The following is a 50,590-nucleotide window of genomic DNA, read 5'->3' on the forward strand; positions in this document are numbered from 1 at the left end:
CCCCCCAGGTCATCCCTTCGACAGGGGGCAGACAGCCATACCGGGCCCGGAGGCCAGGCGCCCCATTGCGGGGCCACGAGAAAGGTAACGGGGCGTCACACGTTGCGGACCCCACCGCCGCGCGGGAAGGTCGAAACACAGCCCGCTCCGAGGGAGGTCGGCCATGCCCATCGCGACGGTGAACCCGGCGAACGGCGAGACGATCAAGACGTACGAGGCCATGGGCGAGCAGGAGATCGAGCGCCGGCTCCAGCTCGCCGCGGCCACCTTCCGCACCTACCGGTCGAGTCGGTTCACGGACCGCGGGCGCCTGCTGCTCCATGCGGCGACCCTCCTGGACGAGGACCGGGAGGACATCGCGCGGACCATGACCACCGAGATGGGCAAGCCGGTCAAGCAGGCCCGCGCGGAGGCCGCGAAGTGTGCCAAGGCGATGCGCTGGTACGCCGAGCACGCCGAGAACCTGCTGGCCGACGAGGTGCCCGCCGACGCCGATGTGCGGGACTCCGGCGCGTCACGCGTACGGGTGCGCTACCGGCCGCTCGGTCCGGTGCTCGCGGTCATGCCGTGGAACTTCCCGCTGTGGCAGGTGATGCGGTTCGCGGCCCCGGCCCTGATGGCGGGCAACGTCGGACTGCTCAAGCACGCCTCCAACGTCCCCCAGACCGCCCTCTACCTGGAGGACCTGTTCCACCGGGCCGGCTTCACCCCGGGCTGCTTCCAGACCCTGCTCATCGGGGCGGGGGCGGTCGAGGACGTGCTGCGCGACGAGCGGGTCAGGGCCGCGACGCTGACCGGCAGCGAACCCGCGGGCCGGGCCGTCGCCTCGGTCGCCGGGGACATGGTCAAGAAGACGGTGCTGGAGCTGGGCGGCAGCGATCCGTACGTGGTCATGCCGTCCGCCGACCTGGACCGGGCCGCGCAGGTCGCGGTGACCGCGCGGGTGCAGAACAACGGGCAGTCGTGCATCGCCGCCAAACGGTTCATCGTGCACACGGAGGTCTACGACGCCTTCGCCGAGCGGTTCGTCGCCGGAATGCGGGCGCTGACGGTCGGCGACCCGATGGCCGAGGCGACGGACGTCGGACCGCTCTCCACCGAGCAGGGACGGGCCGATCTGGAGGAGCTGGTCGACGACGCCCGGCGCGGCGGGGCCGGAGTGCTGTGCGGCGGCCACCGGCCGGAGGGCCCCGGCTGGTACTACCTGCCGACTGTGCTCACCGGAGTCACCCGCGAGATGCGCATCCACCGCGAGGAGGCGTTCGGGCCGGTGGCCACGCTCTACCGGGCCGCCGACCTCGACGAGGCCGTGCTGATCGCCAACGACACACCGTTCGGTCTGAGTTCGAACGTATGGACGCGGGACAACGCCGAGATCAACCGGTTCGTACGGGATCTGGAGGCGGGCAGCGTGTACGTGAACGGGATGACCGCGTCCCACCCGGCGTTCCCGTTCGGCGGGGTGAAGCGATCCGGGTACGGGCGTGAGCTGTCCGGGCACGGGATCCGCGAGTTCTGCAACATCACCACGGTTTGGCAGGGTGCGTGACACTTCCAGGGCTACGATCCGATCTGTGAACCGCGAAGTGACCCTTCCTCTGATCGTCGACGACCGCGGTAACTTGCAGGTGGCCGCATCCGACGTGAGCAAGCTGCTCCGCACGATGGGCGGACGGTGGCTGCGGCTCGTCGAAGCCGGACAGGACGGGCTCGACGAGGACACGGTCGCCGCGCTGACGATCGAACTGGCGAAGCTGGCCGACCGTATCGACGTGGCGTGCATCGCACACAGCAGCGGAGCCCCCTGAAGGTGCGAGCATCCACCCACCCCACCACCACGGCGACGCCCCGAAGGGGCGCGCGGCCGACACCGCCCCACAGGGGCGCGGGCAACCGCGCGACCAGCCACAACGCACCCGCACCGGGGCAACACCGCCCCGAAGGGACGCGAGGAACGGCGCGACCAGCCACAACGCACAGGCACCGGGGCAACACCGCCTCCCACCACTCCCCCATCCCCCTCTCCCGCACCCCGCCGAGCCGAGCGCGGCGACCCGGCGCCGACGCGGCCCGTAACACCCGCCCCGCCCACGGAAGTTGGCGTCAGCCGGAGCACGGCCACGCCGGGCGCGACGACCCCGCCGGACGCACCGGACAGACGGACGCGAACGGCGGCACAGGCCAGGCGGCCGATTCACGGCATGCGGCGGCGCGTTGGGCCGGATGCCGGAAGGAACACCGGTCCACCGGCGTCCCCCATCACCGTTCCAGGGCCGGCAGGCCGACCGTGCCCGGCTCCCCCGCACCCTCGGTGATCAACGGCACGAGCGGATTCGCCCGCGGGTCCGGGACGGCCCTGGCAGGCGTCGAGGCCAGCAATTGCTTGGCCGTCCGCCGCATCGCCTCCCCCGTCCGGGTGTTGGGAACCGAGGCCCGTTCTCCACCCGCCGTCCCCGATTCGGAGTAACCCAGAGAGAGATCGTCGCCCCGAAGGGTGAACCTGAATGCACCACCTTCTGATCGGTGGGCGAATGCCCCCGGACGGCGAAAGCAGGGACGGCTCATGGCGACTTTGTGCAGACCCTCGGTGTCCGTACCAGAGCACGTGATCACGATGGAGGAGACACTGGAGCTCGCGCGTGAGCGTCACGCGGACCATCCGCAGCTGCCGCTGGCCCTCCGGCTGATCGAGAACACCGGCGTACGCACCCGGCACATCGTGCAGCCCATCGAGGAGACCCTGAAGCACCCCGGCTTCGAGGACCGCAACAAGCTCTACGAGGCGGAGGCGAAGGCCCGGGTGCCCGCGGTGATCCAGCGGGCCCTCGACGACGCCGAGCTCCTGACCTCTGACATCGATGTCATCGTCTACGTGTCGTGCACGGGCTTCATGATGCCGTCGCTGACCGCATGGCTGATCAACGAGATGGACTTCCCGAGCACCACCCGGCAGCTGCCCATAGCGCAACTGGGCTGCGCGGCCGGCGGTGCGGCCATCAACCGGGCCCACGACTTCTGCACGGCCTACCCCGAGGCCAACGTGCTGATCGTGGCCTGCGAGTTCTGCTCGCTGTGCTACCAGCCCACCGACCTGGGCGTCGGCTCGCTGCTCTCCAACGGACTGTTCGGCGACGGCATCGCCGCGGCCGTGGTGCGCGGTCAGGGCGGCACCGGTGTGCAGCTGGAGCGCAACGGCTCGTACCTGATCCCGAAGACCGAGGACTGGATCGCGTACGACATCCGGGCCACGGGCTTCCACTTCCTGCTGGACAAGCGGGTGCCCGCCACGATGGAGCCGCTCGCCCCGGCGCTCCACGACCTCGCGAACACCCACGGCTGGAACGCGTCCGACCTGGACTTCTACGTCATCCATGCGGGCGGGCCACGGATCCTCGACGACCTCAGCAAGTTCCTGAAGGTCGAACCGCACGCGTTCCGGTTCAGCCGGGCCACGCTCACGGAGTACGGCAACATCGCCAGCGCCGTGGTGCTGGACGCGCTGCGCCGGCTGTTCGACGAGGGCGGCGCCGAGGACGGGGCCCGCGGGCTGCTCGCCGGTTTCGGTCCGGGCATCACCGCCGAGATGACGGTGGGCAGCTGGGTGCAGAGGGACTGAGGGACGACATGGCCGAAGAGACGCTCACCGACGCTCTGCCACCGGTCCGGAACTGGCCGGCGGCCGAGCTGACCGGAGTCGACTTCGATCCAGTGCTGCGCGAGCTGATGCAGGAGGGACCGGTCGCCCGGATCCAACTGCCGGGCGGCGAGGGCTGGGCGTGGCTGATCACCCGGTACGAGGACGTGCGTGCGGTGGCCGACGACCCCCGGTTCGGCCGTACTGCGGTCCTGGACCAGCAGGTCACCCGGCTGGCCCCGCACTTCGTCCCGCCCCGCGGCGCGGTCGGTTTCCTGGACCCGCCCGACCACACCCGGCTGCGCCGCACGGTCGCGCCCGCGTTCTCCGCGAAGGGCGTGCAACGGATCCGCGACAAGGCCCGGACCCTGCTGGACGAGCTGGTCGACGAGCTGCTGCGCGGCGACCCGCCGGCCGATCTGGCCGCGACGGTGCTCGGCCCCTTCCCCATCGCGGTGATCTGCGAGCTGATGGGCGTTCCGGTCGCGGACCGGCAGGACATGCACGCCTGGACGCGGGCGATCCTGTCGGCCACGCACGGCGAGGAGGCCGGCGAGCAGGCCAAGGACGAGATGGGCGCGTACTTCGCCGATCTCGTCGGAGTACGCCTGGACAGCACGGCCCAGGACGTCGCCTCACTGCTCGGTGCCGCCGTGGGCCGGGACGAGGTGACGCTGGAGGAGGCGGTCGGTCTCGCCGTTCTCCTGCAGATCGGCGGCGAGGCGGTCACCCACAACAGCGGGCAGCTGTTCTACCTGCTGCTGACCCGCCCCGACCTCGTCGAACGGCTCCGCGCGGAGCCGGCGGCCCGGCCCCGGGCCATCGACGAGCTGCTGCGCTACGTCCCGCACCGCAACGCGGTCGGACTGTCCCGGATCGCCCTGGCGGACGTGGAGGTCGGGGGCGTGCGGATCCGTGCGGGCGACCCGGTCCATGTGTCGTACCTGGCCGCCAACCGCGACCCGGAGGTCTTCCCCGATCCGGATTCGATCGACTTCGACCGCAGTCCGAACCCGCATGTGGCGTTCGGTTCCGGCCCGCACCACTGCCCCGGCGGCATGCTGGCCCGGCTGGAGTCGGAGCTGCTGGTGGACGTGCTGCTGGACCGGGTGCCGGGCATGCGGCTCGCGGTGGAGCCGGACCGGGTTCCGTTCCGGCAGGGCGCGTTGCTCCGTGGCCCCGAGGCACTGCCCGTGACCTGGTGAGGGTGCGATGACCGCGACGGAGGGGCTGCTGGTACCGCCGGGACAGGGACGTATCGTCCAGGCGCCGGCCCAGCGTGTGACGTTCAAGGTGACCGGGACGCACTCACGGACGGCCTCCACCTTCGAGGTGGAGGTCCCGCCCGGCTTCGACGTCGGCGCCCACGTGCACACGCGCAGCGAGGAGTTGTTCTACGTCCTGGAGGGCGAGCTGGACGTACTGGCCTTCGAACCGCGGGTCCGTACGCCCGACAACTGGCGTCACTGGGAGTCGAGCTCGGGCAACAGGGTGGTGCGGGCGACGCCCGGCACCGTCATCGTCGTACCGCCCGGCTGCCCGCACGCCTTCGCCAATCCGACCGACAGTCCGGCCAAGATGTTCTTCCAGGCGTCTCCGCCGCCCGATCACGAGCGGTACTTCGAGGAGTTGCTGGAGATCCTGGGCGACGGGGGTCCGCCGGACCACGCCGCGATCGAGGCGCTGCGCAGGCGCTACGACATCGAGCAGCTGACGCCGCTGCGGCACAACTGACCGGCCGGTGTCCGCCCGCGGGCGGCGCCCCGCACCGTGTCCGCCACCCACGCCGGGTGACGGAGCGGTGCGGGGCGCCGCCCGCGGTGGGCCGAAGGGGTCCGGAGGATGCCGAAGGGGGCGCACCGCGGCCCGTCCGGCAGGGGTGCTCAGCGGATCGGCAGGCCCGACAGGGTACGGGCGATCACCAGGCGCTGGATCTCGCTGGTGCCTTCGAAGATGGTGTAGATGGCGCTGTCCCTGTGCATCCGCTCCACCGGGTACTCCCGGGTGTATCCGTTGCCGCCGAGGATCTGGATCGCCTGGGCGGTCACCTTCTTCGCGGTCTCGCTGGCGAACAGCTTGGACATCGAGCCCTCGGCCGCGGTGAACGGCTTGCCGTTGATCGCCATCCAGGACGCCCGCCACACCAGCAGCCGCGCCGCGTCGATCTGGGTGCGCATGTCCGCGAGCTGGAAGGCGACCCCCTGGTTGTCGATGATCGGCCGGCCGAACTGCTCACGTGTCCTGGCGTAGTCGAGGGCGACCTCGTACGCGGCGCGGGCGGTGCCCACCGCCATCGCGCCGACCGCGGGCCGGGACGCCTCGAACGTGGCCATGGCGGCGTTCTTCGTCCGTTCGCCGCTGCTGCGGGCCCGCTCCCGGGCCCGGGCCAGGCGCTGGTCCAGCTTCTCCTTGCCGCCCAGCAGGCACGAGCCGGGCACCCGGACGTCGTCCAGGACGACCTCGGCGGTGTGCGAGGCGCGGATGCCGTGCTTCTTGAACTTCTGGCCCTGGGTGAGCCCCCGGGTCCCCGGCGGGACGATGAACGAGGCGTGCCCCTTGGAGCCCAGTTCCGGGTCGACCTGCGCGACGACGACATGGACGCTCGCGATGCCGCCGTTGGTCGCCCAGGTCTTCGTGCCGTTGATCACCCACTCGTCCTTGGCCTCGTCGTACACGGCGCGCGTGCGCAGGGAGGCCACGTCGGAGCCGGCGTCGGGTTCGGAGGAGCAGAAGGCCGCGACCTTGACGTCGGTCGCGTCGCCGTACATCTGCGGGATCCAGGTGCCGATCTGCTCCTCGGTGCCGTTGGCGAGGACGCCCACGGCGGCGAGGCCGGTGCCGACGATGGACAGGGCGATGCCCGCGTCGCCCCAGAACAGTTCCTCCATGGCCATCGGAATACCGAGCCCGGTGGGGTCGAAGTATTGCTGGGCGTAGAAGTCGAGGGAGTAGATGCCGACCTTGGCGGCCTCCTGGATGACCGGCCAGGGAGTCTCCTCACGCTCGTCCCATTCGGCGGCCGCGGGGCGGATCACGTCGGCGGCGAAGCCGTGCAGCCACTCCTTGACCTCCTTCTGTTCGTCGTTGAGCTCCATGGTGAACTCGGCCATGTCCCCTCCAGCTGCGGCACGTGCGTGTTACTTGCGGTAACACGAGTGTGTTACTGACCGGTAGGAGAAGTCAACTCCCGATGCCCCGTCGCCCTCCCGTTCGATGGCAGAGGCACCGACAGTGTTAGTTTGCGCAGGCGTCACCGGAACAACACGGGTGGGGAGATCACATGGACACCACACAGCGGACCGAGCAGCAGCGGTCCGCCGACCGCCGACGGCGCGAGCTGTTGGAGGCCGCGGACCGGGTGGTGCTGCGTGACGGTCCGCAGGCGTCGATGAACGCCATCGCCGCGGAGGCGGGCATCACCAAGCCGATCCTGTACCGGCACTTCGGCGACAAGGGCGGCCTGTACGCGGCCCTGGCCAAGCGGCACACGGACGCGCTCCTCGATTCGCTGCGGGCCGCGCTGGACGCTCCGGCGGAGCGACGCGAGCGGGTCGAGGCCACCCTGGACACCTATCTCGCCGCGATCGAGGCCCGGCCGCAGGTGTACCGCTTCCTCATGCATCCGGCGGAGGGCTCCCAGAGCGACGCGGGCTTCGACGTCGGCAAGCACAGCGCTCCGCTGCTGCGGCGGATGGGCGAGGAGCTGGCCCAGGTGATCGAGGACCGGCTGGACCTGGGCCCGGGCAGCCAGCAGCTGGCCCGGGTGTGGGGCCACGGGATCGTCGGCATGATGCACGCGGCAGGCGACTGGTGGCTCGGCGAGCGGCCCTGCTCACGTGCGGAATTGGTGAAGAGTCTCGCCGATCTGCTGTGGGGCCGGCTGGCCGCCGCGGGAGACCGGGTGGGCGGTCCGGGGTTCTGACGTCCCCGCGAAGGGGCGCCCCTGGCGGGCGCCTGGCTCCGGCGGTGCGGTGCCGGGCTGCGGACGCCCGCCCGTGCGGTGGGCCGCCGCACAGCCCGGTGAACCCCGGCCCACCGGGCCACGACACCCGGCCCACCGATGCCGGTCGGACCGGCCCCCGAGGCCAGGAGGACCGGCTCGCCGGCGACGTCCCGCTCGGCTCACCGATGCCACGGGGCCCGGTTCAGCTGCCGCAGCAGTCGCGTGCGGCGCCAGCCCTTGACCCGGTCCGGGTAGACCCTGCCCTCCACGTGGTCCCACTCGTGCTGCAAACACCGGGCGAAGAACCCGGTGCCGTGCACGGTCACCGGTTCACCGGTCAGCGAGAAACCCTCGACGACCGCGTGGTCGTACCGCTCCGTAGCCGCCTCCAGGCCCGGCAGCGACAGACAGCCCTCCGGACCGCGCACCACCACCCCGCCCGACTCCACCAGCCGTGGGTTGACCACGTGTCCCAGGTGGCGTACGTCCTCGTCGTCCGGACAGTCGTAGACGAACACCCTGAGCGGCACGCCGACCTGGTTCGCGGTCAGCCCCACCCCCTCGGCCGCGTACATCGTCGCGAACAGGTCCTCCACCAGTTCCGCCAGTCCGGCGCCGAAGTCGGTCACCTCCGCGCAGGGGGTGTGCAACGCCGGGGCGCCGTGCAGAGTGAGAGGGCGGACCCGGCCGCGGGCGCCCCGAATGGAACCGTTTCGCATGGCCGCAAGGGTACGGTTCCCTGGGCCCACACCCCGCCGCGCTGGCGTGGGCCGGGATTCGGGTGTGCGAGCGGATCTCGATAGGCTGACGTCCACCACGTTGCCGGACGGCTCAAGCACGGCGCGTACGCAAGGAGGATCGAGAACTGATGGCAGGCAACTCGGACCCGCTCACGCCGCGGGCCAAGCTGGCCGTGACCGCGGGCAAGGCGGTCGCTGCGGCGTCGCGCGCCGCCGGGCGAGGCAGCGGATCGGTGATCGGTGGCCGGGTCGCGCTGAAACTCGACCCCGACCTCCTCGCCCGGCTCGCCCAGAACCTGGACGTCATCCTGGTGTCCGCCACCAACGGCAAGACCACCACCACCCGGCTCATCGCCGAAGCGCTGCGCGCCGCGGGCCCGGTCGTCTCCAACGCGCTCGGCGCCAACATGCCGGCCGGCATCACCTCGGCCCTCGCGGGCCGTTCGGACGCGCGCTACGGCGTGATCGAGGTCGACGAGAAATACCTGGCCGGCGTGGCCCGGGACACCGACCCCAAGTGCATCGCGCTGCTCAACCTCTCCCGCGACCAGCTCGACCGCGCCGCCGAGACCCGGATGCTCGCCGAGAACTGGCGCGAGGGCCTGGCCGGCGCCAAGGCCGTCGTCGTCGCCAACTGCGACGACCCACTGGTGGTGTGGGCCGCCTCCTCCTCCCCCAATGTGATCTGGGTCGCCGCCGGCCAGATGTGGAAGGACGACGCCTGGTCCTGCCCCTCCTGCGGTGGTGTGATGCAGCGCCCCGGCGACGACTGGTACTGCGGCCAGTGCGGATTCCGCCGTCCGGCGCCGAGCTGGACGCTGCACGGAGACCACGTCCTCGACCCGCACGGCTCTGCCTGGCCGATCCACCTCCAGCTGCCGGGCCGCGCCAACAAGGCCAACGCCGCCAGCTCCGCGGCCGTCGCCGCGGTCTTCGGCGTACCGCCGCAGGTCGCCCTGGAGCGCATGTACCAGGTGCAGGCAGTGGCCGGGCGCTACGACGTGGTCCAGTTCCTCGACCGCGGCCTGCGGCTGCTGCTGGCGAAGAACCCGGCGGGCTGGCTGGAGACCTTCTCCCTGATCGACCCGCCGCCCACCCCGGTGATCCTCTCCGTGAACGCGCGCGGCGCGGACGGCACCGACACCTCCTGGCTGTGGGACGTCGACTACACGCGGCTGACCGGCCACCCGATCTTCGTCATCGGCGACCGGAAGCTGGACCTCGCGGTGCGTCTGGAGGTGGCGGGCCAGCAGTTCCAGGTCTGCGAGAGCGTGGACCAGGCCGTCCAGCAGGCGCCGCCCGGCCGTATCGAGGTCATCGCGAACTACACCGCGTTCCAGGACCTGCGCCGCCGGGTCGGCAACTGACGGCACACCCGACACGAAGGACGATCACTTCATGAGCGACAACAGCCTGCGTCTGGTGTGGATCTACCCGGACCTGCTGAGCACCTACGGCGACCAGGGGAACGCGCTCGTCGTGGAGCGGCGGGCCCGGCAGCGCCGCCTCGACGTGGCCCGGCTCGACGTGCGCAGCGACCAGCCGATCCCGACCTCCGGGGACATCTACCTGATCGGTGGCGGCGAGGACCGGCCGCAGCGGCTCGCGGCGGAACGCCTGCGCCGCGACGGGGGCCTGTACAAGGCGGTGGAGAACGGCGCGATCGTCTTCTCGGTGTGCGCGGGCTACCAGATCCTCGGCCACGAGTTCATCAACGACCTCGGCCAGCGCGAGCCCGGCCTCGGACTGCTCGACGTGGTCTCGGTGCGCGGCGAGGGCGAGCGGTGCGTCGGTGATGTCCTCGGGGACATCGACCCGCGTCTGGGACTGCCGCCGCTGACCGGCTTCGAGAACCACCAGGGCGTCACTCACCTCGGCCCCGCGGCCCGCCCCTTGGCCCAGGTCCGGCTGGGCCGCGGCAACGGTACCGGGGACGGAACGGAGGGCGCGTACAACGACACCGTCTTCGGTACGTACATGCACGGGCCCGTTCTCGCCCGTAACCCGCTGATCGCGGATCTGCTGCTGAAGCTGGCGCTCGACGTGAACGCGCTGCCGCCGGTCGACGACCAGTGGTACGAGGCGCTGCGCAATGAGCGGATCAGTGCTGCGCAGCAACCAGCGTAGGCGCTCCGCTGGGTTTGGCAGGGGGCTTGGGGCGGGGGCCTTACGGGGTTTTTGGGTGGGTGCGGGTGGGTTGTGGTTGATCGCGCAGTTCCCCGCGCCCCTAAAAAAGGGGGTTTGCGCTGCCGGGTGGCTTCAGAGGAAGCGGCATTACGAGGTTGTGGGGTGGGTGCCGGGTGGGTTGTGGCTGGGCGCGCAGTTCCCCGCGCCCCTGAAAGGGGGGTGATCAGTACGAAGTCGAAGCCGTCCAGGACGTAGCCGATCCACGCGCCGAAGAAGGACTTCCACTTCTCCCGGTCGAGTTCCCGGTACCAGGGCGGGGACGTCGGGGCGGGGTGTACGGATGACATGGCGGATCCCATGCGGGTGAGGAGACGCGCGTCGGGCTGGGCGGGGGACGAGCGGACTAGGCCGGTGCTACAGCAGTCCGGCCGCGACGAGGTGGGCGCGGACCCGGGCCACCGCCTCGGTGCCGAGCGGAATCTGCGGCGCGGCGGTGGCCGCGCAGTCGATGAGGCCGCGGAGCCGGGCCGCGGCCTTGAAGCCGCCGAGCGCGGAGGAACTGCCGCCCATCTTCGCCGGGTCGCCCACGTCGGTGAGGTCGAACAGCGCGGCCAGCCGGTCCTGTTCGGTCCGGGCCGCGGCCCAGTCCCCGGCCCGCGCGGCCGTGTAGAGGCGTACGTAACCCGCCACGTCGACGTTGCCGAGTCCGGGGACGACGCCGTCGACGCCCATCAGCAGCGCGCCGTCGACGGTGAGTTCGGAACCGGTCAGGACGCTGAAATCGGGTGTCCGGGCGCGCAGTTCGACCAGCAGGCGGCGCAGCGAGCCCTCGTCGCCGCTGGAGTCCTTCAGCCCGGCCAGCGTGCGGTCGGCGGCCAGGTCGAGGACGACGGCGCGGGGCAGCTTGGTGTGCACGGCGACCGGGATGTCGTAGGCGAACAGCGGCAGGTCGGCGCCGGAGCGGATCCGCCGGAAGTGGTCGGCGATCTCCACGGGATGTGTGCGGGTGTAGAACGGCGCGGTGGCCACGAGGGCGTCGGCGCCCGCCTTGACGGCGTCGGCGGCCCGGTCGAGGACGCGGGGCGCGGTGGTGTCGATGATTCCGGCCAGCACCGGTACCCGGCCGGCCACGGTGTCCACGGCCGTCTCCACCACGGTCTGGCGCTGGGCGTCCGTGAGGTAGGCGGCCTCACCGCTCGATCCGAGGACGAACAGGCTGTGCGCCCCCGCCGCGACCAGGTGCTCCGTGAGCCGGCGCAGTGAGGGGACGTCCACCTCTCCGTCCGAGGTGAGCGGTGTGATGACGGGTGGGACGACGCCGCGCAGGGGCGTGGGGAATGGCATGCTCGTGCTCCAGGTCGTGCTGTCGCCTGCCACGGGACCGCGGGCGGGCAGGGCCGCGTCCACCACCGTGGCAGGAGGTAGGACGTAGGACGTAGGATGTCCTGTGACAGACGAAAGTCAGCCACGGTGAAATCCGAAAGTCAAGGGTCGGGAAAGGACAGACGATGCGCTCGGTCGCCTCCGACGCAGCGGACCGGATCAAGGAACTGATCGTGGAGCGCGGGCTGCGCCCCGGGGATCCGCTGCCCACCGAGCCCGAGCTGATGAAGGTCTTCGGTGTGAGCAGGAACTCCCTGCGAGAGGCGCTCAAGTCGCTCCAGGCCGTGCACATCGTCGAGATCCGGCGCGGCTTCGGCACCTATGTCGGGGCGATGTCGCTCGACCCGCTGATCGAGGCCCTGGCCTTCCGTACCGTCGTCCGGCACAGCCTCGGCACGGACAGCCTGCTCGAACTGCTGCAACTGCGCGAGGCGCTGGAGGCGGGCCTCATGCACCAGGTCGCGGGCGGGCTGCCCGACGAAGACCTGCGCACGTTGGACGAACTGGTCGACCGCATGCACGCGGAGGTCCGGGAGTCGGGTGCGACAGCCGCCGACACCGATCGCGCCTTCCACCGCGCCCTCTACCGCTCGCTCGACAACCCGCTGCTCAGTGAGCTCCTCGACGCGTTCTGGTCCGCCTTCCACCGGGTGCGCGCGCAGAGTATCGGCGCGACCGCGGACGGCGAGGAACTGGCCCGGATGCACGGCCGGATCCTCACGGCCGTGCGTGCGGCCGACTCGACCGCCGCGGAAGCGGCGATGCACCGGCATTTCGACGACATCCGGGGCCGCCTGGCGCACCAGTGAACCGCGCCCTCCGGTTTGCGCACCGGACCCGTTCCGCTGCTCCGCCGACGCTCCGCGCGGGCCCTCCTGACGGCAGCCCCGCTCACATGTGCGGGCACGTCCAGCAGACGGACGGGCACTTCGGAGCGACCCCCTCCCGCCGGTAGGGTGACCGAGATCGAGCCGGACAACGCGGTCCGGCCCCAGGCCCACATCAAGAAGGTAATTCGGGCTATGCGCATTGGTGTCCTCACGTCCGGCGGCGACTGCCCCGGCCTGAACGCCGTCATCCGGTCCGTCGTGCACCGTGCCGTCGCCGACCACGGCGACGAGGTCATCGGTTTCCGGGACGGCTGGAAGGGCCTCCTGGAGTGCGACTACCTCAAGCTCGACCTCGACGCCGTCGGCGGCATCCTCGCCCGTGGCGGCACCATTCTCGGTTCCTCCCGGGTACAGCCCTCCCACCTGCGGGACGGCGTCGAGCGGGCCCGCGGCCACGTCGCCGAGCTCGGCCTCGACGCGATCATCCCGATCGGCGGCGAGGGCACGCTGAAGGCGGCCCGGCTGCTCTCCGACAGCGGCCTGCCCATCGTGGGCGTCCCGAAGACCATCGACAACGACATCGCCGTCACGGACGTCACCTTCGGCTTCGACACGGCCGTGGGCGTCGCGACCGAGGCCCTCGACCGGCTCAAGACCACCGCCGAGTCCCATCAGCGCGTCCTCGTCGTCGAGGTCATGGGCCGGCACACCGGCTGGATCGCGCTGCACTCCGGCATGGCGGCCGGCGCGCACGCCATCGTCGTACCGGAACGCCCCTTCGACATCGACGAGTTGGCCCGCAAGGTCGGCGAGCGCTTCGCGGCGGGCAAGCGGTTCGCGATCGTGGTCGCCGCGGAGGGCGCCAAGCCGAAGGCCGGCACCATGGACTTCGACGAGGGCGGCAGGGACGTCTACGGGCACGAGCGGTTCGCCGGGGTCGCCCGGCAGCTCTCCCTCGAACTGGAGGAGCGGCTCGGCAAGGAGGCCCGTCCGGTCATCCTCGGGCATGTGCAGCGGGGCGGGACGCCCACGGCGTACGACCGGGTGCTGGCGACGCGGTTCGGGTGGCACGCGGTGGAGGCCGTGCACCGCGGGGAGTTCGGGGTGATGACGGCGCTGCGCGGCACCGACATCCTGACCGTGCCGCTGGCGGAGGCCGTGGAGACGCTGAAGACGGTGCCCGTGGAGCGGTACGAGGAAGCGGAGTGCGTTCTCTGACGGAGCTTCTCCGAGGGGGCTCTGAGAGGGCCTGCGGGAAGTCCTCCGACTCGGCTTCTGCGACTGGAGGCTTCTTTGACGGAAGTTCCCTGACGGGAACGCGCCGCAGGGGCGTCGTTCCGTAGGCGGGTGCGGGTGCGGTGCGGCTCGCCACACGGTTGCGCGGGTTCTCCGGGGAGCGCGTTGCCCCGCCCCCCGGTCTCAGGGGCTGTGGGGGGCCGCTCTAGTCTGTGTGCGGACAGACAGGCACAACCCCCACGAATCAGGAGCCGGCGGATGGAGCACAGTGGGCACGGCATGACGATGGATCTGCCGCCGTTCACGCTGGGGCGGGGGCTCCAGTGGTCCACCGACCCGTTCTTCCTCGTCGCCTGCCTGCTGGGACTGGCCCTCTACGGGTGGGGAGTGGTGCGGCTGCGGCGGCGTGGCGACGCCTGGTCGGTCGGGCGGACCGTCTCGTTCGTCGTCGGTGTGCTGACCGTCGCGCTGATGATGTGCACCAAGCTGAACGACTACGGCATGGTCATGTTCAGCGTGCACATGGTGCAGCACATGGTGGTCAGCATGCTCTCGCCGATCCTCATCCTGCTGGGCGGGCCGGTCACGCTGGCGCTGCGCGCGCTGCCGGTCGCGGCCCGCGGCCACAAGGGTCTGCGCGAGCTGCTGCTGGCCCTGCTGCACAGCCGCTACATGCGGATCGTCACACACCCCGCGTTCACCATCCCGCTGTTCATCGCGAGCCTGTACGCGCTGTACTTCACCCCGCTGTTCGACTTCCTGATGGGGTCGAAGACCGGGCACGCCGTGATGATGGTGCACTTCCTCGCGGTGGGCGTGGTGTTCTTCTGGCCCATCATCGGCGTCGACCCCGGCCCGCACCGGCCCGGGTACCTGATGCGGATGCTGGAGCTGTTCGCGGGAATGCCCTTCCACGCGTTCTTCGGCATCGCGCTGATGATGGCGTCCTCGCCGATGATCGGCACGTTCAGCCATCCGCCCGCCTCGCTCGGCATCGACGCGCTCTCCGACCAGACCGCCGCGGGCGGCATCGCCTGGGCGTTCAGCGAGATCCCGTCGGTGCTGGTGCTGATCGCCCTGCTGTTCCAGTGGCACGGGTCCGAGCAGCGGCAGGCGCGGCGCAAGGACCGGGCCGCCGACCGCGACGGCGACAAGGAGCTGGCGGCGTACAACGCCTATCTGGCCTCCCTGCACGCCCGCAAGGGCTGAGACCGCGCAGCCGTCGTGGCCCGTTTCCGGCCGGGCCCGGCCGCTCGGATTCGTTCCCGGTCCGAACGGGGCACCATGGAGGGAACGGTCCATGAGGAGGGTGTCGCGATGCCCGGTTCCAGGCACGGTTCCACGAAGGCGATGGGGGTGCTCACCGTAGGCGGTCTGGTCGTGGTGACGGCCTACTCGGTGGTGCTCGGCAGCAACGGGTGGCTGTGGTTCGGCTGGGTCGTACTGGGTCTGCTCACCCTGGCGATGGTCGTCACGCAGAGCAACTGAGCGGCCGGGCGACCGGCCGGGCCGGGGCTGCCGCTCCCGGGCCGGGCCACGGGTTCACCCGGTGGTGAGCCGGGCCGCCGAGTGCACCCCCGGCCAGTACTTCGGCACCCTGGCCGTGATCTTCATGCCGGCCCCGACCGCGGTCTCGATGACGAGGCCGTGGTCGTCGCCGTAGACCTGGCGGAGCCGGTCGTCGACGTTGGACAGCCCGATGCCGCCGGAGGGGCCGATCTCACCTGCGAGGATCCGGCCCAGTTCGCCGGGGTCCATGCCGACGCCGTCGTCCTCGATGACGACCAGGGCTTCGGCGCCCGCGTCCTGGGCGGTGATCTGGATGTGGCAGGCGTCGGCCTTGCCCTCAAGACCGTGTTTGACGGCGTTCTCGACCAGGGGTTGCAGGCACAGGAACGGCAGGGCGACCGGCAGCACCTCGGGCGCGATCTGCAGGGTGACCGAGAGCCGGTCGCCGAACCGGGCGCGGACCAGCGCCAGATACTGGTCGATCGCGTGCAGTTCGTCGGCGAGGGTGGTGAAGTCGCCGTGTCTGCGGAAGGAGTACCGGGTGAAGTCGGCGAACTCCAGCAGCAGTTCCCTGGCGCGCTCGGGGTCGGTGCGCACGAACGAGGCGATCACCGCCAGCGAGTTGAAGATGAAATGCGGGGAGATCTGGGCGCGCAGGGCCTTGATCTCGGCCTCGATGAGCCGGGTGCGGGACCGGTCGAGATCGGCCAGCTCCAGTTGGACGCTGACCCAGCGGGCCACCTCGCCCGCGGCCCTGACCAGCACGGCCGACTCCCGCGGGGCGCAGGCGACCAGCGCGCCGTGCACCCGGTCGTCGACGGTGAGGGGCGTCACCACGGCCCAGCGGACCGGGCAGTCCTGGCTCTCGCAGGACAGCCGGAACGCCTCGCCGCGGCCGGTCTCCAGCGGTCCGGCCAGCCGCTCCATGATCTCCCCGCGGTGGTGGCCCCCCACGCCGTCCCAGACCAGGACCTGCTGCTGGTCGGTGAGGCACAGGGCGTCGGTGCCGAGCAGGGTGCGCAGCCTGCGGGCCGACTTGCGGGCGGTCTCCTCGGTGAGGCCGGCGCGCAGCGGGGGCGCCGCGAGCGACGCGGTGTGCAGGGTCTGGAAGGTGGCGTGCTCCACGGGGGTGCCGAGCCCGCCCTGACGGTCCGGCCGTGCGGTGCGCCGCCCCAGCCAGAAGCCGGCCGCGAGCAGCGGCAGGACGGCGACGCACAGGCCCGCCAGGAAACCGGTCATCGCCGCGCCCCCGGGTTCGACGAGGTGACGGCCGTGCGCGTCCGGCACGGCGGGGCGGTGCCCGCACGGGAGACGGGACGGGGCGCTGCCGGCGCGTGCGGGTCCGTTCGGTGCGGGCGGAGCCGGCCACCTGGGGAGGTCCGGCGGCGCCTCACGGCCGCTCCAGCGGAGCGCCCAGTTCCTCCGGCAGGTGGAACCTGGCCAGGACCGTCGGCGTACCGGGCGGCACCCGGGCCGGGGTGGCCAGGGACACCAGGACCATGGTGAGGAACCCGAGCGGGACCGACCACAGCGCGGGCCAGGTGAGCAGGGCGTGCACGGTTCCGGTGCCGGGCAGGCCCGCCGTGGTCGCGGCCACCGCGGCGAACGCGCAGCCGCCACCCGTCAGCATGCCGGCGGCGGCCCCCGGCGGGGTCAGCCGCCGCCACCAGATGCCGAGGACGAGCAGCGGGCAGAAGGACGAGGCTGAGACCGCGAAGGCCAGGCCCACCGCGTCGGCCACCGGCAGCCCGCCCACCAACGTGCTCGCCGCCAGCGGCACCGCCGTGGCGAGGACCGTGCCGAGCCCGAAGTGCCGTACCCCGCGGGACGGCAGCACGTCCTGGGTGAGCACGCCCGCCACGGCCATGGTCAGTCCCGAGGTGGTGGACAGGAACGCGGCGAAGGCGCCGCCCGCCACCAGCGCGCCGAGCAGGTCGCCGCCCGGCCCGCCGATCATCCGGCCGGGCAGCAGCAGGACGGCGGCGTCGGCGTCGCCGGTGATGCTGAGATCCGGGGCGTACAGCCGGCCCAGTGCGCCGTACACGGGTGGGAGCAGGTAGAAGGCGCCGATCAGGGCGAGGACGGCGACGGTGGTGCGGCGGGCGGCGACGCCGTGCGGGCTGGTGTAGAAGCGGACGACGACGTGCGGCAGGCCCATGGTGCCGAGGAAGGTGGCGAGGATGAGCCCGTACGTGGCGTACAGCGGACGGTCCTCGCGGCCCGTGGCGAGCGAGGCGGACATGCCGTCGCCCGTGCCCCGGACGGCGACCGGCACCGCGTCGCCGGGCACGAAGTCCAGCCGGGTGCCCCGTTCGAGGTGGTGGGTGCCGGCCGGCAGGCCGATCCGCGCCCCGTCGAGCCGGCGGCCGTCGACCATGCCGGTCACGGTGACGGTCAGCGGTGTGTCGAGCCGCAGGTCGACGGTGTCCTGGACGCGCACGGAACGCTGCTCGCGGAAGGCGGCCGGTTCGTCGAAGGCGTGCCGGGGGGCGCCGTCGCCCTGCCAGGCGAGGACCAGGAACAGGGCGGGGACGAGGAGGGCGGTGAGCTTGAGCCAGTACTGGAACGCCTGGACGAAGGTGACGCTGCGCATGCCGCCCGTCGCGACCGTCGCCACCACGACTACCGCCACGATGATCCCGCCGAGCGGTTCGGGCGCGCCGGTGAGCACCGTCAGGGTGAGCCCGGCGCCCTGTAGTTGGGGCAGCAGGTACAGCCAGCCGACGCCGACGACGAAGGCCCCGGCCAGCCGGCGTACGGCGGGCGAGGCGAGCCGGGCCTCGGCGAAGTCGGGCAGGGTGTAGGCGCCGGAGCGGCGCAGCGGGGCGGCGACGAACAGGAGCAGCACCAGGTAGCCGGCCGTGTAGCCCACCGGGTACCAGAGCATGTCCGGGCCCTGTAGCAGGACCAGGCCCGCGATGCCGAGGAAGGAGGCCGCGGACAGGTATTCGCCGCTGATGGCGGCGGCGTTGAGGTGCGGTCCGACGGTGCGCGAAGCGACGTAGAAGTCGGAGGTGGTGCGCGAGACGCGCAGGCCGAAGGCGCCGACGAGGACGGTGGCCACGACGACGAGGGCGACGGCGGCGACGGCGTAGCTGGAGTTCACGGCGGGCCCAACGATCCTCGTCTCAGCGGTCCTCGACCAGACGCACCAGGTCGTGCTCGTTGCGCTCGGCGCGGCGCACGTACCAGCGGGCGAGCAGGACGAACGGAGCGTACAGGCCGAAGCCGAGCACCAGCCATTCGAGGCGGCGGGCCTGCGGGGCCGCCGCGAACACCAGGGGCAGCGGGCCGACCAGCAGCACGAGGACCGCGAACACGGCGAGGGCGGCACGCAGTTGGGTGCGCATCAGGGTGCGCACGTAGGTGTGGCCCAGAGTGGTCTGCTCGTCGATCTCGGTGCGCGGCCGGTGGTGACCGGAGGTCCGCCGGGTGCGACGGGGCGGTCCGGTGACGACGACGCGCCGTTCTGCGGGTTCCATCGCGGCCTTCCCCTATCCGGCGGTCCGGCGCATCAGCAGGTCCCGCAGTTCGCGCGTGTGGCGTCGGCTGACCTGAAGTTCCTCGTCGCCGACCAGGACGCTCACGGTGCCCGCACCCAGCCGGAGTTCGCCGATGTGGCGCAGCGCGACGAGATGGCGGCGGTGGATGCGGACGAAGCCGCGGGAGCGCCAGCGGTCCTCCAGGGTGGACAGCGGGATGCGGACGAGGTGGCTGCCGCGGTCGGTGTGAAGCCGGGCGTAGTCGCCCTGGGCCTCGACGTGGGTGATGTCGTCGACGGCGACGAACCGGGTCACGCCGCCGAGTTCGACGGGCAGTTGGTCCGGGTCGGGTTCGTGCACCGTGATCCGGGTGGCGGCGGCGCCCGGGTCGGGTTCGTGCGCCGGGACCCGGGCAGCGGCGGCGGCGCCGCGCAGTTCGGCGACCCGGCGCACGGCTTCCGCCAGCCGCTCCTTGCGGACCGGTTTGAGTACGTAGTCGACGGCCTTGAGGTCGAAGGCGCGCACCGCGAAGTCCTCGTGCGCGGTGACGAACACGACCAGCGGCGGATGCGCGAACCCGGTCAGCAGCCGCGCCGTCTCCAGCCCGTCGAGGCCGGGCATCTGGATGTCGAGGAAGACGACGTCGATGGCGTCGGGTCCGTCCGGGCCCGATTCCAGTGCGCGGGTGATGCGGCGCAGTGCCCCGGTCGCGTCGCCGGCGCCCTCGACGCTGCCGACGCGCGGGTCGGCGTGCAACAGGTAGAGGAGTTCCTCCAGCGAGGGGCGTTCGTCGTCGACGGCGAGGGCGCGCAGCATGAACGTGGAGTGTAGGTGGAATCCGTACGGGTGGACATGTCCCGGGCGTGGCGGTTCCCGCTGGATACAGTGCCGACATGAACAGCAGGACCGCTCCGTTCGACACACTCGACCGGAAGATCGTCACCGCGCTCGTGGCGAACGCCAGGAGCAGTTTCGCCGAGATCGGCTCGGCGATCGGACTGTCGGCCACCGCGGTCAAGCGGCGCGTGGACCGACTGCGTGAGACGGGCGTGATCACCGGGTTCACGGCCACGGTGAAGCCGGCGGCGCTGGGCTGGCGCACGGAGGCGTACGTCGAGGTGTACTGCGAGGGTGCCGCCCCGCCGCGGCGGCTGGCCGAGGTGGTGCGCGACCATCCGGAGATCACCGCCGCGATGACGGTGACGGGCGGCGCGGACGCGCTGCTGCACGTGCGGGCACGGGACGTCGAGCACTTCGAGGAGGTGCTGGAACGGATCCGGGTGGAGCCGTTCATCCGGAAGACGATCAGTGTGATGGTGCTGTCCCATCTGCTGCCGGAGAGTCCGGAGGCCGCCGCGACGCAGGCGGCACCGGAGTAAACCTCGACACACGCAGCACTGCTGCGTTGTGGCCGCCTATAACGCATCATTCCTGCGCACACACGCAGCTCTCTTTTCTTGTCCGGCATCTCCGTCACTTCCTACCTTGGTGCCACCGTCAGTCGACACCGCAGGAAAGCGGAGGAACACCTCTGTGCCCGACAGCCCTGTGCCGCGCCCCCGGCGCTTCCTCGTCTGCGAACCCAGACACTTCGCCGTGCAGTACGCGATCAACCCCTGGATGCATCCCGACACCCGGGTCGACGTCGACCTGGCCCAGGAGCAGTGGCAGTCGTTGATCAGTGCCTATCTCGCCCACGGGCACACGGTCGAGGCCGTGGCCCCCGTCCCCGGTCTGCCCGACATGGTGTTCGCCGCGAACGCCGCGGCCGTCGTCGGCGGCCGGGTCTTCGGCTCCCTCTTCCTCGCCCCGCAGCGCCGTCCCGAGTCGACCCACTACGACCTGTGGTTCAAGACGGCGGGCTACGACGTGCACCACCCGCGGTCGGTGTGCGAGGGCGAGGGCGACCTGGTCCCGGCCGGCCCGCACGTGCTCGCCGGCACCGGCTTCCGCACGACCCGCGACGCCCACCAGGAGGCGCAGGAGTTCTTCGGTGTGCCGGTGATCAGCCTGACCCTGGTGGATCCGTACCTGTACCACCTGGACACGGCGCTGTTCGTCCTGGACGACCGCAACATCGCCTATTTCCCGGGGGCGTTCTCCCCCGGCAGCCGCGAGGTGCTCGCGCGGCTGTACCCCGACGCGGTGCTCGCCACGCGCGAGGACGCGATGGCCTTCGGCCTGAACTCCGTCTCCGACGGGCGCCACGTCTTCATCGCGCCGCGGGCCGAGGCCCTCGCCGCGCGCCTCGCCGACCACGGCTATGTCCCCGTCCCCGTCGACCTGTCGGAGTTCCACAAGGCCGGCGGCGGCATCAAGTGCTGCACCCAGGAGATCCGCTCATGACAGCACCCGTACGTACGCGTACCTCCGCCGACCTGATCCGGGCGGAGGAGCCGGTCCTCGCGCAGAACTACCATCCGCTGCCCGTGGTCGTCGCCCGTGCCGAGGGCACCTGGGTGGAGGACGTCGAGGGCCGCCGGTATCTCGACATGCTGGCCGGCTACTCGGCCCTCAACTTCGGCCACCGCCACCCCGAGCTGATCGAGACCGCGCACCGCCAGCTGGACCGGCTGACCCTCACCTCGCGCGCCTTCCACCACGATCTGCTCGCCGAATTCGCCGAGCGGCTGGCCGGGTTGACCGGGCTCGACATGGTGCTGCCGATGAACACCGGCGCCGAGGCGGTGGAGAGCGGCATCAAGGTCGCGCGGAAATGGGCGTACGAGGTCAAGGGCGTCCCCGCCGACCGGGCCACCATCGTGGTCGCGGCGGAGAACTTCCACGGCCGGACCACCACGATCGTCGGCTTCTCCACGGACGAGTCGGCACGGGCCGGCTTCGGGCCCTTCACCCCCGGCTTCCGGATCGTCCCGTACAACGACCTCGCGGCGCTGGAGGCGGCGATCGACGCGACGACGGCGGCGGTGCTGATCGAGCCGGTCCAGGGGGAGGCCGGGGTCGTCGTCCCGGACGACGGCTACCTCACCGGGGTGCGGGAGCTGACCCGGCGTGCGGGCTGCCTGTTCATCGCGGACGAGATCCAGTCGGGTCTCGGCCGCACCGGCCGCACCCTCGCCGTCGAGCACGAGTCCGTCGAGCCCGATGTGGTCCTCCTCGGCAAGGCGCTGGGCGGCGGCATCGTGCCGGTCTCCGCGGTGGTGGCCCGCCGTGCCGTGCTGGGCGTGCTGCGGCCGGGCGAGCACGGTTCCACGTTCGGCGGGAATCCGCTCGCGGCGGCGGTCGGCACGGCGGTGGTCGGACTGCTGGAGACGGGCGAGTTCCAGCGCCGGGCGACGGAACTGGGGGTGGTCCTGCGGGACGGGCTGACCGCTCTGGTCGGCCGGGGCGTGATCGGTTTCCGTTCGCGCGGGCTGTGGGCGGGCGTGGACATCGACCCGGCCATCGGCACCGGCCGTGCGATCGGTGAACGACTGCTGCGGGAGGGGGTCCTGGTCAAGGACACCCACGGGTCCACGATCCGGCTGGCGCCCCCGCTGACGATCACCGCGCAGGAGCTGCGCTCCGCGCTGGCGGCGGTGGAGAGGGTACTGGTCTGAGGCGTGCCCGCCCCCTCCCGGCGGCCTGCGGCCGGGAGGGGGCGGCCCGCGGTCAGCCCTGGCCGAGCAGGTGCTGCATCTCCCCGATCTCGGTGTTCTGCGCGGTCACGATGGAGCCTGCCAGGCTCTTGGCCGGGCCGTAGGCGCCCTTGGCCTGCTCGGTCGTGGCCATCTCGACGGCGCCCTTGTGGTGTTCGACCATCATGGTCAGGAACTTCGTGTCGAAGTCCTTCCCGGTGGCCTTCTCCAGCGCGGTCATGTCCTTGTCGTCCATCATCCCGGTCATGCCCGAGTTCCCGCTCGTGCCCGAGGCCCCGTGGTCCATGCCCGCCATGGGCACGTCCTCGCCCCACGTCTTGAGCCAGCCGGTCATCGTGGTGATCTCCGGGTCCTGTGCCTTCTCGATGCGGGCGGCGAGGTCCTTGACCTGTGCGGAGGAGGCGCGGTCGGCGGCGAGCCGGGCCATCTCGACGGCCTGCTGGTGGTGCGGGATCATGCCCTGCGCGAAGGTGACGTCCTGGGCGTTGTGGGTGCCGGCGGTGTCGGTCGCGCTCGTGGACGGCGTGGCGCCGTGCCCCGCGTGGCCGCTGCCGTCACCGCCGTCTCCGCTGCCACAGGCGGCGAGGACGAGCGCGGCGCCGGCCGCGGCCAGGACGAGGGCGGCGCGCCGCACCGGGGTGGGGAGGGCCCTGCCCGACGCGGTCGCCGTGCGGACGGTGGTGGCCGGTTCGGCGGCGTCGGGCGTGGTCGTGGTGGTGTGGATGGTCATGCGTGAACTCCTGCGGTACGAAATGATCCGTGATGGTCATGGGCATGCCGAACACCGCATCGGCCGGAGGGGTCCGGGTGCGGTGGTCGCGGCCTCTAGATCCGCAGGAGTTGGAGTTCCGCCAGGGACGGTGGCGCACGGGCGCCGTCGGGCGCCGTGGCCGGGCAGGAGCCGGGCCGGTCGGCACGCACGGCGGCGGCCACCGGTCGCGCGACGAGCCCGGACAGGACGGGCCCCCAGCTCACGGCGCCGGATGCGCAGGTCGGGTCGGCGTGCTGCATGTGCTGTCCGCCGCAGTGCCCGTCGTCCGGGCAGTCGGGGGAGGCGGCGAGAGACGCCATCCGGTGCGGGACGGAGCCGTGGTCCGATCCGCCGCCCATGGCACCTCCTGGCGCCAGCGCGTGCATGCCGAACAGCCCGGCCAGCAGCCCGAGCACGAGCAGCGCCCGCCACCGCCGTGGAGGCGGGGACGGGTGCCGGTCGGTTCGGGTCATCGGGTCCATCGTAGGGGGTGCGGGGCCACCGGCCACCGGCGGTACTCCTTCCGGCCGCGTCCTCCTGCACGCGGCGCCCGCCTGCCCCTTCGGCACGTGGCGCCCACCTCCCTGCGTGGCACCCACCTCCGTACCTGGCGCCCCCGTGCCCCCTCCGTGCCCGGCGCCCCCGCCCACCGGCCCGACCCGAGGTCCACATGGGCCGACTTCCTTGACCGTGCCGTCGACCTGGGAAAGGCTCAGTCTTGAAGCGGACCTGGCAAAGTTGAAGGGGCGAGCCGTGTTCTACTACCTGCTCAAGTACGTGCTGCTGGGGCCGCTGCTCAGGCTGGTCTTCCGGCCCCGCACGGAAGGGCTGGAGCATGTGCCGGCGTCCGGGGCCGCCATCGTCGCCGGCAATCACCTCTCGTTCTCCGACCACTTCCTGATGCCCGCGATCCTCAAGCGGCGCATCACCTTCCTCGCCAAGGCGGAGTACTTCACCGGTCCCGGCGTCAAGGGCCGGCTGACCGCGTTCTTCTTCCGCAACGCCGGTCAGATCCCGGTCGACCGCTCCGGCAAGGACGCCGGTCAGGCCGCGATCCGCGAGGGCCTCGGCGTGCTGCGCAAGGGGGAACTGCTCGGCATCTACCCGGAGGGCACCCGCTCGCACGACGGCCGCCTGTACAAGGGCAAGGTCGGCGTGGCGGTGATGGCGCTGAAGGCGGGCGTCCCGGTCGTCCCGTGCGCGATGATCGGCACCTTCGAGGCCCAGCCGCCGGGCAAGGTCATCCCGAACGTCCATCGCGTCGTCATCCGCTTCGGCAAGCCCCTCGACTTCTCCCGGTACGCCGGCATGGAGGACGAGAAGACCGTCCTGCGCGCCGTCACCGACGAGATCATGTACGCGATCCTGACGCTGTCGGAGCAGGAGTACGTCGACCGGTACGCCGCCGTCGTCAAGGCGGAGGAGGCGGCGGCGCAGGGGGTGAAGGAGCGGAGGTTCCCGCGGGCGCCGCTGAGCTGACGGGAGGTTCCCGAGGCGGCCCGTGCCGGGCTCTGCCCTCGACGGAAAGGGCGGTGTCCGCCGGGTCCGGGTCCCTACCGTCGCCCCGTACGCAGAGAGCCTGCCCGAGACGGTCGACCGGCTGCGGGCCGAGCCCGCCCCGGGCGACTTGACCGACGGTCTCCCGATGCTCGCGGGGCCTGTCCCGACCTGTTCGACTACGCGGCCGAGGACGCGGCTGCGGGCACGGTGAGCGAGCGGTACGGAAGGGGCGGCCGGGGGACACGACTCCCGGCCGCCCCTCATGTCCTGCCGTACGCCGTTACGGCTTCGGCGTGGCGTGCGGGGCGCAGGTCACGTCCGCGGCGTCCACCTCGCCGGTGAGCAGGTAGGCGTCGACCCGGCTGTTGATGCACGGGTTGACCAGCCCGGTCACGCCGTGCGAACCGGCGTCCCGCTCGGTGATCAGCCGGGAGCCCCAGAACCGCTTGTGCAGTTCGACGGCGCCCGCGTAGGGGGTGGCGGCGTCCCGGGTGGACTGCACGATGAGCACCGGGGGCAGGCCCTTGCCGGTCCTCACGTCGACAGGGGTCTGCTGCTTGACCGGCCAGGTGGCGCACGGCAGGTTCATCCAGGCGTTGGCCCAGGTCAGGAACGGGTAGTCCTGGTGCAGCCGGGTGTTGTCCCGGTCCCACTGCCGCCAACTGGTGGGCCACTTGGCGTCGGTGCACTCGACGGCGGTGTAGACCGCGTTGCCGTTCTCCGAGGCGATGTTCCCGGCGGTGTCGGACAGGTCCGGGGCGGCGGCGTCCACCAGGGCCTGGGTGTCGCCCGCGACGTACTTGCCGAACACCGTGGCGACCGGCACCCACGAGGAGTCGTAGTACGGGGCGCTCTGGAAGAAGGAGGTCAGTTCGGCCGGGCCGACGACCCCGCCGATGGGGTGTGCCTTGGCGGTGGCGCGCAGGCGGAGCCACTGGGCCTGGACGGCGTCGCGGGTGGTGCCGAGGTGGAAGGTGGCGTCGTTCGCGGCGACCCAGTCCTGCCAGTCCTTCCAGCGGCCCTCGAAGGCGACGTCCTGGTTGAGGTTGGCCTCGTACCAGATGTTGTCCCGCGCCGGGTCGACCACGCTGTCGACGACCATGCGCCGGACGTGCCCGGGGAACAGCGTGCCGTAGACGGCGCCCAGGTAGGTGCCGTAGGAGACACCGAGGTAGTTGATCTTCTGCTCGCCGAGCGCGGCCCGGATGACGTCCAGGTCGCGGGCGGTGTTCGGCGTGGTCATGTACGGCAGCGTGGTGCCGCTGCGTTCGTGGCAGCCGTCCGCGTACTCGCGGGCCAGCTTGCGCTGGGCGAGCTTGTCGGCCTCGGAGTCGGGCACCGGGTCGGCCTTGGGTGCCTTGACGAACTCCTGCGGGTCGATGCAGGAGATGGGCGTGGAGTGGCCGACACCGCGCGGGTCGAAGCCCACGAAGTCGTACGCCTTGGCCGTGTTCGCCCACACGGGGTTCTTGGTGGTGACCCGGGTCGGGAAGCGCAGCCCGGAGCCGCCGGGACCGCCCGGGTTGTAGACGAGCGCGCCCTGGCGCTCCTGTGCGGTGCCCGTGTTGCCGATGCGGTCGACGGCGAGCTTGATCTGCTTGCCGTCGGGCTTCGCGTAGTCGAGCGGCACGGTGACCCAGCCGCACTGGATGGGCTTGGCGAGCGCCCAGTCGGCCGGGCAGTCCTGCCAGTCGATGCCGGCCTTCGCCGCCCGCTCGGCGGCTGTCGCGACGCCCCGGGCCTCTCGGCTCTGACCGTGCCCGGAGGCGGCACCGGCGGTGGCACTGGCGGTGGGCGCCGAGACGGCGCCGGCTATCAGGGTCGCAGTGACGAGCGCGGTGGCCGAACCGAGTGCGAGCACCCGGTTCTTCCGTCTGTTGTCCCTCAAGTGGGCCCCTCCCCCTGCGTAGTTGTGAACGTCAGGGGGATCCTCGTGCCTGTGCGGAGGCTGAGAACAGGGGTCGTTGACCTTCTTTGCCAATCCGATAACCGGATGATCATGTCCCGTCTGACGGATCCTGGTCGAGCAGCGCCAGTGCCTCGTCCAGCGTCCGCCGCAGCCGCAGTCCGTCGGCGGCCACGGCGCTCACCAGGACAGCGGGACCGGCGAGCGGAGTGATCGCCGCGTCCCGCCCCAGCATCCGGGCGACCGGCCTCCGGTCGGTGAACTCGGGTCGTACGAGGACGAGTTGCCCCACGGCTCGGTGGCCGCCGAGCACGGCGGGCCCGTCCCAGCCGCCCGCCGCGCCGGCCCCGCAGGCAAGCTCCTGGTCGAGGACGGCGCGCCCGGCGATCCGCACGGTGAGCCGGCTGCCGAGCCGCCCGGGTTCCTCGCCCACCCGGCCGAGCACCTGCTCCTCGCGCAGCACGAGCCGGGCTCCGGCGTCCAGGTCGACCCGGGTGGTGACCGACAGCTCGCTGCCGGCGGCACAGATCAACGGCTCGGGCAGCCAGCGCAGTTCGCCCCCGGCGGCGACGGTGAGCCGTACGTCGTAGCGTGCCTCGCCCTTCGCCTGGCCCGGCAGCGCGATGGTCGCGGCGGCCGACCCGACGTGCAGCCGGGCCCCGGCCGCAACGAGCGTCTCGACGCTGAACCGGTCGCCGCCGAGCGGCCCGCCCATCGCCCCGACGAGCACGACCCGGGCCCGAGCGCCGCTCGCCCGGGTGCGCCGCGGCGCCAGTGGGCCCTCGCCCGACAGCACGGGCAGCGCGGTACCGCCCCGGCCGTCCGGGCGCGCGACGATCCGCGCGGCCGCCCGTACCCCGGTCGCGGTCACGCCGCCCACGCGGCGAGCCGCTCGCGCACCCAGGCCGCCACCTCCGCGACGCCCGTCTCACCGCGCAGCGACTGGAAGACGACGGGCAGCCCGGCCCGCTGCGCCTTCGCGTCGGCGGCCATCCGCGCGAGGTCGGAACCGACGTACGGCGCGAGGTCGGTCTTGTTGACCACGAGCAGGTCGGCGGTGGTGACGCCGGGGCCGCCCTTGCGCGGGATGTCGTCCCCGCCGGCCACGTCGATGACGAAGACCTGCGCGTCGACGAGTCCCCTGGAGAAGGTCGCGGTGAGGTTGTCCCCGCCCGACTCGACGAGGACCAGGTCCAGCGGCCCGACCTCGTCCTCCAGGTCCTCGACCGCTTCGAGGTTGGCGGAGATGTCGTCCCTGATCGCGGTGTGCGGACAGGCTCCCGTCTCCACGGCCGTGATCCGCTCGGGCGGCAGCACGGCCTCACGCAGCAGGAACTCGGCGTCCTCGCGGGTGTAGATGTCGTTGGTGACGACGGCGAGCGACAGTTCGTCCCGCAGGGTCCGGCACAGGGCGGCGACGGTGGCGGTCTTGCCCGATCCGACGGGTCCGCCGAGGCCGATCCGCAGCGCCCGCCGCGACCCGTCCGCCCGCCGGGCGTCGGCGCTGACGGCCGCGGGGCCGAGGTGAGCGTGGTCGAGATGCATGGCGGGTCTCCTTCGAGCCACTCTTCACGAGGCGGGTTTCGCCGACTCCGTGGCTTTCGGCGGTTGTGTTGGTTCTGTTGGCTTTTTTCTCGGGGTGCCGTGGGCCGGTCAGGAAGCGAAGAGTCGGACGGCCCGTGCGGCGTGTGCCTGGGCCCCGATCTCCAGCAGCGGCGCCGAGGCCGCGGGCAACGCGTCCACACCCTCGTCGAGGGCCCGTCGCGCCGCCGCCACCGCACGTCCCACGACCACGTCCAGCTCCGGTGCCAGCCGGGCCAGCACCCCGGTCGCGTCGAACGGATCAAGGCTCAGCAGCCGTACGGTGGCCGTCGCCGGCCCGCTCACGCTCTCGTACACCGCGCAGTGGGCCGCGTCCGCGGCCTCCAGGCCGGCCGCACGCGCCACCAGGCCCAGCACCACGGGCTGGTGCGCGCCTTTCGGGAACTCCCGCCCCAGGGCGTCAAGTTCGGGACACGGCCAGGTCGCCCTGGCGGCCCGCAGCAACTGCCGGCCGAGTCTGCGCGCGGCGTCGCGCAGCGCGGGCGAGGGGGTGCGGGCGTCCGCCGCCGCGTCCAGCGCGGCGGGGCCGATGCCGAGCACCGCCGCCGCGGCGAGCGAGGCCGCCACCAGACCCGCCGTGTGCAGCCGCCCCCGGCAGAAGTCCGCGAGGTCGGCGGCACCGGTGATCCGCCCGGCCGTGACGGCGGCCTCCGCCCCGCCGGAGTGCGCATGCCCTCCGGCGGGAAAGCGGCCGTCGGCCAGGACGAGGAGTGCTGCCCGGGACATCAGAACAGGAAGTAGCGCTGGGCCATGGGCAGTTCTGCGGCCGGAGCGGCCTCGACCAGTTCACCGTCGATGTGCACGGCGAAGCTGTCGGGGTCGATCCGGACCTCGGGCCGCGCGTCGTTCTCCTTCATGTCGGCCTTGGTCACACCGCGCGTCGACTCGATGGCGACGAAGCGCTTGCCCAGCCGCAGTCGTTCGGGCAGCCCGTCCTCGACGGCCGCCGGGGCGACGAAGTTGACCGAGTTCGCGGCGGGCGCCCGGCCGATCGCCCCGTACATGGGGCGCGGGAGGATCGGCTGCGGGGTGGGGATGGAAGCGTTCGAATCGCCCATCTGCGCGTACGCGATCTGGCCGCCCTTGATGACCAGCAGCGGTTTCACGCCGAAGAACGCGGGCTCCCAGAGCACCAGGTCGGCGAGCTTGCCGCTCGCCACGGATCCCACGTCCCGGGCGAGGCCCTGCGCGAGTGCCGGGTTGATCGTGTACTTGGCGACATAGCGCCGTACCCGCCGGTTGTCGGCGCGGCCGTCGCCGGGCAGCGCGCCCCGGCGCCGCTTCATCACGTGGGCCGTCTGCCAGGTCCGCAGGACGACCTCTCCGATCCGGCCCATCGCCTGGGAGTCGGAGGAGATGATCGAGATGGCGCCCAGATCGTGCAGGATGTCCTCGGCACCGATCGTCGACGGCCTGATCCGGGACTCGGCGAACGCCAGGTCCTCGGGGACCGCGGGGTTGAGGTGGTGACACACCATCAGCATGTCGAGGTGTTCCTCGGCGGTGTTGACGGTGAACGGCCGGGTCGGATTGGTCGAGCTGGGCAGCACGTGCGGCTCACGGACCACGGTCATGATGTCCGGCGCGTGCCCGCCGCCGGCCCCCTCGGTGTGGTACGCGTGGATGCCGCGCCCGCCGATCGCGGCGAGCGTGTCGCCGACGAAGCCGGCCTCGTTGAGGGTGTCCGTGTGGATGGCGACCTGGACGCCGGTGCGGTCGGCGACGGTCAGCGAGGCATCGATGACGGCCGGGGTCACCCCCCAGTCCTCGTGCAGCTTCAGGCCCAGCGCGCCGCCGCGGATCTGCGACAGCATCGCCTCGTGCGAGACGGTGTTGCCCTTGCCGAGGAAGCCGACGTTGACCGGGTAGTGCTCCATCGCCTCGAACATCCGGGCGAGGTGCCAGGGGCCGGGCGTCACCGTGGTCGCCTTGGAGCCCTCGGCCGGCCCGGTGCCGCCGCCGACCAGCGTGGTGATGCCGGCGGCCAGCGCCTCGTCGGCCTGCTGCGGGCTGATGAAGTGCACGTGCGCGTCGATCGCGCCGGCGGTCAGGATCCGCCCGTTGCCCGCGATCACCTCGGTCTCCGGGCCGATGACCAGTTCGGGGTGCACCCCGTCCATCGTGTCCGGGTTGCCGGCCTTGCCGATCCCGGTGATCCGGCCGTCGCGGATGCCGATGTCGGCCTTGACGATCCCCCAGTGGTCGACGACGACCGCACCGGTGATCACGGTGTCGGGGGTGCCGTCCGCACGCGTGGCCCGCGACTGGCCCATGGATTCGCGGATGACCTTGCCGCCGCCGAAGACCGCCTCGTCCCCGGCGAGACCGGGCCCGCCCGAGCGGTCCTCCTCGATCTCGATCAGCAGGTCGGTGTCGGCGAGCCGGATCCGGTCTCCGGTGGTCGGCCCGAACAGGTCGGCGTAGGCGGCGCGGGAGATCTCAGGCATCGAGCGCACCTCCGGTCTCCCCGCGCAGGCCCGGCACGATCCGGGCACCGGCGATCGGGACGAGTCCGACCTCGACGGGGATGCCGGGCTCGAAGCGCACGGCGGTTCCCGCGGCGACGTTCAGCCGCTTTCCGTGTGCGGCGGCGCGGTCGAACTCCAGGCCGGGGTTGGCCTCGGCGAAGTGGTAGTGGGAGCCGACCTGGACGGGCCGGTCGGCGGCGTTGAGCACGGTGAGCCGGGTGACCTCGCGGCCCTCGTTGCAGACGACGGGGTCCTCGGCGAACAGGATCTCTCCGGGAATCACGGCGGCCCCCGTCAGACGATCGGCTCGTGGACGGTGACGAGCTTGGTGCCGTCCGGGAAGGTGGCCTCGACCTGGACGTCGTGGATCATCTCCGGGACGCCCGTCATGACGTCTTCCCTGGTGAGGATCGTGCGGCCGGAGGCCATGAGGTCGGCGACGGCACGTCCGTCCCGCGCGCCTTCGAGGATGTGCGACGTGATGATCGCGACCGCCTCGGGGTGATTGAGCTTCAGACCCCGGGCCCGTCGCTTCTCGGCGACGTCGGCCGCGACATGGATCAGCAGCCGCTCTTGCTCGTGCGGGGTCAGTTGCATGTCCCACCTCACAGTCCTAGCTCCGGACCGTGCGGGGTCCGAGTGCCGCAGCCACCACGGCAGAGATAGATGTAACACATGGTCAAATGGGGGTAATCTCGCCCAATTGGGACACGGAAACCCCTGATGGCGTGGATCGGCAGGTTAGTCCGCCGGAGTTTCAGCGACGTTAACCAGACCTTGATCACTTCATGACCGTTTCCTGGGCTCCGTCATACCGGCGCGATCACAGCCACCGGCCCGCCGGACCCCCCGGGACGCCCTCCGCGGTGCACCGCCCGACCGGGTGCGGCACCGTGGCCGAGCACGGCCGGCGGCCGGCGGCGGCGACCGACCAGCGCTCGTGCGGGCGTCGCCTACCGGCCGCGGCGGGGACATCGCGGCGGCGGGGAGGTGGTGCAGGCGTCACGGACCGCAGGTGGCGCGGGCGTCACCCGACGGCGGGGTTCGGGCATCGCCGGCCGGCCGTGGCGCGCGCGTCGGCGACCGGCGTCCGGGTCATGAGCCGTGGGGACCGCGATGCTCGGCCGCGATGCCGAAGCGCCGTCGTTCACCGGCTGCGCCCCCGGCCTCGCGGACGCTGGAGACGGAGCTGACCACCTGGTCGTCGGCGGGCTCCGGCAGTTCTTCGAGCCGCTCCAGGTCGGCGGCGGAGACGAGGGCGACGAGGGGCTTGCCGTGGCGCGTGACGACGACACGCTCACCGCCGTAGACGACCCGGTTGATCAGGTCGGCGAGTTCAGCCCTGGCTTGCGTCACCGGAATCTCGTAGGCCATGCCCCCAGCTTACGGGGCACCCCCGGGCCTTCCCACGGGCCGCGTCCGCCCGCGTACACCGCAGTCCCGCCCGAAACGGTCTGTACGTCCTGTACATTTTTTACAGAGAGCTTTTGCCGGAAGCGGCTGTGCCGCGAGGAGGGGTACGTCATGATCCGACCGTCCGCCCGTCAGGTTCTGCCCGAGTTCACCGAGCGCACGAGCAGCGGTCTGCGCACGCTCGATCCGTACTCGAAACTGCTCGAAGGCCGCATCGTCATCCTGGGCACGCCGATCGACGACACGGCGGCGAACGACGTGATGGCGCAGCTCATGCACCTCGAACACGCCGCGCCGGACCGGCCCATCTCGCTGTACATCAATTCCCCGGGCGGCTCGTTCAGCGCGATGACGGCGATCTACGACACCATGCGGTACCTCGCCTGCGACGTGGACACCCTCTGCCTCGGGCAGGCAGGCTCCGCGGCGGCCGTGCTGCTCGCGGCCGGCACGCCCGGCAAGCGGCTCGCCCTGCCGGGCGTACGGCTGCTGCTTCGGCAACCGTCACTGCCGCGGCCGGTACAGGGCCGGCCCAGCGACCTCGTCATCGAGGCCGAGGAGCTGACGCGCGTCCGCGCCCTCCAGGAGGAGATCCTGGCCCGCCATACGGGACGCACCCCTCGGCGGATCCACGAGGATCTGGAGCGGGACCTGATCCTGGACGCCCAAGGCGCACTGGAGTACGGCCTGGTGGACCACATCGTCCGCAGCCGCGGGGCCACGCGCACGCCGGACGCCGGGTGAGCCGCGGATGCTGCCGCCGGAACTTCCGCCGCTGCCCTCCCTGACCCGCGCAGAGGGCGAACTGATCGACCGCTGCCTCGAAGCGGTCGACCTGCTGGGCCGGATCAACCCGGCGCACGGCGCGGACACCTACCCCGCGCCGCGGGCCGCCCAGGCGCTGGCGCGCACGGCGGTCGAGCTGCGGGACGCGCTCGCCCTGATGCACCTGCGGGGCGAGCGCGAACTGCACGCGGCGACGCCGGCGCGGGCGCTGCGCGTACTGGACGGCGAGCGGCGCACCGCCCGGGTCGCGCTGCCACCGGACGGCCCGGGGTGATGCGGGGTTCCCCGGACCCCGCGCGGTCCGCCACGTCGACGCGACGCCGGCGGCCGGGCTGAAACGACCCAACCGACGTACCCCTGTTCAGCGTAGGCAGAGGTCCCTTTTCGGGACCTCGAAGAGGGTGCGGGGCGCGTGGCCGACAGAGCCGCCGAAGTGCTCCCGTGCTGGTCCGAGGGCTCGTCGGCGTCTCGGCCAGGGACGGAATGGACCGCCGTCCACCCAAACAGGTGGGTGGTGAGCAAAGACACACATCGCCGGTTGCATTGGGATTTTCTGACAGTTGTGAGTGAAGATCCCTGTCTGACGACAAGCCCCCGCCACACGGCGGGGCGGTCCGGGCGGACGCCGAGTCCTGCCGCCGCCCGGATGCCCGGTCGACAGGAGTGGATCGGCAGGAGTGGAGGACCCAGGCACGACGGGTCGCCGGGACGGACGCAGGTCCGGTCCGAGCGGCCCTTGGGGTGAAGCCGTGGCGACGCGGCCGGGCAACTTCGCCAGCCCGAATCCGACAGGTCATCCTTCACAGGCGGCTGACGAAGGGTTGTGCATGACTGCGCTCAATCGTGTCCCATCGCTGATGGCGCGGGCCGGTACGGCCTCGGCGCTCACCCTCGCCGCCGTGGGCGGCTCGATCGTGGCCCCTGGTCTGGCACCGGAGGCAGAGGCGGCCACCATGGGAGCCAGGGCCCTCAAGGTCGCGGCGTCCAAGAAGGGCTCCCCTTACAAGTGGGGGGCCACCGGCCCGCGCAGGTTCGACTGCTCCGGGCTCACGCTGTACTCGTTCAAGAAGGCGGGCAAGGCCCTGCCGCGTACGGCGGCCCAGCAGTACAACAAGACGCGCCACATCTCGGTCAAGAGCCGCAAGGCCGGAGACCTGGTGTTCTTCCATGTGGGTTCCAGCGTCTACCACGTCGGCATCTACGCAGGTAAGGGGAAGATCTGGCACGCCCCGAAGACCGGGGACGTGGTGCGGCTGGAAAAGATCTGGACCAGGCGAGTCTGGTACGGACGGGTGAACTGAACCGGTCCGAGGGGATGCCGGCCCCTGGCGTGCCGTCATCCCCTCGGCGCCCGCCCACGGCTGAGCCGGCATCAGGACAGCAGCGGTTCGAGGAGCAGGACCGCACCGAGGGCCGCCAGGGCCAGTCCCGTGCCCGCGCCGAGGGCCAGCGCGGCACGTGGCTCGCGCAGCCACCGGCCCAGCCGGTCCACCAGCAGCGCGACCGCCGGGAACCACACCAGGGTCAGTCCGATCACGATCAGCGCCAGCAGCAGCGTCCTGGGCAGCGCCGGGCCGTCCCGCGGCACGAACTGGGGCAGCAGGCTGAGGAAGGTCAGTGAGACCTTGGGGTTGAGGGCGTTGGTGACGAACCCCTGCCGCAGCGGATGCGCGGCCGACGGCGGTGGCGGCCCGGCTTCCGCGGCGGGGCGGCGCAGGGACCACAGGGTCCGTGCGCCGAGGTACAGGACGTAGGCCCCGCCGAGCAGTTGCAGCGCGCGGAACAGCGGGGGCACCGCCACCAGGACCGCCGCGACCCCCGCGACCACAAGCGTCGTGTGCACGAGCAGCCCGCCCGCGATGCCGAGCGCGCAGGCGACGCCGTGCCGGCGGGAGACGAGCGCGTTGCGTACGACGACGGTGAAGTCGGCGCCCGGCAGGGCGACCATGCCGGCGGCGATCCCGGTGAAGGCGATGAGCTGACCGTCCATGGCACCAGCCTGCCGTGCACATGCCCTCAGCAGGTATTTCGGATCCCCTGGGTTATCCTTAAGCGTTTCTTCAGGCTGGATACCTTCCGGGCCCGCCGCCTCCCCGCACCGGCTCCTCTTTCGGACCGCGCGGCGCTTCTTCAGTCAGGCACTTCTTCAGTCAGGCACTTCTCCGGGCAGGCAGGGCATGTACGACCCGACACGACTGGCCGCGCTGGTCGCGGTGGCGGAGGCGGGGTCCATCACACGCGCCGCCGAACGGCTCGGTTACACGCCGCCCGCCCTCTCCCAGCAGTTGGCGAAGCTGGAGCGGGAGGCGGGCGCCGCTCTGCTGGTCCGGCACCACCGCGGCGCACGGCTGACCGACGCGGGCGAGCTGCTGGTGGCGCGGGCCCGCCGGATCCTCGACGAACTGGACCGCGCCCGGCACGAGCTGGCCCGGCTGACCGGCCTGGCGGGAGGCACGCTCCGGCTCGGCACGTTCCCGACCGCCGGTATCCATCTGCTGCCCCCGGTCCTCGCCGCGTTCCGCCGGGCCCATCCGGACGTGGAGCTGTCGGTCGCCGACCACGACCCGCCGCACGGGGTGACGGCCGTCGCGGCCGGTGCGGTGGACCTCGCGCTGACGCACGCCTACCACCCGGCCGAGCCCTTCCCGGTGCCGTCCTCGGTGCGGCTGGAGCCGGTACTGGTGGAGGAACTGGTCCTGGTGACCGCCCCGGGGCACGCCCTGAGCGACGGCGCCGCACGGCTGCCGCTGTCCGCACTCGCCGGGCAGCCGCTGATCAGCATGGCCCCGGACCATCCGGCCCGGCGGGGCGTGGAGTCCCTGCTGGCCGCGGCTGGGGCCACGCCGTCCGTGCTGGTGCCGACCCCCGGGTACGCGGTGGTGTGCGCGCTGGTCAGCGCCGGGCTCGGGGTGGCCGTCGTACCCGAGATGGTGGCGCGCACGGCGGTCACGCCGGTCGGGGTGCGGGCGCTGGAGGGGGGCGAGATGCGCCGTACGATCCTGGTCGCCCACCGCGCGGACGAGGTGGCGCCGGCGGCGGATGCCTTCCGGGCGCTGCTGCGCGGGGCGTTCGGCCGTGCGCACCAGGTGTGACCGCTACGGTTCCTGCTGTCCCACCGCCGTCACCGGCTGTGCCGGCACGGTGAAGGGCAGTTCGACGGAGATGGTCTTGCCGCCCTCGCGGGTGGGGCGGACGTGCAGCTTGCCGCCGCATTCGGCGGTGAGCCAGCGGATGATGACCATGCCGCGGCCGTTGTCCTGCTGGACGGCCGCGGGGAGTCTCTTCGGGAAGCGCGGATGGCTGTCGGTGACACCGATGCGCAGGTGTTCGTCACGGTCGAGCACCAGGTCCACCGTGAAGGTGGGTGACTGGCCGAAAGTGTGCTGTACGGCGTTGGTGGCGAGTTCGGAGACGATGAGCCGGACCGTGTCGCCGATGTCCGTGTCCGGTGCCATGCCCCACTCCGCGAGGGTGCCCATCACATGGCAGCGGGCAGCGGAGACCGAGGCGGGGTCGCTCGGCAGAGTGACGGATACTTCCAGATGGTCTGCCATGGCGATCTCGCCCCTTTCCCACGGGACCGCAGTCCGACATGGAGCGGATGGTTCGAGTACGGTCCCGGACTGGTGCTTCGTCGCCAGACTGCCATTACCGCGTCGGTCACGAGGGTCGATCCACCAAGATATGCATATATCTGTCGCTCGAAGCGGTGAACTCTGCGACGGCAGAGCGTATTTGGGCGGCTCGTAAGGAGTAAGGAGTAGCCCATGCAGCACGGTCCCGCGGTGCGCCGCCGGAAACTGGGCGCCGAACTGCGTGCACTGCGCACCGGCACGGGTCTCACAAGCGGTGAGGCGGCCCGGCTGGTGGGTTGGCACCAGTCGAAAGTGAGTCGCGTCGAGACGGGCGCCAGTGGCGTGAAACCGACCGATGTGCGCTTACTGCTCGACGCCTACGGTGTGACGGACACCCAGCTGCGGGAGTTGCTCCTGGTGCTGGCGGGGTCCGAGAACGTCGGCGGCCGGCACCACTGGTGGCACGCCTACCGCGGGGTGCTGCCGCCCACCTACCGCGACTTCATCAGCCTGGAGTCGCAGGCCAGCCGGATGCGCACGCTGGAGACATCGGTGGTCCCGGGGCTGCTGCAGACGCCCGAGTACGCCCGCGCGGTGACCCGGGCGGCGGTGGAGGGCCTCGCCGAGGACCGGCTGGACACGCTGGTGGAGGTGCGGCTGGCCCGGCAGGACGTGCTGCGCTCCCAGCCGCCGCTGGAGCTGAGCGCCGTACTGGACGAGGCGGTGCTGCGCCGCGAGGTCGGCGGTCCCGACGTCATGGCCCGGCAACTGGAACGGCTCATGGAAGCGGCACGCCTGCCCCAGGTGAGGCTCCAGGTGCTGCCGCTCGCCGCCGGAGCGCACATCGGGATCACCGGCCCTTTCGTTATCTTCTCATTTCCGAACACATCTGATCTGGATGTTGTTGTTCTCGACCATTTGACGAGTAGCCTCTACCTGGAGCGGAAAGAAGACCTCCAGGCATACACAGATGCCTTCAACACCCTTCAGTTCCACGCTCTTTCCCCCGAGGACTCGTTGGATTACATCGCCGGGATAGGTGACGGCCCGTAAGGAGGCACCATGACTGCACTGCCTCGGAACGTACCTTCCACTTCCGAACTGTCCGCTGTGCACTGGCTGCGCAGCAGCTACAGCACGGGCGCCAACAACTGCGTGGAGGCGGCGCGGCCGTGCTCCGGTCCGTGGACCGGACTGCTCGCCGTGCGCGACTCCAAGGACCCGACCGGACCCGCGCTGCTCTTCTCCCCCGGGAGCTGGGCGGGTTTCGTCGCCGCACTGCGTTGACCCCCCTACCCCACTGTCCGATCGATTCCTGACCGAATCCGATCGTTTCCGCCCCGGCGGCGCACGGCCGTGTCACGCCGACTCATGGTCGCGCCTCGCCGATCACCCGGACAGCGCATGCGACATCGGCCCCGGAGAGGTCCGCACGGGCGGTCAGCCTGAGCCGTGAGACACCGTCGGGCACGGAAGGAGGACGGAAGCAGCCCACGGCCAGGCCCGCCGCACGGCAGTCCGCCGCCCAGCGGACGGCACCCTCCGGGGACGGCGCACGCACCGAGACGACCGCGGCGTCCGGACGGACCGCCTCAAGGCCCACCGCGGTCAGCCGCGCGTACAACTCGGCCGCGACCGCACGCGCGCGTGCGGCACGTTCGGGTTCGCGCCGCAGCACGCGCAGGGCCGCGAGCGCCGCGCCCGCCGCCGCGGGCGCGAGGGCCGTGTCGAAGATGAACGTACGGGCCGAGTTGACCAGATGGTCGACGACCCGCGCGGGACCGAGTACGGCGCCGCCCTGGCTGCCCAGTGACTTGGACAGCGTGACCGTGGCGACGACGTCATCGGCGCCCGCGAGACCGGCGGCGTCCAGGGCTCCCCGGCCGCCCTCCCCCAGCACACCGAACCCGTGGGCGTCGTCCGCCAGCAGCCCGGCGCCCTGCTCCCGGCACGCCTCGGCGAGGGCGGCGAGCGGCGCGGCGTCCCCGTCGACCGAGAAGACCGTGTCGGAGACGACCAGCGCGGACCCCGCGTGCGTGTCCAGTGCCTTGCGCACCCCGTCCGGGTCGGCGTGTGCGACCACCCGGGTGACACCGCGCGCCAGCCGGCAGCCGTCGATGAGGGAGGCGTGGTTGCCCGCGTCGGAGACGATCAGGGAGCCGTGCGGCGCCAGCGCGGTGACCGCGGCGAGATTGGCGGCGTACCCGGAGGAGAAGACCAGCGCCGCCTCGAAGCCGCAGAAGGCGGCCAGCTCACGCTCCAGTTCGGCATGCAGCTCGGTGGTGCCGGTGACCAGCCGGGAACCGGTGGCGCCGCCGCCCCAGGCATGCGCCGCGCCGGCGGCACCCGCGGCGACCTCCGGGTGCCGGGCCAGTCCCAGGTAGTCGTTGCCCGCGAGGTCGAGGAGGGGCGAGTCGGCGGGGCGGGGCCGCAAGGTGCGGACGAGTCCGGCCCGGCGGCGCAGCCGCGCCTGCTCGTCGATCCAGCCGAACGTCATGGCCCCTCCGGTGATTTTGTAGGCAGTGGACAGACACTAGCCGGACGATCAGCCACCCACTGTGTGGCAATACCCCTACATCGAATGGCCTCCGTTGTACGAACCCTCCTTGGCCTGGGGTGGCGCCACAGGGCAGGATCGGGCCTCATGGACCTCCTGAACACGCTGGTGGACAAGGGCCTGCGGCGCGAGCCGCCGACCCGGGACGAGGCTCTCGCCGTGCTCGCCACCACCGACGACGACCTGCTCGACGTGGTGGCCGCGGCCGGCAAGGTGCGCCGGCACTGGTTCGGCCGGCGCGTCAAACTCAACTATCTGGTCAACCTCAAGTCCGGGCTGTGTCCCGAGGACTGCTCGTACTGCTCGCAGCGGCTCGGCTCGACGGCCGGCATCCTGAAGTACACCTGGCTGGGGTCCGACGAGGCGTCCGAGGCCGCCGCGGCGGGTCTGGCCGGCGGTGCCAAGCGGGTCTGCCTGGTGGCCAGCGGCCGGGGCCCCACGGACCGGGACGTGGACCGGGTCTCCGAGACCATCAGGACGATCAAGGAGCGGAACGAGGGCGTCGAGGTCTGCGCCTGCCTGGGCCTGCTCTCCGACGGCCAGGCCGAGCGGCTGCGCGCGGCCGGCGCCGACGCCTACAACCACAACCTCAACACCTCCGAGGAAACGTACGCGGGCATCACGACGACGCACACGTACGCCGATCGGGTGGACACGGTGCGCCGGGCACACGCCGCGGGGCTGTCCCCCTGCTCCGGTCTGATCGCGGGCATGGGCGAGAGCGACGCGGACCTGGTCGACGTGGTCCTCGCGCTGCGCGCGCTGGATCCGGACTCGGTGCCGGTGAACTTCCTGATCCCGTTCGAGGGCACTCCGCTCGCCGAGGAGTGGAACCTCACGCCGCAGCACTGTCTGCGCATCCTCGCGATGGTCCGGTTCGTCTGTCCGGACGTCGAGGTACGGGTCTCGGGGGGACGCGAGGTGCACCTGCGCACCCTCCAGCCGCTCGCGCTGCATCTGGCCAACTCCCTCTTCCTGGGCGACTACCTCACCAGCGAGGGCCAGGCGGGCAAGGCCGATCTGGAGATGATCGCGGACGCCGGGTTCGTGGTGGAGGCCGCCGGCGAGGTCACACTGCCCGCGCACCGGGCGGCGCGCACGGGGGCACAGGACGGTACGCGTGCGGGCGGTGAGACCTGCGGGGCGCAGGGCGGCGGGGCCTGCGCGGCACACGAGGACGGTGGCGCCCGCGAGGCACACGAGGACCGTGGGACCTGCGGGACGCACGCGGGCGGTGGAGCCTGCGGTCCCGCCGCCGCTCCCGCGCCACGGGGGAACGAGCCCCGTACCGACCTGGTGGCGGTCCGCCGCCGGGGCGCCGGAACGGACCTGGCGCCCAATGCCTGACCTCGGCCTCCCGGAACTGCTGGAGCTGGACCGACGGCACGTCTGGCATCCGTACGGCCCGATGCCCGGGCGCGGCACGCCGCTCGTCGTGGAGTCGGCGAGCGGGGTGCGGCTGCGCCTGGGCGACGGCTCGGGCGAGCTGGTCGACGGCATGTCGTCCTGGTGGTCGGCGATCCACGGCTACAACCACCCGGTGCTCAACGAGGCCGCGCGCAGCCAGTTGGAGCGGATGAGCCACGTGATGTTCGGCGGGCTCACCCACGAACCCGCCGTCCGGCTCGCAAAACTCCTTGTCGACATGTCTCCTGATGGTCTGGAGCATGTCTTCCTCGCCGACTCCGGCTCGGTGTCGGTCGAGGTCGCGGTCAAGATGTGCCTGCAGTACTGGCGCTCGACCGGCCGCCCGCGCAAGCAGCGGCTGCTGACCTGGCGGGGCGGCTACCACGGCGACACCTGGCAGCCGATGTCCGTGTGCGACCCGGAGGGCGGGATGCACGGGCTGTGGAGCGGGGTGCTGCCGATCCAGGTCTTCGCGGACCCGCCGCCGGCCGAGTACGAGGAGGCGTACGCCGAGCAACTGCGCGAGCTGATCGGGCGGCACGCGGACGAACTGGCCGCCGTGATCGTCGAACCGGTCGTGCAGGGCGCCGGCGGGATGCGGTTCCACTCCCCCCGGTATCTGCGGGTGCTGCGCGAGGCGTGCGACGCGCACGACGTGCTGCTGGTGTTCGACGAGATCGCGACCGGTTTCGGCCGGACGGGCGCGCTGTTCGCCGCGGAGCACGCGGCGGTGACACCGGACGTGATGTGCGTGGGCAAGGCGCTGACCGGCGGGTATCTGACGATGTCGGCGACGCTGTGCACGTCCCGGGTGGCCGACGGGATCTCCCGTGGTGAGGTACCGGTGCTCGCCCACGGGCCCACGTTCATGGGCAATCCGCTGGCCGCGGCCGTGGCCTGTGCGTCGATCGAGCTGCTGCTCGGACAGGACTGGCGCGCGGAGGTGAAGCGGATCGAGACGGGCCTGCGGGCCGGACTCGCTCCGGCCGCGGGGCTGCCCGGGGTACGCGAGGTACGGGTCCTGGGCGCCATCGGGGTGGTGCAGCTGGACCACGAGGTGGACCTGGCGGCGGCGACGGCGGCGGCCGTGCGCACGGGTGTCTGGCTGCGGCCGTTCCGTGACCTGGTCTACACGATGCCGCCGTACGTCACCGCCGACGCGGACGTGGCCCGCATCGGGCGTGCGGTGTGCGCGGCGGCGCGGGAGGGATGAGATGCCGGTACTGGTGATCACGGGCACGGGCACCGAGGTCGGCAAGACGGTCACGACCGCGGCGGTGGCCGCCACCGCGGTCGCGGCCGGCCGTTCGGTGGCCGTGCTGAAGGCCGCGCAGACGGGGGTGGGGCCGGGCGAGCGCGGGGACGCGGCCGAGGTGGCCCGGCTCGCGGGTGCGGTGAGGGCCGCCGAACTGGCCCGCTACCCGGAGCCGCTGGCGCCGGGTACGGCGGCCCGGCGGGCGGGTCTGCCCCCGGTACGTCCGCACGAGGTCGCCGAGGCCGCCGCCAAACTGGCCGCCGAGCACGATCTGGTGCTGGTGGAGGGGGCGGGCGGGCTGCTCGTGCGGTTCGACGCGGCGGGCGGCACCCTGGCGGACGCGGCCGGGCTGCTGGACGCGCCGGTGCTGGTGGTCGCCCCGGCCGGTCTCGGCACCCTCAACGCCACCGAACTGACGGCACGTGAGCTGCGTTCGCGCGGGGTCGAGTTGCTCGGCGTGGTGATCGGCAGCTGGCCCCGGGCCGCCGATCTCGCCGCGCGGTGCAACCTCGCCGACCTGCCGGAGGTCGCCGGTGCGCCGCTGCTCGGCGCCCTGCCCGCGGGGGCCGGCGCGCTGCCGTCGGCCGGCTTCCGCGCGGCGGCGCCGGCCTGGCTGGCCCCGGCCCTGGGCGGCACCTGGGACGCGGAGGCGTTCGGGACCCGGGAGGCACCCCCTGGGCCCGGTGTGCCCGGTGACCTCACTTGACCTGGCCGGAACGCCCGAGAAAACGGAATGTATTGTTCCCGTCCGCCTGGAACAGGAAGTACAGCGACCTGGCCGACGGGTCCAGGGTGTTGCCGGTGGTGAAGCTGAGCGTCTTGGCGATTCCCCGGTAGCCGCCGTCGAAGAGGCGCTCGGCCACGGTGCCCGGCTCGACGGCACCCGGCGCGCCCAGCCTCTCCAGCGCGCGGACGACCAGTCCCACGTCGTCGTACGCCTCCGGGGACCAGCGCCCCGGCGCCGGGCCGTGACGTGTCGCCTTCGAGCGTGTGCCCCAGCCGCACCCCGGCTGTCACGGACTCGGCACAGACCTGATGACCCACCACCGCGGGCCCGGTGATCCTCCCCGGGGGGCGCTCAACGGGCCGTCGTCCACTGCCGCAGCTCCCGCGCGATGTCGGCCACCGACGCCTGACCGCTCTTGACCAGCCGCGCCAGATCGCGGACCTGTTCCGGTGCGGTGGCGACCCTGAGTCCGCTGGCGACAAGGTAGGCGTAGGCGACGGCGGAGGCGAACAGGGCGTTGGAACGCTCCAGCGCGGGGATGTGGATCAACTGCTGGAGCAGCGCGGCGGCGCGTGCGTGCGGGCCCTCGTAGACGGGGATGCCGAATATCTCGGCCCGGTGCCGCTCGACCGCGGCGACCAGGGCACCCCAGTCGGTGACCTGGGGGTCCCCCGGTGTCCGCTGCTCGGCGAGCATGAGCAGCCAGGCGAGGTCGATGTTCAGGTCGTTCAACGGTTCGGCCAACGGTTCAGCGCCGGCCTTCGTTCCGGCCTGCGGCGCGGCCTTCGTCGAACTCCTCCGCGAACACGCCCTCGTACTGCTTCATGAAGTCGGCGGCGGCCTCCACGAAGGTGCGGCCCGCCTCCCCCGTGTCCTGCTGGACCAGTTCCTCTATGTAGCGGTTGACGCTCATGCCCCGGGCCTGGGCACGCTCGCGGGCGGCTCGGGCGGTGCCCTCGTCCACCCGCACGTTCAGTTGGGTCTTGGCCATACGTCGACGCTAGCGTCAAGATGCTAGCGGTGGCAAGCGGGGGCCGGGGGCGGGCTCGGTCGGGGCCGGGGCGGTCCGCGCTCGTCCCGTACGTACCGCAGGATCTCGTCCCCTACGTACCGCAGGGCCTGGTCCCGTACGTACCGCAGGACGCGGACGTCCTGCGCGAAGGGGCTGGCGGCCCTCGCGCAGGGCTGATGGAATCGTCGCGCTGCTTCGCGTCGTACGCCGTCGAGGAGGGTTCATGCCACGGCCGTTTCGCTTCGGGGTCAATCTGCTCGCTCCGGTGCCCGCCGAGGAGTGGCGGGCCAAGTGCCGCCGGGCCGAGGAACTGGGGTACGACGTGATTCTCGTCCCCGACCACCTCGGCATGCCGGCGCCGTTTCCGGCGCTGGTCGCGGCGGCCGACGCGACCGAGCGGCCCCGGCTTGGCACGTTCGTGCTCAACGCCGGGTTCTGGAACCCGGCGCTGCTGGCCCGCGAGGTGGCGACGACGGACGCCCTGACCGGCGGCAGACTCGAACTCGGGCTGGGCACCGGTTACGTCCGGGCCGAGCACGACACCGCGGGCCTGCCCTTCGAATCGCCCGGCGAGCGGGTGGACCGACTGCGGCGCACCGTCGCGGAGTTGGAGCGGCTGCTCGGTTCCACGGAGCACCTGCCGCGCCCCGCCCAGTCCAGGGTGCCGCTGCTGATCGGCGCCAACGGCGACCGGATGCTGCGGCTGACCGCGGAGCACGCCGACATCGCCGCCTTCACGGCGCTCCGTTCGGTAACGGGGAGCGCGACAGGGCAGTTGACACCGATCGGCCCCGAAGAACTCGACGAGCGCGTGGCCCGCTACCGGGAACTGGCCGCGGGCCGTGCGGAGGCCGCCGAGCTGAACCTCCTCCTCCAGGTGGTCGCGGTCACCGACGACCGCGAGGCCGCGCTGCGTCCGCTGCTGGAGCGGCAGCCCCGGCTGACTCCGGAGCAGGCGCTGGCCCTGCCCGTCGTGCTGGCCGGCACCCTGTCGCAGATCACCGGCCAGGTGCGGGCGCGGCGCGAACGGTACGGGTTCTCGTATCTGACCGTGCTGGAGCCGTACATGGAGACGTTCGCACCGGTCATCGCGGAACTGCGCGAAACACAGGCGCCGGGACCGACCGGATCGCAGCCCGCGGAATCCGTTCGCCTGGCCGGCGGGAGGTCTGGTTGGCTCGCTCCATGAACGATCTCCACCTCCGCTGCGCCGCCCTCCCGGACATCGACACCGTGCTGCGGTTCTGGCGCGACGCCGCGGAAGGGACCAGCATCAGCGACGACCACGACGGCGCCGCCCGCCTGATCGCGCGGGATCCCGACGCCCTGCTCCTGGCGGAACGCGACGGTCTTCTGGTCGGGACCGTGATAGCCGGCTTCGACGGTTGGCGCTGCTCGGCCTACCGGCTGGCCGTGCATCCCGCCCACCGTCGGCAGGGCATCGCCACCGCCCTGCTCCAAGCGGCCGAACAGCGCTTCGCCGACCTGGGCGGGCGGCGGGTCGACGCCATGGTCCTGGAGGCCAACGAGCGGGCGCAGCACGCCTGGGCCGCGGCCGGTTACCACCGCGAGGACCACTGGCGGCGGTGGATCAAGGCGCTGTGAGCGGGCGCCGGATCCGGGGTCCGGCCGCTCGGCTACGCCCCGTCCGTCGAGGTGGCCGCGGCCCCGGCCGGTGTGGATGATCCGCCGAAGGACCGCCGGCAGTGTCGCAGCAGCTCGCGCAGCGCCGGGCTCTTGACCTGCGCGGAGATCAGCGCGAGCACCGCAGGCACGTCCGCGTCGCTGATGGCCACGGTCCGCAGCCTCGGGTACGGGGCGGCCATGGTGGCGGAGAGCACGGCGACGCCCAGCCCTCGTTCGGCCAGGTTCGCCACCGCTGCGGGGGCGCTCGCCTGGAGGGCGACGGCCGGAGTCAGGCCGTGCGCCGCGGCCGCCTGGTCGAGCGTCGCCCGGACGCCGGTTCCCTGGGGCAGGCAGATGAGCGGATGGGTGGTGAGTTCGGCGAGGGTGACCCCGTCCTTCTCGGCCAGCGGATGACCGGCGGGGACCGCGGCGACGATCGGCTCGCTGATCACCTGCCGGCTGTCCAGGTCCTCCGGTGCCCGGCGGGCCGCCCCGATCAGTGCCAGGTCGACGCTGCCCGCGCGGACGTGCTCGACCAGCGTCCCGGAGTCGTCCTCGACGAGGCTGATCTCGACGCCGGGATGGGCGAGGTGGAAACTCGACAGGGCGTCGAACAGCGGCTCGACCGTGCAGGCGGTGACCATGCCGACGACGAGCCTGCCACGCACGAGCCCGTTCACCTCGTCGACGGCGCGCCGCAGCGCCTCCATCGAGGACAGGACGGACCGCGCGTGGGTCAGTACCACTTCGCCGACCGCGGTCGGCGCGACCGTACGCCCCGAACGGTCGAGCAGCGTGGCCCCGAGATCGTTTTCGAGCTGGCGGATCTGTGCGCTGATTCCGGGCTGGCTGATGTGCATCAGCTCGGCGGCCCGCGTGAAATTGGCTTCCTGCGCCACGGCGACGAAATACCTCAGCTGCCTGATGTCCATAACTTTTTATTCTAGTGACGATCCCAACTATTGATTGGACTTCTACTCAGCCGCCGCCGGAAAATCGCCACGCCGGTCCCGGTCCCTGTACCGCGACCGGTGCCTGAACCACAGAACAGGACGACCGGTGCCTGAACGGAACAGGACGACCGGTGCCTGGGCCACAGAACAGGAAAGGAACGACCGTGTCCGAGAACGAGAAGGCCATGCGGCCGGAAGACCTCACCCGTCTCTTCGTGGAGCGAGCCAACGCCGGTGACGCCGCGGGGCTCGCCGCCCTGTACGAGGAGGAAGCGGTGATGGCCTATCCGCCGGGCCATGTGACGGTGGGCCGCGAGGCCATCCGGCAGCTGTGGGAGAAGGTGCTGGCCGGCGCACCGCACTTCGAACCGGAGCAGCCGCTCCCAACCCTGGTCCGCGGTGACATCGCGCTGACCGCCACGCCGCCCGGGGACGGCACGGGCGCCCGCGCTCAGGTGGTCAGGCGACAGGCCGACGGCAGTTGGCAGCGCCTCATCGACCAGCCGGAGTTCCGCCCGCCCGCGAACTGAGCGGGCGTCCCGTCACGTCCTCCCTGACGCGACCGCCCGCTCGCCGCTACCCCGCGGCCCTGGCGAACGACCGGTCGAGACCGGTCTTCAGGGCCCTGGCCACCGGCCGCTCCACGAACCGGTGCACCAGCCAGCTCAGCACCAGGAACCCGGCGATCACCGCGACGACCAGCAACCTGGGGTCCAGGACATCACGCAGGCGGTGGATCAGGGTCGTACCGGCCAGGTAGTGCGTCAGGTAGAGCGGGTAGGTCAGGCCGCCGGCGGTGATCAGCCACTTCCAGCGGATGCGGTCGGTCGCGCCGAGGGCGACCGCCACCATCACGAGCATGAACACGGTGAAGATCAGCACGGCTCCGCGCCAGCTGGAGACACCCTCGTAGGCCACCCGGTCGCCCAGTTCCTCCTGGCCCATCAGCCAGGCCATGGCGAGGATGCCCCACAGCAGCAGGTCCTGGCCGAAGCGGTGCATGAGGTAGAGGGCGAGACCCGCGATGAAGTACCAGGCCCCGGTCGGATCGGCCACCACCTCCAGCAGCCGGAAATCGGCGAGCGGCGCGATCATCGCCGCCACGCCCCACACGCAGCAGAAGATCACGACCCTGCGGTACGTCAGGCCCATGGCGACGACGATCAGGAAGAGGAGGTAGAAGCGCAGCTCCGACCAGAGGGTCCAGTAGACCGAGTCGACGTGCGGCACGCCCACGCCGGCCTGCAACATCGTGAAGTTCACCAGGATGTCGTGCAGAGCCAGCCGCTTCCACACCCCGGGCAGCGCCACCAGCACAGCGGTGGTGAAGACGATGGCGAACCAGTACGCCGGGTAGAGGCGGATCACCCGGGAGACGAAGAACTGGCGCGGGGTGCGCCCCCAGCACGACATACAGATGACGAAGCCGCTGATCACGAAGAAGATCTCGACGCCGATCCAGCCGAACGAGGCGAACCGGAACACCGTGGGCATGATGTCGGAGACCGGCCGGTCCCAGATCGCGTTGCCCGGCTTGTTGACCCGATTGGTGCCGACGTAGTGGTGCAGGGCCACCATCAGGGCGGCCACCAGGCGGATGCCGTCGACGACGAACAGCCGAGGGCGGTTGCGGCCCGCGGCCACCGGCTTCTGGGGGGCCGCGGGTCTGGGCGGGCTCTCGGCGAGTGCGACGCCACCGGCGGGTGTCGACGTGCTGCCGCGCACTTCGTGCATCAGAGCTAAGCCAATCCCTCATGAGACAACCAGGACCTCGTGGCCCACGGACGGTTCACGCTACGGCCACGCCTTCCACGCCTTAGGGGCAGGGACGAATAAATCGCGCATGCCGTGACGGAGAGTTACCACAACCCTCGCCGAGCCGATGTGCAACGTTCTCCAATACTTCATCTGCCGTCACTCGCCGCACTCGCGGGGTTGACCGGCCGCCGCCCCGACCCCGGAGCCGGCGCCCGACGCTTCCCTTTGCTGATCCTTTACCCTGGGAGGACGGCGGGTGGCCGGCAGGTCCCCCTCCTGCTCGTGTCCCATCCGCGTCCCATTCGCATCCTCCGACGAAAGGTGTGAGCGTCCACTCATGGACGAGCCTCCCAGTCCGCGACATCGCGCGGTCCTCACCGCCCCGGCCGATCATGGGACGGAGGTGACCCGATGACCGAAGTGCTCCTCCTCCTGGTGGCGGTGCTGCTCTCGCTCGCCTGCGGTGCCTTCGTCGCCGCGGAGTTCTCGCTGACCACGGTCGAACGCGGCGAGCTCGAACGCGCGGCCGCACGCGGTGAGCGCGGCGCGCCCGGCGCCCTCAAAGCCGTACGGAACCTGACGTTCCAGCTCTCCGGTGCGCAACTCGGCATCACGGTCACCAACCTGGTGGTCGGCATGCTCTCCGAGCCGTCCATCGCCCGACTGATCGCGGGCCCGCTCAGATCGCTCGGCGTCCCGTCCTCCGCGGCCGGCACGATCGCCCTGGTCATCGGCACCGCGCTGTCCACGGTCTTCCTGATGGTCGTCGGCGAACTGGTGCCCAAGAACTGGGCGATCTCCTCGCCGCTGGCCGTGGCCAAGCGGGTGGGCAGCCCGCAGCGCTGGTTCAGTGCCGTCTTCCGGCCCTTCATCGCGCATCTGAACAACACCGCCAACCACGTGGTGCGCCGCTTCGGCGTGGAACCGGCCGAGGAGCTGGCCTCCGCGCGCGGGCCGCAGGAGCTGGCGGCGCTGGCCCGGCACTCCGCCAAGGAGGGCGCGCTGGAGCCGGACACCGCCGAACTGTTCGTACGGACCCTGAACCTCGCCGGCCTCACCGCGGAGAACGTGATGACCCCGCGGGTCCAGGTCGTCGCCCTCGACACCCAGGCGACCTGCCAGGACGTGGCCAACGCGACTCGGGCGACCGGGCTGTCCCGGTTCCCGGTCTACCGCGGCAACCTGGACACGGTGGTCGGGATCGCGCACATCAAGGACGTGCTGACGCTGCCCGGCGAGGAACGGGCCCGGCGCAATGTCACGCAGATCATGCGCGAGCCGCTGCTCGTCCCCGAGTCGCTGACCGTCGACCGGCTCCTGGACCGGCTCTCCGGCAAGCGCACGATGGCGGTCGTCATCGACGAGTACGGCGGTACGGCCGGTGTGGCGACCCTGGAGGACATCGTCGAGGAGGTCGTCGGCGAGGTGCGGGACGAGCACGACCCCCACGAGACGCCCGACCTCGCCCCCGCCGGGGCCGACGCGGACGGCAGGGCGGTGTACTCGGCCGACGGCGCCACCCGCACCGACCAGCTCGCCCGGGTGGGCCTGCGGACGCCCGGAGGACCCTACGAGACGCTGGCCGGCCTGGTCGCCGCCGAACTGGGCCGCATCCCCGCGGCCGGGGACACCGTCGAGGTCGCCGGGTGGCGGCTCGACGTCGTCGACGCGTCCGGACACCGGGCGGCCCGGCTGCTGCTGCACGCTCCGCCGGACGACGTGACCGAGGCGAGCGCGGAGGACGGGACATGACCGCCGTACAGTTGCTGATCGGGCTGGCGACGCTCGTCGTCAACGCTTTCTTCGTCGGCGCCGAGTTCGCGCTGATCTCGGTACGGCGCTCACAGATCGAACCGCACGCCGAGGCGGGCGACCGGCGCGCGAAGATCGTCCTGTGGGGGCTGCAGCACGTGTCCGCGCTGATGGCCGCCGCCCAACTGGGCATCACGCTGTGCACGCTGGTCCTCGGCGTGGTCGCGGAGCCGGCCATCGCCCATCTGCTGGAGCCGGTGTTCCACGCGGTGGGCATGTCCACGGGCGCGGGCCACGCCGTGTCGTTCGTGATCGCGCTGGCGCTGGCGACCTATCTGCACATGCTGCTCGGCGAGATGGTGCCCAAGAACGTCGCGCTCGCCGAACCGGTGCGCAGCGCACTGCTGCTCGGCCCTCCCCTGGTCGCCCTGTCCCGGGCCCTGCGCCCGGTGATCTTCACGGTCAACGCCTTCGCGAACGCCCTGCTCAAACTGCTCAGGGTGGAGACGAAGGACGAGGTCACCGCGACGTTCTCGGACGCGGAGCTGGCCCAGATCGTGCGGGACGCCGGCGAGGCGGGCCTGATCGACGACCGGGCGCGGGAGCGGCTGCACGACGCCCTGGAGCTGGGCCGACGGCCGGTGCGGGACGTGGTGGTCCCCCTGGACGACGTGGTCTACGCGCGCGTGGGCGTCACACCCGAGCAGTTGGAGCGGCTGTCCGCCCAGTCGGGCTTCTCCCGCTTCCCGGTGGTGGACGAGGGCCGCCACATCGTCGGCTACCTGCACGTCAAGGACGCGCTGGACGCCTCGCCGCGGGACCTGCCGCTGCGGTTGCAGGACATGCGGCCCATCGCGCGCGTACGGGAGAACACACCGCTGGACGACGTGCTCACCGCGCTGCGCGGCAGCCGTACGCATCTGGCGGCGGTGCTCGGCGCCGACGGGCGGCTGGCAGGGCTGGTCACCATGGAGGACGTGCTGCGGGAGCTGTTCGGCCAGCACGCGTGAGCCCCGCCGGGGCCGGGGGGGCGGGGGGGGGCCGGGCCCCCCCCCCCCC

At 71.9% G+C, this 50,590-nt stretch carries 55 protein-coding genes and 1 riboswitch; of the genes, 30 read left to right on the plus strand and 25 right to left on the minus strand.

Translation table 11 applies throughout. The features are described from left to right. The first annotated feature begins 163 nt into the window (after nucleotides 1-163). From ACFC09_RS38095 to ACFC09_RS38115, 5 genes are all read left to right on the plus strand, one after another. Nucleotides 164-1,549: an NADP-dependent succinic semialdehyde dehydrogenase gene (locus ACFC09_RS38095; protein ID WP_376536258.1), complete on the plus strand. Its 1,386-nt coding sequence runs from the start codon at nucleotides 164-166 to the stop codon at nucleotides 1,547-1,549. Nucleotides 1,550-1,574: 25 nt separating this feature from the next. Continuing rightward, nucleotides 1,575-1,808 carry a DUF6213 family protein gene (locus tag ACFC09_RS38100; RefSeq protein ID WP_376536260.1) on the plus strand — a complete coding sequence of 78 codons (234 nt, stop codon included), beginning with the start codon at nucleotides 1,575-1,577 and terminating at the stop codon, nucleotides 1,806-1,808. Nucleotides 1,809-2,563: 755 nt separating this feature from the next. After that, nucleotides 2,564-3,616, plus strand: a complete 1,053-nt coding sequence (locus ACFC09_RS38105) for a type III polyketide synthase (RefSeq protein WP_376536262.1) — start codon at nucleotides 2,564-2,566, stop codon at nucleotides 3,614-3,616. 8 nt (nucleotides 3,617-3,624) lie between these two features. Then, nucleotides 3,625-4,839: a cytochrome P450 gene (locus ACFC09_RS38110; protein ID WP_376536264.1), complete on the plus strand. Its 1,215-nt coding sequence runs from the start codon at nucleotides 3,625-3,627 to the stop codon at nucleotides 4,837-4,839. A gap of 7 nt (nucleotides 4,840-4,846) precedes the next feature. Further along, a complete protein-coding gene (locus ACFC09_RS38115; RefSeq protein WP_376536266.1) occupies nucleotides 4,847-5,368 on the plus strand; it encodes a cupin domain-containing protein in 522 nt (173 codons plus the stop codon). Nucleotides 5,369-5,517: 149 nt separating this feature from the next. Here the strand turns inward: ACFC09_RS38115 and ACFC09_RS38120 are convergent, their stop codons facing one another. Further along, nucleotides 5,518-6,744, minus strand: coding sequence for an acyl-CoA dehydrogenase family protein (locus ACFC09_RS38120; RefSeq protein ID WP_376536268.1), 1,227 nt, complete (start codon nucleotides 6,742-6,744; stop codon nucleotides 5,518-5,520). Between the two features lie 170 nt (nucleotides 6,745-6,914). Between ACFC09_RS38120 and ACFC09_RS38125 the strand changes: the two genes are divergently transcribed. Beyond that, nucleotides 6,915-7,556, plus strand: coding sequence for a TetR family transcriptional regulator (locus ACFC09_RS38125; protein WP_376536270.1), 642 nt, complete (start codon nucleotides 6,915-6,917; stop codon nucleotides 7,554-7,556). A gap of 200 nt (nucleotides 7,557-7,756) precedes the next feature. Here the strand turns inward: ACFC09_RS38125 and def are convergent, their stop codons facing one another. After that, nucleotides 7,757-8,296 (minus strand): peptide deformylase, encoded by a 540-nt coding sequence (def, locus tag ACFC09_RS38130; RefSeq protein ID WP_376536272.1) that lies wholly within the window; start codon nucleotides 8,294-8,296, stop codon nucleotides 7,757-7,759. A gap of 149 nt (nucleotides 8,297-8,445) precedes the next feature. Here def and ACFC09_RS38135 point away from each other — a divergent pair, with 149 nt between their 5' ends. Together ACFC09_RS38135 and ACFC09_RS38140 are read left to right on the plus strand one after the other, a co-directional pair. Further along, complete coding sequence (locus ACFC09_RS38135) at nucleotides 8,446-9,684, plus strand: MurT ligase domain-containing protein (protein WP_376536274.1); 1,239 nt, start codon at nucleotides 8,446-8,448, stop codon at nucleotides 9,682-9,684. A gap of 31 nt (nucleotides 9,685-9,715) precedes the next feature. After that, a complete protein-coding gene (locus ACFC09_RS38140; RefSeq protein ID WP_376536276.1) occupies nucleotides 9,716-10,444 on the plus strand; it encodes a type 1 glutamine amidotransferase in 729 nt (242 codons plus the stop codon). Nucleotides 10,445-10,858: 414 nt separating this feature from the next. On the opposite strand, the gene ACFC09_RS38145 is transcribed toward ACFC09_RS38140, so the two are convergent. Beyond that, a complete protein-coding gene (locus ACFC09_RS38145; RefSeq protein ID WP_376536278.1) occupies nucleotides 10,859-11,788 on the minus strand; it encodes a dihydrodipicolinate synthase family protein in 930 nt (309 codons plus the stop codon). Nucleotides 11,789-11,952: 164 nt separating this feature from the next. Here ACFC09_RS38145 and ACFC09_RS38150 point away from each other — a divergent pair, with 164 nt between their 5' ends. The 4 genes from ACFC09_RS38150 to ACFC09_RS38165 all read left to right on the plus strand — a co-directional run bounded on the left by ACFC09_RS38150 (nucleotide 11,953) and on the right by ACFC09_RS38165 (nucleotide 15,381). Next, the gene (locus ACFC09_RS38150; protein WP_376536280.1) at nucleotides 11,953-12,636 is read left to right on the plus strand and encodes a FadR/GntR family transcriptional regulator; all 684 of its coding nucleotides are present in this window, start codon (nucleotides 11,953-11,955) and stop codon (nucleotides 12,634-12,636) included. Between the two features lie 213 nt (nucleotides 12,637-12,849). Further along, nucleotides 12,850-13,875, plus strand: coding sequence for a 6-phosphofructokinase (locus ACFC09_RS38155; RefSeq protein WP_376536282.1), 1,026 nt, complete (start codon nucleotides 12,850-12,852; stop codon nucleotides 13,873-13,875). 276 nt (nucleotides 13,876-14,151) lie between these two features. Beyond that, complete coding sequence (locus ACFC09_RS38160; RefSeq protein ID WP_376536284.1) at nucleotides 14,152-15,102, plus strand: cytochrome c oxidase assembly protein; 951 nt, start codon at nucleotides 14,152-14,154, stop codon at nucleotides 15,100-15,102. A gap of 108 nt (nucleotides 15,103-15,210) precedes the next feature. Then, nucleotides 15,211-15,381: a hypothetical protein gene (locus tag ACFC09_RS38165; RefSeq protein ID WP_376536286.1), complete on the plus strand. Its 171-nt coding sequence runs from the start codon at nucleotides 15,211-15,213 to the stop codon at nucleotides 15,379-15,381. Nucleotides 15,382-15,435: 54 nt separating this feature from the next. Here the strand turns inward: ACFC09_RS38165 and ACFC09_RS38170 are convergent, their stop codons facing one another. The 4 genes from ACFC09_RS38170 to ACFC09_RS38185 all read right to left on the minus strand — a co-directional run bounded on the left by ACFC09_RS38170 (nucleotide 15,436) and on the right by ACFC09_RS38185 (nucleotide 19,700). Beyond that, complete coding sequence (locus ACFC09_RS38170) at nucleotides 15,436-16,641, minus strand: sensor histidine kinase (protein ID WP_376536360.1); 1,206 nt, start codon at nucleotides 16,639-16,641, stop codon at nucleotides 15,436-15,438. 151 nt (nucleotides 16,642-16,792) lie between these two features. Next, a complete protein-coding gene (locus ACFC09_RS38175; RefSeq protein WP_376536288.1) occupies nucleotides 16,793-18,508 on the minus strand; it encodes a cation acetate symporter in 1,716 nt (571 codons plus the stop codon). Nucleotides 18,509-18,530: 22 nt separating this feature from the next. Next, entirely contained in the window at nucleotides 18,531-18,884 is a 354-nt protein-coding gene (locus tag ACFC09_RS38180; RefSeq protein ID WP_376536290.1) for a hypothetical protein, read from the minus strand. Nucleotides 18,885-18,896: 12 nt separating this feature from the next. Further along, nucleotides 18,897-19,700, minus strand: a complete 804-nt coding sequence (locus ACFC09_RS38185) for a LytR/AlgR family response regulator transcription factor (protein WP_376536292.1) — start codon at nucleotides 19,698-19,700, stop codon at nucleotides 18,897-18,899. A 77-nt stretch (nucleotides 19,701-19,777) separates the two neighbouring features. Between ACFC09_RS38185 and ACFC09_RS38190 the strand changes: the two genes are divergently transcribed. The 3 genes from ACFC09_RS38190 to rocD all read left to right on the plus strand — a co-directional run bounded on the left by ACFC09_RS38190 (nucleotide 19,778) and on the right by rocD (nucleotide 22,444). Beyond that, nucleotides 19,778-20,263 (plus strand): Lrp/AsnC family transcriptional regulator, encoded by a 486-nt coding sequence (locus ACFC09_RS38190; protein ID WP_376536294.1) that lies wholly within the window; start codon nucleotides 19,778-19,780, stop codon nucleotides 20,261-20,263. Between the two features lie 154 nt (nucleotides 20,264-20,417). Beyond that, complete coding sequence (gene ddaH, locus ACFC09_RS38195; protein WP_376536296.1) at nucleotides 20,418-21,230, plus strand: dimethylargininase; 813 nt, start codon at nucleotides 20,418-20,420, stop codon at nucleotides 21,228-21,230. After that, nucleotides 21,227-22,444, plus strand: a complete 1,218-nt coding sequence (rocD, locus tag ACFC09_RS38200; RefSeq protein ID WP_376536298.1) for an ornithine--oxo-acid transaminase — start codon at nucleotides 21,227-21,229, stop codon at nucleotides 22,442-22,444. The genes ddaH and rocD overlap by 4 nt, the downstream gene beginning before the upstream one ends. 52 nt (nucleotides 22,445-22,496) lie before the next feature. Here the strand turns inward: rocD and ACFC09_RS38205 are convergent, their stop codons facing one another. Together ACFC09_RS38205 and ACFC09_RS38210 are read right to left on the minus strand one after the other, a co-directional pair. Then, entirely contained in the window at nucleotides 22,497-23,213 is a 717-nt protein-coding gene (locus tag ACFC09_RS38205) for a DUF305 domain-containing protein (RefSeq protein WP_376536300.1), read from the minus strand. Between the two features lie 95 nt (nucleotides 23,214-23,308). Beyond that, nucleotides 23,309-23,707, minus strand: a complete 399-nt coding sequence (locus tag ACFC09_RS38210; RefSeq protein WP_376536302.1) for a DUF6153 family protein — start codon at nucleotides 23,705-23,707, stop codon at nucleotides 23,309-23,311. A 280-nt stretch (nucleotides 23,708-23,987) separates the two neighbouring features. Here ACFC09_RS38210 and ACFC09_RS38215 point away from each other — a divergent pair, with 280 nt between their 5' ends. After that, nucleotides 23,988-24,713 carry a lysophospholipid acyltransferase family protein gene (locus ACFC09_RS38215; protein ID WP_376536304.1) on the plus strand — a complete coding sequence of 242 codons (726 nt, stop codon included), beginning with the start codon at nucleotides 23,988-23,990 and terminating at the stop codon, nucleotides 24,711-24,713. A gap of 301 nt (nucleotides 24,714-25,014) precedes the next feature. Here the strand turns inward: ACFC09_RS38215 and ACFC09_RS38220 are convergent, their stop codons facing one another. The 8 genes from ACFC09_RS38220 to ACFC09_RS38255 all read right to left on the minus strand — a co-directional run bounded on the left by ACFC09_RS38220 (nucleotide 25,015) and on the right by ACFC09_RS38255 (nucleotide 32,084). Next, nucleotides 25,015-26,622, minus strand: coding sequence for an alpha/beta hydrolase (locus ACFC09_RS38220; RefSeq protein ID WP_376536306.1), 1,608 nt, complete (start codon nucleotides 26,620-26,622; stop codon nucleotides 25,015-25,017). Nucleotides 26,623-26,731: 109 nt separating this feature from the next. Beyond that, a complete protein-coding gene (locus ACFC09_RS38225) occupies nucleotides 26,732-27,511 on the minus strand; it encodes an urease accessory protein UreD (protein ID WP_376536308.1) in 780 nt (259 codons plus the stop codon). Further along, nucleotides 27,508-28,185, minus strand: coding sequence for an urease accessory protein UreG (ureG, locus tag ACFC09_RS38230; RefSeq protein ID WP_376536310.1), 678 nt, complete (start codon nucleotides 28,183-28,185; stop codon nucleotides 27,508-27,510). The genes ACFC09_RS38225 and ureG overlap by 4 nt, the downstream gene beginning before the upstream one ends. Nucleotides 28,186-28,293: 108 nt before the next feature. Beyond that, nucleotides 28,294-28,968 (minus strand): urease accessory protein UreF, encoded by a 675-nt coding sequence (locus tag ACFC09_RS38235; RefSeq protein ID WP_376536312.1) that lies wholly within the window; start codon nucleotides 28,966-28,968, stop codon nucleotides 28,294-28,296. Continuing rightward, nucleotides 28,968-30,689 carry an urease subunit alpha gene (locus ACFC09_RS38240; RefSeq protein WP_376536314.1) on the minus strand — a complete coding sequence of 574 codons (1,722 nt, stop codon included), beginning with the start codon at nucleotides 30,687-30,689 and terminating at the stop codon, nucleotides 28,968-28,970. Before ACFC09_RS38240 ends, ACFC09_RS38235 begins: the two co-directional genes overlap by 1 nt. Continuing rightward, a complete protein-coding gene (locus ACFC09_RS38245) occupies nucleotides 30,682-30,993 on the minus strand; it encodes an urease subunit beta (RefSeq protein WP_376536316.1) in 312 nt (103 codons plus the stop codon). Before ACFC09_RS38245 ends, ACFC09_RS38240 begins: the two co-directional genes overlap by 8 nt. A gap of 11 nt (nucleotides 30,994-31,004) precedes the next feature. Then, the gene (locus ACFC09_RS38250; RefSeq protein ID WP_376536318.1) at nucleotides 31,005-31,307 is read right to left on the minus strand and encodes an urease subunit gamma; all 303 of its coding nucleotides are present in this window, start codon (nucleotides 31,305-31,307) and stop codon (nucleotides 31,005-31,007) included. 498 nt (nucleotides 31,308-31,805) lie between these two features. Continuing rightward, nucleotides 31,806-32,084 (minus strand): type II toxin-antitoxin system Phd/YefM family antitoxin, encoded by a 279-nt coding sequence (locus ACFC09_RS38255; protein ID WP_376536320.1) that lies wholly within the window; start codon nucleotides 32,082-32,084, stop codon nucleotides 31,806-31,808. A 150-nt stretch (nucleotides 32,085-32,234) separates the two neighbouring features. Here ACFC09_RS38255 and ACFC09_RS38260 point away from each other — a divergent pair, with 150 nt between their 5' ends. The 3 genes from ACFC09_RS38260 to ACFC09_RS38270 all read left to right on the plus strand — a co-directional run bounded on the left by ACFC09_RS38260 (nucleotide 32,235) and on the right by ACFC09_RS38270 (nucleotide 34,210). Then, nucleotides 32,235-32,867 carry an ATP-dependent Clp protease proteolytic subunit gene (locus tag ACFC09_RS38260; protein ID WP_376536322.1) on the plus strand — a complete coding sequence of 211 codons (633 nt, stop codon included), beginning with the start codon at nucleotides 32,235-32,237 and terminating at the stop codon, nucleotides 32,865-32,867. A gap of 7 nt (nucleotides 32,868-32,874) precedes the next feature. Then, nucleotides 32,875-33,183, plus strand: coding sequence for a hypothetical protein (locus tag ACFC09_RS38265; protein WP_376536324.1), 309 nt, complete (start codon nucleotides 32,875-32,877; stop codon nucleotides 33,181-33,183). A 339-nt stretch (nucleotides 33,184-33,522) separates the two neighbouring features. Further along, a riboswitch (cyclic di-AMP (ydaO/yuaA leader) is annotated at nucleotides 33,523-33,734 on the plus strand. A 2-nt stretch (nucleotides 33,735-33,736) separates the two neighbouring features. Continuing rightward, complete coding sequence (locus ACFC09_RS38270) at nucleotides 33,737-34,210, plus strand: C40 family peptidase (RefSeq protein WP_376536326.1); 474 nt, start codon at nucleotides 33,737-33,739, stop codon at nucleotides 34,208-34,210. A 71-nt stretch (nucleotides 34,211-34,281) separates the two neighbouring features. Here ACFC09_RS38270 and ACFC09_RS38275 read toward each other — a convergent pair whose 3' ends face one another. After that, entirely contained in the window at nucleotides 34,282-34,899 is a 618-nt protein-coding gene (locus ACFC09_RS38275; protein WP_376536328.1) for a LysE family translocator, read from the minus strand. Between the two features lie 187 nt (nucleotides 34,900-35,086). Between ACFC09_RS38275 and ACFC09_RS38280 the strand changes: the two genes are divergently transcribed. Then, nucleotides 35,087-36,001 (plus strand): LysR family transcriptional regulator, encoded by a 915-nt coding sequence (locus ACFC09_RS38280; protein ID WP_376536330.1) that lies wholly within the window; start codon nucleotides 35,087-35,089, stop codon nucleotides 35,999-36,001. 3 nt (nucleotides 36,002-36,004) lie between these two features. On the opposite strand, the gene ACFC09_RS38285 is transcribed toward ACFC09_RS38280, so the two are convergent. Next, nucleotides 36,005-36,463 (minus strand): ATP-binding protein, encoded by a 459-nt coding sequence (locus tag ACFC09_RS38285; protein WP_376536332.1) that lies wholly within the window; start codon nucleotides 36,461-36,463, stop codon nucleotides 36,005-36,007. A 213-nt stretch (nucleotides 36,464-36,676) separates the two neighbouring features. Between ACFC09_RS38285 and ACFC09_RS38290 the strand changes: the two genes are divergently transcribed. Together ACFC09_RS38290 and ACFC09_RS38295 are read left to right on the plus strand one after the other, a co-directional pair. Further along, nucleotides 36,677-37,537 carry a helix-turn-helix domain-containing protein gene (locus ACFC09_RS38290; RefSeq protein WP_376536334.1) on the plus strand — a complete coding sequence of 287 codons (861 nt, stop codon included), beginning with the start codon at nucleotides 36,677-36,679 and terminating at the stop codon, nucleotides 37,535-37,537. A 9-nt stretch (nucleotides 37,538-37,546) separates the two neighbouring features. Beyond that, nucleotides 37,547-37,771: a DUF397 domain-containing protein gene (locus tag ACFC09_RS38295; protein WP_376536336.1), complete on the plus strand. Its 225-nt coding sequence runs from the start codon at nucleotides 37,547-37,549 to the stop codon at nucleotides 37,769-37,771. Between the two features lie 82 nt (nucleotides 37,772-37,853). Here ACFC09_RS38295 and ACFC09_RS38300 read toward each other — a convergent pair whose 3' ends face one another. Next, entirely contained in the window at nucleotides 37,854-38,981 is a 1,128-nt protein-coding gene (locus ACFC09_RS38300) for an 8-amino-7-oxononanoate synthase (protein ID WP_376536337.1), read from the minus strand. A 147-nt stretch (nucleotides 38,982-39,128) separates the two neighbouring features. Between ACFC09_RS38300 and bioB the strand changes: the two genes are divergently transcribed. From bioB to bioD, 3 genes are read left to right on the plus strand one after another with little or no spacing between them, the layout of a single operon-like run. After that, nucleotides 39,129-40,388: a biotin synthase BioB gene (gene bioB / locus ACFC09_RS38305; RefSeq protein WP_376536338.1), complete on the plus strand. Its 1,260-nt coding sequence runs from the start codon at nucleotides 39,129-39,131 to the stop codon at nucleotides 40,386-40,388. Continuing rightward, nucleotides 40,381-41,661 (plus strand): adenosylmethionine--8-amino-7-oxononanoate transaminase, encoded by a 1,281-nt coding sequence (locus tag ACFC09_RS38310; protein WP_376536339.1) that lies wholly within the window; start codon nucleotides 40,381-40,383, stop codon nucleotides 41,659-41,661. The genes bioB and ACFC09_RS38310 overlap by 8 nt, the downstream gene beginning before the upstream one ends. 1 nt (nucleotide 41,662) lies before the next feature. Further along, complete coding sequence (gene bioD / locus ACFC09_RS38315; protein WP_376536340.1) at nucleotides 41,663-42,409, plus strand: dethiobiotin synthase; 747 nt, start codon at nucleotides 41,663-41,665, stop codon at nucleotides 42,407-42,409. Here bioD and ACFC09_RS38320 read toward each other — a convergent pair. The 3 genes from ACFC09_RS38320 to ACFC09_RS38330 all read right to left on the minus strand — a co-directional run bounded on the left by ACFC09_RS38320 (nucleotide 42,402) and on the right by ACFC09_RS38330 (nucleotide 43,421). Further along, the gene (locus tag ACFC09_RS38320) at nucleotides 42,402-42,629 is read right to left on the minus strand and encodes a hypothetical protein (RefSeq protein ID WP_376536342.1); all 228 of its coding nucleotides are present in this window, start codon (nucleotides 42,627-42,629) and stop codon (nucleotides 42,402-42,404) included. The genes bioD and ACFC09_RS38320 overlap by 8 nt on opposite strands. A gap of 152 nt (nucleotides 42,630-42,781) precedes the next feature. Then, on the minus strand, nucleotides 42,782-43,162 hold the full coding sequence (locus ACFC09_RS38325; protein WP_376536362.1) for a fic family toxin-antitoxin system, toxin component: 381 nt from the start codon (nucleotides 43,160-43,162) through the stop codon (nucleotides 42,782-42,784). A gap of 16 nt (nucleotides 43,163-43,178) precedes the next feature. Next, a complete protein-coding gene (locus ACFC09_RS38330) occupies nucleotides 43,179-43,421 on the minus strand; it encodes a toxin-antitoxin system HicB family antitoxin (RefSeq protein WP_376536344.1) in 243 nt (80 codons plus the stop codon). 244 nt (nucleotides 43,422-43,665) lie between these two features. Here ACFC09_RS38330 and ACFC09_RS38335 point away from each other — a divergent pair, with 244 nt between their 5' ends. Beyond that, nucleotides 43,666-44,631, plus strand: coding sequence for an LLM class F420-dependent oxidoreductase (locus ACFC09_RS38335; protein WP_376536346.1), 966 nt, complete (start codon nucleotides 43,666-43,668; stop codon nucleotides 44,629-44,631). After that, a complete protein-coding gene (locus tag ACFC09_RS38340; RefSeq protein WP_376536348.1) occupies nucleotides 44,628-45,047 on the plus strand; it encodes a GNAT family N-acetyltransferase in 420 nt (139 codons plus the stop codon). Before ACFC09_RS38335 ends, ACFC09_RS38340 begins: the two co-directional genes overlap by 4 nt. Before the next feature lie 32 nt (nucleotides 45,048-45,079). Here the strand turns inward: ACFC09_RS38340 and ACFC09_RS38345 are convergent, their stop codons facing one another. Then, nucleotides 45,080-46,000, minus strand: a complete 921-nt coding sequence (locus ACFC09_RS38345; protein WP_376536350.1) for a LysR family transcriptional regulator — start codon at nucleotides 45,998-46,000, stop codon at nucleotides 45,080-45,082. Nucleotides 46,001-46,185: 185 nt separating this feature from the next. On the opposite strand from ACFC09_RS38345, the gene ACFC09_RS38350 reads away from it, so the two are divergent. After that, nucleotides 46,186-46,551, plus strand: coding sequence for a YybH family protein (locus ACFC09_RS38350; RefSeq protein ID WP_376536352.1), 366 nt, complete (start codon nucleotides 46,186-46,188; stop codon nucleotides 46,549-46,551). A 46-nt stretch (nucleotides 46,552-46,597) separates the two neighbouring features. Here the strand turns inward: ACFC09_RS38350 and ACFC09_RS38355 are convergent, their stop codons facing one another. After that, nucleotides 46,598-47,755 carry an acyltransferase family protein gene (locus tag ACFC09_RS38355; RefSeq protein ID WP_376536354.1) on the minus strand — a complete coding sequence of 386 codons (1,158 nt, stop codon included), beginning with the start codon at nucleotides 47,753-47,755 and terminating at the stop codon, nucleotides 46,598-46,600. A gap of 435 nt (nucleotides 47,756-48,190) precedes the next feature. On the opposite strand from ACFC09_RS38355, the gene ACFC09_RS38360 reads away from it, so the two are divergent. Then, a complete protein-coding gene (locus tag ACFC09_RS38360; RefSeq protein ID WP_376536356.1) occupies nucleotides 48,191-49,531 on the plus strand; it encodes a hemolysin family protein in 1,341 nt (446 codons plus the stop codon). Next, entirely contained in the window at nucleotides 49,528-50,541 is a 1,014-nt protein-coding gene (locus ACFC09_RS38365) for a hemolysin family protein (RefSeq protein ID WP_376536358.1), read from the plus strand. Before ACFC09_RS38360 ends, ACFC09_RS38365 begins: the two co-directional genes overlap by 4 nt. Nucleotides 50,542-50,590 lie beyond the last annotated feature (49 nt).

The sequence above is a fragment of the Streptomyces sp. NPDC056161 genome, assembly GCF_042268025.1.
In the GTDB taxonomy this organism is placed as follows: domain Bacteria; phylum Actinomycetota; class Actinomycetes; order Streptomycetales; family Streptomycetaceae; genus Streptomyces.

What these genes read in the sequence shown, in the direction of transcription:
- ACFC09_RS38235 (WP_376536312.1), bottom strand. Translation starts at nt 28,968, where the DNA reads ATGTCCCGGGCAGCACTCCTCGTCCTGGCCGACGGCCGCTTTCCCGCC.
- ACFC09_RS38310 (WP_376536339.1), top strand. Translation starts at nt 40,381, where the DNA reads ATGCCTGACCTCGGCCTCCCGGAACTGCTGGAGCTGGACCGACGGCAC.
- ACFC09_RS38345 (WP_376536350.1), bottom strand. Translation starts at nt 46,000, where the DNA reads ATGGACATCAGGCAGCTGAGGTATTTCGTCGCCGTGGCGCAGGAAGCC.
- bioD (WP_376536340.1), top strand. Translation starts at nt 41,663, where the DNA reads ATGCCGGTACTGGTGATCACGGGCACGGGCACCGAGGTCGGCAAGACG.
- ACFC09_RS38340 (WP_376536348.1), top strand. Translation starts at nt 44,628, where the DNA reads ATGAACGATCTCCACCTCCGCTGCGCCGCCCTCCCGGACATCGACACC.
- ACFC09_RS38115 (WP_376536266.1), top strand. Translation starts at nt 4,847, where the DNA reads ATGACCGCGACGGAGGGGCTGCTGGTACCGCCGGGACAGGGACGTATC.
- ACFC09_RS38260 (WP_376536322.1), top strand. Translation starts at nt 32,235, where the DNA reads ATGATCCGACCGTCCGCCCGTCAGGTTCTGCCCGAGTTCACCGAGCGC.
- ACFC09_RS38165 (WP_376536286.1), top strand. Translation starts at nt 15,211, where the DNA reads ATGCCCGGTTCCAGGCACGGTTCCACGAAGGCGATGGGGGTGCTCACC.
- ureG (WP_376536310.1), bottom strand. Translation starts at nt 28,185, where the DNA reads ATGCATCTCGACCACGCTCACCTCGGCCCCGCGGCCGTCAGCGCCGAC.
- ACFC09_RS38180 (WP_376536290.1), bottom strand. Translation starts at nt 18,884, where the DNA reads ATGGAACCCGCAGAACGGCGCGTCGTCGTCACCGGACCGCCCCGTCGC.
- ACFC09_RS38120 (WP_376536268.1), bottom strand. Translation starts at nt 6,744, where the DNA reads ATGGCCGAGTTCACCATGGAGCTCAACGACGAACAGAAGGAGGTCAAG.
- ACFC09_RS38105 (WP_376536262.1), top strand. Translation starts at nt 2,564, where the DNA reads ATGGCGACTTTGTGCAGACCCTCGGTGTCCGTACCAGAGCACGTGATC.
- ACFC09_RS38145 (WP_376536278.1), bottom strand. Translation starts at nt 11,788, where the DNA reads ATGCCATTCCCCACGCCCCTGCGCGGCGTCGTCCCACCCGTCATCACA.
- ACFC09_RS38125 (WP_376536270.1), top strand. Translation starts at nt 6,915, where the DNA reads ATGGACACCACACAGCGGACCGAGCAGCAGCGGTCCGCCGACCGCCGA.
- ACFC09_RS38330 (WP_376536344.1), bottom strand. Translation starts at nt 43,421, where the DNA reads ATGGCCAAGACCCAACTGAACGTGCGGGTGGACGAGGGCACCGCCCGA.
- ACFC09_RS38240 (WP_376536314.1), bottom strand. Translation starts at nt 30,689, where the DNA reads ATGCCTGAGATCTCCCGCGCCGCCTACGCCGACCTGTTCGGGCCGACC.
- ACFC09_RS38155 (WP_376536282.1), top strand. Translation starts at nt 12,850, where the DNA reads ATGCGCATTGGTGTCCTCACGTCCGGCGGCGACTGCCCCGGCCTGAAC.
- ACFC09_RS38110 (WP_376536264.1), top strand. Translation starts at nt 3,625, where the DNA reads ATGGCCGAAGAGACGCTCACCGACGCTCTGCCACCGGTCCGGAACTGG.
- ACFC09_RS38140 (WP_376536276.1), top strand. Translation starts at nt 9,716, where the DNA reads ATGAGCGACAACAGCCTGCGTCTGGTGTGGATCTACCCGGACCTGCTG.
- ACFC09_RS38285 (WP_376536332.1), bottom strand. Translation starts at nt 36,463, where the DNA reads ATGGCAGACCATCTGGAAGTATCCGTCACTCTGCCGAGCGACCCCGCC.
- ACFC09_RS38185 (WP_376536292.1), bottom strand. Translation starts at nt 19,700, where the DNA reads ATGCTGCGCGCCCTCGCCGTCGACGACGAACGCCCCTCGCTGGAGGAA.
- ACFC09_RS38150 (WP_376536280.1), top strand. Translation starts at nt 11,953, where the DNA reads ATGCGCTCGGTCGCCTCCGACGCAGCGGACCGGATCAAGGAACTGATC.
- ACFC09_RS38135 (WP_376536274.1), top strand. Translation starts at nt 8,446, where the DNA reads ATGGCAGGCAACTCGGACCCGCTCACGCCGCGGGCCAAGCTGGCCGTG.
- ACFC09_RS38160 (WP_376536284.1), top strand. Translation starts at nt 14,152, where the DNA reads ATGGAGCACAGTGGGCACGGCATGACGATGGATCTGCCGCCGTTCACG.
- ACFC09_RS38360 (WP_376536356.1), top strand. Translation starts at nt 48,191, where the DNA reads ATGACCGAAGTGCTCCTCCTCCTGGTGGCGGTGCTGCTCTCGCTCGCC.
- ACFC09_RS38210 (WP_376536302.1), bottom strand. Translation starts at nt 23,707, where the DNA reads ATGACCCGAACCGACCGGCACCCGTCCCCGCCTCCACGGCGGTGGCGG.
- ACFC09_RS38190 (WP_376536294.1), top strand. Translation starts at nt 19,778, where the DNA reads ATGAACAGCAGGACCGCTCCGTTCGACACACTCGACCGGAAGATCGTC.
- ACFC09_RS38095 (WP_376536258.1), top strand. Translation starts at nt 164, where the DNA reads ATGCCCATCGCGACGGTGAACCCGGCGAACGGCGAGACGATCAAGACG.
- ACFC09_RS38300 (WP_376536337.1), bottom strand. Translation starts at nt 38,981, where the DNA reads ATGACGTTCGGCTGGATCGACGAGCAGGCGCGGCTGCGCCGCCGGGCC.
- bioB (WP_376536338.1), top strand. Translation starts at nt 39,129, where the DNA reads ATGGACCTCCTGAACACGCTGGTGGACAAGGGCCTGCGGCGCGAGCCG.
- ACFC09_RS38270 (WP_376536326.1), top strand. Translation starts at nt 33,737, where the DNA reads ATGACTGCGCTCAATCGTGTCCCATCGCTGATGGCGCGGGCCGGTACG.
- ACFC09_RS38295 (WP_376536336.1), top strand. Translation starts at nt 37,547, where the DNA reads ATGACTGCACTGCCTCGGAACGTACCTTCCACTTCCGAACTGTCCGCT.
- ACFC09_RS38280 (WP_376536330.1), top strand. Translation starts at nt 35,087, where the DNA reads ATGTACGACCCGACACGACTGGCCGCGCTGGTCGCGGTGGCGGAGGCG.
- ACFC09_RS38335 (WP_376536346.1), top strand. Translation starts at nt 43,666, where the DNA reads ATGCCACGGCCGTTTCGCTTCGGGGTCAATCTGCTCGCTCCGGTGCCC.
- ACFC09_RS38290 (WP_376536334.1), top strand. Translation starts at nt 36,677, where the DNA reads ATGCAGCACGGTCCCGCGGTGCGCCGCCGGAAACTGGGCGCCGAACTG.
- ACFC09_RS38275 (WP_376536328.1), bottom strand. Translation starts at nt 34,899, where the DNA reads ATGGACGGTCAGCTCATCGCCTTCACCGGGATCGCCGCCGGCATGGTC.
- ACFC09_RS38250 (WP_376536318.1), bottom strand. Translation starts at nt 31,307, where the DNA reads ATGCAACTGACCCCGCACGAGCAAGAGCGGCTGCTGATCCATGTCGCG.
- ACFC09_RS38170 (WP_376536360.1), bottom strand. Translation starts at nt 16,641, where the DNA reads ATGACCGGTTTCCTGGCGGGCCTGTGCGTCGCCGTCCTGCCGCTGCTC.
- def (WP_376536272.1), bottom strand. Translation starts at nt 8,296, where the DNA reads ATGCGAAACGGTTCCATTCGGGGCGCCCGCGGCCGGGTCCGCCCTCTC.
- rocD (WP_376536298.1), top strand. Translation starts at nt 21,227, where the DNA reads ATGACAGCACCCGTACGTACGCGTACCTCCGCCGACCTGATCCGGGCG.
- ACFC09_RS38265 (WP_376536324.1), top strand. Translation starts at nt 32,875, where the DNA reads ATGCTGCCGCCGGAACTTCCGCCGCTGCCCTCCCTGACCCGCGCAGAG.
- ACFC09_RS38355 (WP_376536354.1), bottom strand. Translation starts at nt 47,755, where the DNA reads ATGCACGAAGTGCGCGGCAGCACGTCGACACCCGCCGGTGGCGTCGCA.
- ACFC09_RS38365 (WP_376536358.1), top strand. Translation starts at nt 49,528, where the DNA reads ATGACCGCCGTACAGTTGCTGATCGGGCTGGCGACGCTCGTCGTCAAC.
- ACFC09_RS38255 (WP_376536320.1), bottom strand. Translation starts at nt 32,084, where the DNA reads ATGGCCTACGAGATTCCGGTGACGCAAGCCAGGGCTGAACTCGCCGAC.
- ACFC09_RS38205 (WP_376536300.1), bottom strand. Translation starts at nt 23,213, where the DNA reads ATGACCATCCACACCACCACGACCACGCCCGACGCCGCCGAACCGGCC.